The 56,841-nt window shown below is 69.5% G+C and carries 54 protein-coding genes, 5 tRNA genes and 1 pseudogene (2 of these 60 running past the window's edge); 47 read left to right on the forward strand and 13 right to left on the reverse strand.

Annotation, left to right across the window (positions count from 1 at the left end):
* Positions 1–828, reverse strand: the 5' portion of a protein-coding gene (locus J7E87_RS26720) for a nitrate- and nitrite sensing domain-containing protein (RefSeq protein WP_215097100.1). It extends 2,727 nt beyond the left edge of the window; 828 of the gene's 3,555 nt are visible here — the first part of the coding sequence; it begins with the start codon at positions 826–828; its stop codon lies beyond the left edge, outside the window.
* A gap of 546 nt (positions 829–1,374) precedes the next feature.
* Between J7E87_RS26720 and J7E87_RS26725 the strand changes: the two genes are divergently transcribed.
* The 12 genes from J7E87_RS26725 (at position 1,375) to J7E87_RS36575 (ending at position 6,622) form a co-directional block, all read left to right on the forward strand.
* Positions 1,375–1,581: a hypothetical protein gene (locus tag J7E87_RS26725; RefSeq protein ID WP_215097209.1), complete on the forward strand. Its 207-nt coding sequence runs from the start codon at positions 1,375–1,377 to the stop codon at positions 1,579–1,581.
* 107 nt (positions 1,582–1,688) lie between these two features.
* On the forward strand, positions 1,689–2,474 hold the full coding sequence (locus J7E87_RS26730; RefSeq protein WP_215097101.1) for a fumarylacetoacetate hydrolase family protein: 786 nt from the start codon (positions 1,689–1,691) through the stop codon (positions 2,472–2,474).
* Complete coding sequence (gltX, locus tag J7E87_RS26735) at positions 2,467–3,942, forward strand: glutamate--tRNA ligase (protein ID WP_215097102.1); 1,476 nt, start codon at positions 2,467–2,469, stop codon at positions 3,940–3,942. The genes J7E87_RS26730 and gltX overlap by 8 nt, the downstream gene beginning before the upstream one ends.
* 128 nt (positions 3,943–4,070) lie before the next feature.
* The gene (locus J7E87_RS26740) at positions 4,071–4,790 is read left to right on the forward strand and encodes an HAD family hydrolase (protein ID WP_215097103.1); all 720 of its coding nucleotides are present in this window, start codon (positions 4,071–4,073) and stop codon (positions 4,788–4,790) included.
* Between the two features lie 87 nt (positions 4,791–4,877).
* Positions 4,878–4,949 (forward strand) — tRNA-Gln (locus tag J7E87_RS26745).
* A 21-nt stretch (positions 4,950–4,970) separates the two neighbouring features.
* Positions 4,971–5,043 (forward strand) — tRNA-Glu (locus J7E87_RS26750).
* Positions 5,044–5,126: 83 nt separating this feature from the next.
* A tRNA-Glu gene (locus J7E87_RS26755) sits at positions 5,127–5,199 on the forward strand.
* A gap of 16 nt (positions 5,200–5,215) precedes the next feature.
* Positions 5,216–5,287 (forward strand) — tRNA-Gln (locus J7E87_RS26760).
* 20 nt (positions 5,288–5,307) lie between these two features.
* A tRNA-Glu gene (locus J7E87_RS26765) sits at positions 5,308–5,380 on the forward strand.
* Between the two features lie 110 nt (positions 5,381–5,490).
* Entirely contained in the window at positions 5,491–5,844 is a 354-nt protein-coding gene (locus J7E87_RS26770; protein ID WP_215097104.1) for an STAS domain-containing protein, read from the forward strand.
* A gap of 72 nt (positions 5,845–5,916) precedes the next feature.
* Positions 5,917–6,222 carry an MEDS domain-containing protein gene (locus J7E87_RS36570; protein ID WP_215097105.1) on the forward strand — a complete coding sequence of 102 codons (306 nt, stop codon included), beginning with the start codon at positions 5,917–5,919 and terminating at the stop codon, positions 6,220–6,222.
* A complete protein-coding gene (locus tag J7E87_RS36575) occupies positions 6,143–6,622 on the forward strand; it encodes a hypothetical protein (protein WP_374195233.1) in 480 nt (159 codons plus the stop codon). The genes J7E87_RS36570 and J7E87_RS36575 overlap by 80 nt, the downstream gene beginning before the upstream one ends.
* 279 nt (positions 6,623–6,901) lie before the next feature.
* On the opposite strand, the gene ndgR is transcribed toward J7E87_RS36575, so the two are convergent.
* Entirely contained in the window at positions 6,902–7,618 is a 717-nt protein-coding gene (gene ndgR, locus J7E87_RS26785) for an IclR family transcriptional regulator NdgR (RefSeq protein ID WP_215097107.1), read from the reverse strand.
* A gap of 144 nt (positions 7,619–7,762) precedes the next feature.
* Here ndgR and leuC point away from each other — a divergent pair, with 144 nt between their 5' ends.
* The 4 genes from leuC (at position 7,763) to J7E87_RS26805 (ending at position 10,904) form a co-directional block, all read left to right on the forward strand.
* Positions 7,763–9,187: a 3-isopropylmalate dehydratase large subunit gene (leuC, locus tag J7E87_RS26790; RefSeq protein ID WP_215097108.1), complete on the forward strand. Its 1,425-nt coding sequence runs from the start codon at positions 7,763–7,765 to the stop codon at positions 9,185–9,187.
* A gap of 6 nt (positions 9,188–9,193) precedes the next feature.
* On the forward strand, positions 9,194–9,787 hold the full coding sequence (gene leuD / locus J7E87_RS26795) for a 3-isopropylmalate dehydratase small subunit (protein ID WP_215097109.1): 594 nt from the start codon (positions 9,194–9,196) through the stop codon (positions 9,785–9,787).
* A 104-nt stretch (positions 9,788–9,891) separates the two neighbouring features.
* Positions 9,892–10,119, forward strand: a complete 228-nt coding sequence (locus J7E87_RS26800) for a hypothetical protein (RefSeq protein WP_215097110.1) — start codon at positions 9,892–9,894, stop codon at positions 10,117–10,119.
* A gap of 143 nt (positions 10,120–10,262) precedes the next feature.
* A complete protein-coding gene (locus J7E87_RS26805; protein ID WP_215097111.1) occupies positions 10,263–10,904 on the forward strand; it encodes an HU family DNA-binding protein in 642 nt (213 codons plus the stop codon).
* Between the two features lie 94 nt (positions 10,905–10,998).
* Here J7E87_RS26805 and J7E87_RS26810 read toward each other — a convergent pair whose 3' ends face one another.
* The gene (locus J7E87_RS26810; RefSeq protein ID WP_215097112.1) at positions 10,999–11,202 is read right to left on the reverse strand and encodes a hypothetical protein; all 204 of its coding nucleotides are present in this window, start codon (positions 11,200–11,202) and stop codon (positions 10,999–11,001) included.
* A 22-nt stretch (positions 11,203–11,224) separates the two neighbouring features.
* Positions 11,225–11,920, reverse strand: a complete 696-nt coding sequence (cofC, locus tag J7E87_RS26815; protein ID WP_215097113.1) for a 2-phospho-L-lactate guanylyltransferase — start codon at positions 11,918–11,920, stop codon at positions 11,225–11,227.
* Between the two features lie 138 nt (positions 11,921–12,058).
* On the opposite strand from cofC, the gene J7E87_RS26820 reads away from it, so the two are divergent.
* From J7E87_RS26820 to J7E87_RS26830, 3 genes are all read left to right on the forward strand, one after another.
* On the forward strand, positions 12,059–12,811 hold the full coding sequence (locus J7E87_RS26820) for a 1-acyl-sn-glycerol-3-phosphate acyltransferase (RefSeq protein WP_215097114.1): 753 nt from the start codon (positions 12,059–12,061) through the stop codon (positions 12,809–12,811).
* Positions 12,808–13,821 (forward strand): NAD(P)H-dependent glycerol-3-phosphate dehydrogenase, encoded by a 1,014-nt coding sequence (locus tag J7E87_RS26825; RefSeq protein WP_215097115.1) that lies wholly within the window; start codon positions 12,808–12,810, stop codon positions 13,819–13,821. The genes J7E87_RS26820 and J7E87_RS26825 overlap by 4 nt, the downstream gene beginning before the upstream one ends.
* A gap of 65 nt (positions 13,822–13,886) precedes the next feature.
* Positions 13,887–15,044: a D-alanine--D-alanine ligase family protein gene (locus J7E87_RS26830; RefSeq protein WP_215097116.1), complete on the forward strand. Its 1,158-nt coding sequence runs from the start codon at positions 13,887–13,889 to the stop codon at positions 15,042–15,044.
* A 41-nt stretch (positions 15,045–15,085) separates the two neighbouring features.
* On the opposite strand, the gene J7E87_RS26835 is transcribed toward J7E87_RS26830, so the two are convergent.
* Together J7E87_RS26835 and J7E87_RS26840 are read right to left on the reverse strand one after the other, a co-directional pair.
* Positions 15,086–15,520, reverse strand: a complete 435-nt coding sequence (locus J7E87_RS26835; protein ID WP_215097198.1) for a DUF3515 domain-containing protein — start codon at positions 15,518–15,520, stop codon at positions 15,086–15,088.
* A 68-nt stretch (positions 15,521–15,588) separates the two neighbouring features.
* Complete coding sequence (locus J7E87_RS26840) at positions 15,589–15,822, reverse strand: Lrp/AsnC family transcriptional regulator (RefSeq protein ID WP_215097117.1); 234 nt, start codon at positions 15,820–15,822, stop codon at positions 15,589–15,591.
* A gap of 227 nt (positions 15,823–16,049) precedes the next feature.
* Here J7E87_RS26840 and J7E87_RS26845 point away from each other — a divergent pair, with 227 nt between their 5' ends.
* Positions 16,050–17,021 carry a thiamine-phosphate kinase gene (locus J7E87_RS26845; protein WP_215097118.1) on the forward strand — a complete coding sequence of 324 codons (972 nt, stop codon included), beginning with the start codon at positions 16,050–16,052 and terminating at the stop codon, positions 17,019–17,021.
* A gap of 10 nt (positions 17,022–17,031) precedes the next feature.
* A complete protein-coding gene (gene thiD, locus J7E87_RS26850; RefSeq protein ID WP_215097119.1) occupies positions 17,032–17,832 on the forward strand; it encodes a bifunctional hydroxymethylpyrimidine kinase/phosphomethylpyrimidine kinase in 801 nt (266 codons plus the stop codon).
* A 140-nt stretch (positions 17,833–17,972) separates the two neighbouring features.
* Here the strand turns inward: thiD and rpmB are convergent, their stop codons facing one another.
* A complete protein-coding gene (gene rpmB, locus J7E87_RS26855; protein WP_215097120.1) occupies positions 17,973–18,158 on the reverse strand; it encodes a 50S ribosomal protein L28 in 186 nt (61 codons plus the stop codon).
* Between the two features lie 257 nt (positions 18,159–18,415).
* Here rpmB and J7E87_RS26860 point away from each other — a divergent pair, with 257 nt between their 5' ends.
* The 9 genes from J7E87_RS26860 (at position 18,416) to mutM (ending at position 27,578) form a co-directional block, all read left to right on the forward strand.
* Positions 18,416–20,011, forward strand: a complete 1,596-nt coding sequence (locus J7E87_RS26860) for a DAK2 domain-containing protein (protein ID WP_308313090.1) — start codon at positions 18,416–18,418, stop codon at positions 20,009–20,011.
* 105 nt (positions 20,012–20,116) lie between these two features.
* Positions 20,117–22,300, forward strand: coding sequence for an ATP-dependent DNA helicase RecG (recG, locus tag J7E87_RS26865; protein ID WP_215097122.1), 2,184 nt, complete (start codon positions 20,117–20,119; stop codon positions 22,298–22,300).
* A gap of 109 nt (positions 22,301–22,409) precedes the next feature.
* Complete coding sequence (gene rsmD, locus J7E87_RS26870) at positions 22,410–22,994, forward strand: 16S rRNA (guanine(966)-N(2))-methyltransferase RsmD (RefSeq protein WP_215097123.1); 585 nt, start codon at positions 22,410–22,412, stop codon at positions 22,992–22,994.
* A 26-nt stretch (positions 22,995–23,020) separates the two neighbouring features.
* A complete protein-coding gene (coaD, locus tag J7E87_RS26875; protein WP_215097199.1) occupies positions 23,021–23,500 on the forward strand; it encodes a pantetheine-phosphate adenylyltransferase in 480 nt (159 codons plus the stop codon).
* A gap of 98 nt (positions 23,501–23,598) precedes the next feature.
* Entirely contained in the window at positions 23,599–24,711 is a 1,113-nt protein-coding gene (locus J7E87_RS26880; protein WP_215097124.1) for an ATP synthase F0 subunit B, read from the forward strand.
* Positions 24,712–24,859: 148 nt separating this feature from the next.
* Complete coding sequence (locus tag J7E87_RS26885) at positions 24,860–25,498, forward strand: DUF177 domain-containing protein (RefSeq protein WP_215097200.1); 639 nt, start codon at positions 24,860–24,862, stop codon at positions 25,496–25,498.
* 2 nt (positions 25,499–25,500) lie between these two features.
* Entirely contained in the window at positions 25,501–25,674 is a 174-nt protein-coding gene (rpmF, locus tag J7E87_RS26890; protein WP_053675094.1) for a 50S ribosomal protein L32, read from the forward strand.
* A 19-nt stretch (positions 25,675–25,693) separates the two neighbouring features.
* Positions 25,694–26,584 (forward strand): ribonuclease III, encoded by an 891-nt coding sequence (gene rnc, locus J7E87_RS26895; RefSeq protein WP_215097125.1) that lies wholly within the window; start codon positions 25,694–25,696, stop codon positions 26,582–26,584.
* 124 nt (positions 26,585–26,708) lie between these two features.
* A complete protein-coding gene (mutM, locus tag J7E87_RS26900) occupies positions 26,709–27,578 on the forward strand; it encodes a bifunctional DNA-formamidopyrimidine glycosylase/DNA-(apurinic or apyrimidinic site) lyase (RefSeq protein WP_215097126.1) in 870 nt (289 codons plus the stop codon).
* On the opposite strand, the gene J7E87_RS26905 is transcribed toward mutM, so the two are convergent.
* Entirely contained in the window at positions 27,542–27,928 is a 387-nt protein-coding gene (locus tag J7E87_RS26905) for a helix-turn-helix domain-containing protein (RefSeq protein ID WP_215097127.1), read from the reverse strand. The two genes, mutM and J7E87_RS26905, sit on opposite strands and share 37 nt — an antisense overlap.
* Positions 27,929–28,185: 257 nt before the next feature.
* On the opposite strand from J7E87_RS26905, the gene J7E87_RS26910 reads away from it, so the two are divergent.
* The 3 genes and pseudogenes from J7E87_RS26910 to J7E87_RS36580 form a co-directional block, all read left to right on the forward strand.
* The gene (locus J7E87_RS26910; protein ID WP_215097128.1) at positions 28,186–28,794 is read left to right on the forward strand and encodes a DJ-1/PfpI family protein; all 609 of its coding nucleotides are present in this window, start codon (positions 28,186–28,188) and stop codon (positions 28,792–28,794) included.
* A 315-nt stretch (positions 28,795–29,109) separates the two neighbouring features.
* Complete coding sequence (locus tag J7E87_RS26915) at positions 29,110–29,949, forward strand: enoyl-CoA hydratase/isomerase family protein (protein ID WP_215097129.1); 840 nt, start codon at positions 29,110–29,112, stop codon at positions 29,947–29,949.
* 112 nt (positions 29,950–30,061) lie between these two features.
* Positions 30,062–30,217: pseudogene (locus J7E87_RS36580) on the forward strand (integrase); the annotation flags it as partial.
* Between the two features lie 23 nt (positions 30,218–30,240).
* Here J7E87_RS36580 and J7E87_RS26920 read toward each other — a convergent pair.
* Positions 30,241–31,056 (reverse strand): CAP domain-containing protein, encoded by an 816-nt coding sequence (locus J7E87_RS26920; protein WP_215097130.1) that lies wholly within the window; start codon positions 31,054–31,056, stop codon positions 30,241–30,243.
* A 141-nt stretch (positions 31,057–31,197) separates the two neighbouring features.
* On the opposite strand from J7E87_RS26920, the gene J7E87_RS26925 reads away from it, so the two are divergent.
* The 4 genes from J7E87_RS26925 to J7E87_RS26940 all read left to right on the forward strand — a co-directional run bounded on the left by J7E87_RS26925 (position 31,198) and on the right by J7E87_RS26940 (position 37,470).
* Positions 31,198–31,479: an acylphosphatase gene (locus J7E87_RS26925; RefSeq protein WP_215097131.1), complete on the forward strand. Its 282-nt coding sequence runs from the start codon at positions 31,198–31,200 to the stop codon at positions 31,477–31,479.
* A 391-nt stretch (positions 31,480–31,870) separates the two neighbouring features.
* Positions 31,871–32,089 (forward strand): hypothetical protein, encoded by a 219-nt coding sequence (locus tag J7E87_RS26930; RefSeq protein ID WP_215097132.1) that lies wholly within the window; start codon positions 31,871–31,873, stop codon positions 32,087–32,089.
* A 173-nt stretch (positions 32,090–32,262) separates the two neighbouring features.
* Positions 32,263–35,817, forward strand: coding sequence for a chromosome segregation protein SMC (smc, locus tag J7E87_RS26935; RefSeq protein WP_215097133.1), 3,555 nt, complete (start codon positions 32,263–32,265; stop codon positions 35,815–35,817).
* 231 nt (positions 35,818–36,048) lie between these two features.
* Positions 36,049–37,470 carry a sugar porter family MFS transporter gene (locus tag J7E87_RS26940; protein ID WP_215097134.1) on the forward strand — a complete coding sequence of 474 codons (1,422 nt, stop codon included), beginning with the start codon at positions 36,049–36,051 and terminating at the stop codon, positions 37,468–37,470.
* A gap of 122 nt (positions 37,471–37,592) precedes the next feature.
* On the opposite strand, the gene J7E87_RS26945 is transcribed toward J7E87_RS26940, so the two are convergent.
* Both J7E87_RS26945 and J7E87_RS26950 read right to left on the reverse strand, forming a co-directional pair.
* Positions 37,593–38,564, reverse strand: a complete 972-nt coding sequence (locus J7E87_RS26945; RefSeq protein WP_215097135.1) for an LLM class flavin-dependent oxidoreductase — start codon at positions 38,562–38,564, stop codon at positions 37,593–37,595.
* A 48-nt stretch (positions 38,565–38,612) separates the two neighbouring features.
* Positions 38,613–40,070 carry a cytosine permease gene (locus J7E87_RS26950; protein WP_215097136.1) on the reverse strand — a complete coding sequence of 486 codons (1,458 nt, stop codon included), beginning with the start codon at positions 40,068–40,070 and terminating at the stop codon, positions 38,613–38,615.
* A gap of 155 nt (positions 40,071–40,225) precedes the next feature.
* On the opposite strand from J7E87_RS26950, the gene ftsY reads away from it, so the two are divergent.
* Positions 40,226–41,449 (forward strand): signal recognition particle-docking protein FtsY, encoded by a 1,224-nt coding sequence (gene ftsY, locus J7E87_RS26955; protein WP_215097137.1) that lies wholly within the window; start codon positions 40,226–40,228, stop codon positions 41,447–41,449.
* A 60-nt stretch (positions 41,450–41,509) separates the two neighbouring features.
* Here the strand turns inward: ftsY and J7E87_RS26960 are convergent, their stop codons facing one another.
* Positions 41,510–42,184, reverse strand: a complete 675-nt coding sequence (locus J7E87_RS26960) for a bifunctional DNA primase/polymerase (RefSeq protein WP_215097138.1) — start codon at positions 42,182–42,184, stop codon at positions 41,510–41,512.
* Positions 42,185–42,613: 429 nt separating this feature from the next.
* Between J7E87_RS26960 and J7E87_RS26965 the strand changes: the two genes are divergently transcribed.
* The 6 genes from J7E87_RS26965 (at position 42,614) to ftsH (ending at position 52,370) form a co-directional block, all read left to right on the forward strand.
* Positions 42,614–44,086, forward strand: coding sequence for a hypothetical protein (locus tag J7E87_RS26965; protein WP_215097201.1), 1,473 nt, complete (start codon positions 42,614–42,616; stop codon positions 44,084–44,086).
* A 306-nt stretch (positions 44,087–44,392) separates the two neighbouring features.
* A complete protein-coding gene (locus J7E87_RS26970; RefSeq protein ID WP_215097139.1) occupies positions 44,393–45,751 on the forward strand; it encodes an ammonium transporter in 1,359 nt (452 codons plus the stop codon).
* The gene (locus J7E87_RS26975; protein WP_064070309.1) at positions 45,748–46,086 is read left to right on the forward strand and encodes a P-II family nitrogen regulator; all 339 of its coding nucleotides are present in this window, start codon (positions 45,748–45,750) and stop codon (positions 46,084–46,086) included. Before J7E87_RS26970 ends, J7E87_RS26975 begins: the two co-directional genes overlap by 4 nt.
* A gap of 26 nt (positions 46,087–46,112) precedes the next feature.
* The gene (locus J7E87_RS26980; RefSeq protein ID WP_215097140.1) at positions 46,113–48,566 is read left to right on the forward strand and encodes a [protein-PII] uridylyltransferase; all 2,454 of its coding nucleotides are present in this window, start codon (positions 46,113–46,115) and stop codon (positions 48,564–48,566) included.
* A gap of 97 nt (positions 48,567–48,663) precedes the next feature.
* Positions 48,664–50,214 carry a signal recognition particle protein gene (gene ffh / locus J7E87_RS26985; protein ID WP_215097141.1) on the forward strand — a complete coding sequence of 517 codons (1,551 nt, stop codon included), beginning with the start codon at positions 48,664–48,666 and terminating at the stop codon, positions 50,212–50,214.
* Between the two features lie 257 nt (positions 50,215–50,471).
* A complete protein-coding gene (ftsH, locus tag J7E87_RS26990) occupies positions 50,472–52,370 on the forward strand; it encodes an ATP-dependent zinc metalloprotease FtsH (RefSeq protein WP_215097142.1) in 1,899 nt (632 codons plus the stop codon).
* 719 nt (positions 52,371–53,089) lie between these two features.
* On the opposite strand, the gene J7E87_RS26995 is transcribed toward ftsH, so the two are convergent.
* Entirely contained in the window at positions 53,090–53,938 is an 849-nt protein-coding gene (locus tag J7E87_RS26995; protein WP_215097143.1) for a methyltransferase domain-containing protein, read from the reverse strand.
* 209 nt (positions 53,939–54,147) lie between these two features.
* Here J7E87_RS26995 and proS point away from each other — a divergent pair, with 209 nt between their 5' ends.
* From proS to rpsP, 3 genes are all read left to right on the forward strand, one after another.
* A complete protein-coding gene (gene proS / locus J7E87_RS27000; RefSeq protein WP_215097144.1) occupies positions 54,148–55,560 on the forward strand; it encodes a proline--tRNA ligase in 1,413 nt (470 codons plus the stop codon).
* A gap of 250 nt (positions 55,561–55,810) precedes the next feature.
* On the forward strand, positions 55,811–56,404 hold the full coding sequence (locus J7E87_RS27005) for a hypothetical protein (RefSeq protein ID WP_374195231.1): 594 nt from the start codon (positions 55,811–55,813) through the stop codon (positions 56,402–56,404).
* A gap of 221 nt (positions 56,405–56,625) precedes the next feature.
* Positions 56,626–56,841 carry the start of a 30S ribosomal protein S16 gene (gene rpsP, locus J7E87_RS27010; RefSeq protein WP_215097146.1) on the forward strand. The gene runs 225 nt beyond the window's last position, so 216 of the gene's 441 nt are visible here — the first part of the coding sequence; the start codon lies at positions 56,626–56,628; the stop codon falls past the right edge of the window.

A 56,841-nucleotide genomic window follows, 5' to 3' on the forward strand; every position in this document is an offset into this window, starting at 1 on the left:
CGCGGCGGCGATGATCGCGCGCTGGATGGAGGCGTACTCCTTGGCGGACGAGAAGGCCGCCAGGGCGCGCGTCCGCTGGATCATGTCCGGGTTGCTGGTCGCCTGCGCCATGTCCTGGGAGAGGCTCAGCAGCGATTCGATCAGCCGGCTGTAGCCCTCAACCGTCAGGGAGTGCGGGATGCCCGGCGCGTACGCGGTCTCACGGATGCCGTTGAGCTGGTTGACCCGGACGGCGATCTCGTTCGCGTTGGCGCGGATGCTCTCCAGCGCGGCGTCCTCGTCCGTGTTGGGGATGTCACGGGTGGCTTCGAGGAACGACTTCCTGGCCCGGTCGGTGGCGGCGCGCGGTCCTGAGACCTTGAAGTCGGTGGTCTCCGTGTTGGGGTTGTTGGACAGCGGACCTGCCGACAGGTCCCGCTCCGACTGGAGCGCCTGCGCCAGCTCGGTCGCCTGCTTGGTCATCTTGGTGAGCAGCTGCATGTGATCCAGCTGCCGCATGTCGTCCATGGACTCGTTGATACGGAGTCCGCCCAGCGTGGTCGCCGCGACGACCGGCAGGGTCAGCAGGGAGACCAGACGCGTGCTGATGCGCCAGTTGCGCAGTGCTATTCGCGAACCGGTGTCCGTGGGCCCCTTCGGCTTCAGCGGGGCCTTGGACCCGTCGCCGCCGGGGGCCGCCGCGCCGGGGCGCGCGGAACGTTCACCGCTGTCGCCCGGCGCTGCCGGTCCCTGATTCTGGGTGTGCCGGGGCGAGGATCCGCGGTCGGTCCCGCCACGCGGCTCCTGTTCCGCCGCAGCGCTGCCATCCCTCTTGAAACGTCCCTGCACTAGCGTCGCAACCTCTGGACCAGGCGTCCCTCCGCTTGCGCAGTGGGACGGTGTCGGCGTCGTGGGGCGAAGAACGCGCCCCAGTGGTGGTCGTGAGTGACCGGCGCTGCTCCCCCTTCTCCGCCGCACTCGGCGCTGCGTTGCGCCCTATGCGCGCCGGACTGAAACCGCGGCGGTGCGTGGAATTCCAGCACAGTGCCGGATCTCCAACAAGGGCCATGTACCGGGCTGTGACCTGCGTGACGCGCTGTGAGCGACACATCACAAGGCGTAGAAGGGGTTCACGGATGAAACGGACTTTTGCTTACGAGTCACTTAGGGGTGGGGGGTGTCCCGGTCGCCATGATCAGGAGCGGAATGTTCCCTTCAGGGATGCAATGTCCGTTTCATTGGGGGCAGTTGGCTGTCTGAAATGACCGAATTGACTGTCAATTGGTGAGGAAACTCACATGGAGATCGCCGTCTCCCGGTGACTTTCCCGGGGAATTGAATGTTTAGCCTGACCCTTTACAGGGATGGGAAATCCGTCAACCGGCGCTCACCTGGGTGCCCGTACTCCGACAGGGTCTGAAACAGCAGATGAAGACGACGACGATGTTCCGCAACATAGCCAACCCCCGGCGCACCACCCTCGCGCATCTCAAGGACGCGGAGGAGCTGCAGACGCCGGAGCAGCTGGAGCACACGCTCGATCTTCCCACCCGGACGGCCAACCCCCGCCGCACGATCCTGGTGGATGCCCCCGCCCAGTAATACGCGAGGTGGTGTCCCCACCAATACGCGAGGCGGTCCGCGCACCCGCGTTAGCCTGGAGCGTCAGACTCCAGTCAGCGCAATCAGAAGAGGGGCACCCGCATCCCGTGCGCATCGCCAGGTTCTCCATCGACGGCAATGTCGCCTTCGGCGCGGTCGAGGGCGAAGGTACCGGTGACTCAGCCGGCCTCGTCCTCGACATCATCAAGGGCATCCCGTTCGCGGACTTCGAGCTCTCCGGCACGAAGGTCCCGCTGAGCAAGGTCCGGCTGCTGCCGCCCGTGCTTCCCAACAAGGTCGTGGCCTTCGGCCGCAACTACGCGGAGCACGCGGCGGAGCTCGGCCACGAAGTCCCCGACGCGCCGTTCGCGTTCTTCAAGCCGTCCACTTCGGTGGTCGGTCCCGGCGACCCGATCGCGTACCCCTCCTTCTCCAGCGAACTGCACCACGAGGCCGAACTGGCCGTGGTCATCGGCCGGATGTGCCGCGAGGTCCCGCGCGAGCGCGTCAAGGACGTCATCCTCGGCTACACCTGCGCCAATGACGTCACCGCGCGTGATGTGCAACGGCGCGAGAAGCAATGGGCCAGGGCAAAGGGCTTCGACAGCTCCTGCCCGCTCGGCCCCTGGGTGGAGACCGACCTCGACCCGAGCGACCTCGCCATCCAGTGCACGGTCAACGGCGAACAGCGCCAGCTCGGCCGTACGAGCCAGATGATCCACTCCATCGAGGACCTGATCGTCAACATCACTGAGGCCATGACGCTGCTCCCCGGCGACGTGATCCTCACCGGCACCCCCGCCGGGGTCGGCCCTCTCGACGTCGGCGACGAGGTCGCCGTCACCATTCAAGGCATCGGCACTCTCACCAACAAGGTGATCAAGCGTGACTAACGGATCCGTCCGCGTACGTTTCTGTCCTTCGCCGACCGGCAACCCGCATGTGGGTCTGGTCCGCACCGCCCTGTTCAACTGGGCCTTCGCCCGGCACAACGGCGGCACCATGGTCTTCCGCATCGAGGACACCGACGCGGCCCGCGACTCCGAGGAGTCGTACGGCCAGCTGCTCGACTCGATGCGCTGGCTCGGCCTGGACTGGGACGAGGGTCCCGAGGTCGGCGGCCCGCACACCCCCTACCGCCAGTCGCAGCGGATGGACATCTACAAGGACGTCGCAGAGAAGCTGATGTCCGGCGGTTACGCCTACGAGTGCTTCTGCACCGCCGTCGAGCTGGAGGCCCGCCGGGACGCCGCCCGCCTGGCCGGCAAGCCGTCCGGCTACGACGGCACCTGCCGCAACCTCTCCGCCGAGCGCATCGCGCGGTACAAATCCGAAGGCCGACCGGCCATCGTCCGCTTCAAGATGCCCGACGAGCAGATCACCTTCACGGACCTGGTCCGCGGCGAGCTCACCTTCTCCCCGGACAACGTCCCGGACTACGGCATCGTCCGCGCCAACGGCGCCCCTCTCTACACGCTGGTCAATCCGGTCGACGACGCGCTGATGGAGATCACGCACGTTCTGCGCGGCGAGGACCTGCTGTCCTCCACCCCGCGCCAGATCGCGCTCTACAAGGCGCTGATCGAGCTGGGCATCGCCAAGCAGATCCCGGCCTTCGGCCACCTGCCGTACGTGATGGGTGAGGGCAACAAGAAGCTCTCCAAGCGCGACCCGGAGGCGTCCCTCAACGTCTACCGCGAGCGCGGCTTCCTCCCCGAGGGCCTGATCAACTACCTCTCGCTGCTCGGCTGGTCCTTCTCCGCCGACCAGGACGTCTTCTCGGTCTCCGAGTTGGTCGAGAGGTTCGACATCGCGGACGTCAACGCCAACCCGGCCCGCTTCGACCTGAAGAAGGCGGAAGCGATCAACGCCGACCACATCCGCCGGCTGGATGTGAAGGACTTCATCGAGGCGTGCCGCCCCTGGCTGCGGGCCCCGCACGCCAACTGGGCCCCGGAGAAGTTCGACGAGGCGGCCTGGCAGGCGATCGCCCCGCACGCCCAGACCCGGCTGACCGTCCTCTCCGACATCACGGCCAATGTCGACTTCCTCTTCCTGGACGCGCCGGTCGAGGACGAGGCGTCCTGGGCGAAGGCGATGAAGGAGGGCTCGGACGCGCTGCTCCGTACGGCCCGCGAGAAGCTGGCCGACGCGGACTGGTCCAGCCCGGAGTCGCTCAAGAGCGCGGTCCTCGCGGCCGGCGAGGAGCACGGCCTGAAGCTCGGCAAGGCCCAGGCCCCGGTCCGAGTCGCGGTCACCGGCCGCACGGTGGGCCTGCCGCTGTTCGAGTCGCTGGAGATCCTGGGCAAGGGGAAGGCGCTGTCGCGCATCGACGAGGCGTTGGTGAAGCTGGCCGCCTGAGCGGGCGGTGCGCCGATACCGTCGGATCATGGCGATTCGCGCGGTCCTCTGGGGCATGGACGCTGCATTCGTCGGGGGATGACCCCGAACCCCCCAGCAAGGGTGCGGCGCGCCGGTACTGTCGGATCATGGCGATTCGCGCGGTCCTCTGGGACATCGACGACACGATCTTCGACTACACCAGCGCCGACCGCGTCGGCATGCAACAGCATCTGCGAATTGAGGGCCTGCCCAACGGATACGACTCCGTCGGGCAGGCCCTCGATGCGTGGCGCGAGCTCACCGAGCTGCACTGGGCCCGCTTCGCCGGCGGCGAGACCGACTTCCTGGGGCAGCGCCGCGACCGCGTCCGCGACTTTCTCGGTACGCCGCTGAGCGACGCCGACGCCGATGCCTGGTTCGACCGGCATGTCACCCACTACGAGGCCGCCTGGTCGCTCTTCCCGGACACCGTGCCCGTTCTCGACCTGCTCGCGGACGACTACCGCCATGCGGTCCTGTCCAACTCCAGCATCCACAACCAGGACCGCAAGCTGCGCGTTCTCGGTGTACGGGACCGGTTCGAGGCCGTCGTGTGCTCCGTCGAGCTGGGCGTGTCCAAACCCGAAGCCCGCGCCTTTCACGCGGCCTGCGACGAGCTCGCGCTCGCGCCGCACGAGGTCGCCTATGTAGGGGACCAACCCGACATCGACGCGCAGGGCGCCGTCGCCGCCGGACTGGCCGGGATCTGGCTGGACCGCACCGGTCTTGGCGGCCGCCCCGAGCTCGCCCGTATCACCGGACTCGCCCAGCTCCCCGGCCTGCTGCGCGGCGATACCCGTTTTGGAGTGCCGGACACCTTCGGGTAATGTTCTTCCTGCGCCGCCCGAGAGGATCGAGAGATCCGGCAGGGGAGCGCAAGCCAAACAAACCCCCTCCAGGGGGTTGAGTTTTGGTGGGCTATGGTGTAATTGGCAGCACGACGGTTTCTGGTTCCGTTAGTCTAGGTTCGAGTCCTGGTAGCCCAGCTCGCAGAGTTCTTCTGCAAAGCCCCCGTTGTGTAGCGGCCTAGCACGCTGCCCTCTCAAGGCAGTAGCGCCGGTTCGAATCCGGTCGGGGGTACAGATCCATCCCGTTGATCATCAGGGTCGCACCCAATGATCATGCGGTGACATCACCCGGCTCCGCCGGGTGGGATCGCTAGGGCCCCCGTTGTGTAGCGGCCTAGCACGCCGCCCTCTCAAGGCGGTAGCGCCGGTTCGAATCCGGTCGGGGGTACTGGTCTAAACCACCATGGCCTATGGTGTAATTGGCAACACTACGGTTTCTGGTACCGTCATTCTAGGTTCGAGTCCTGGTAGGCCAGCTCGCAGAGTTCATCCGCAGGCCCCCGTTGTGTAGCGGCCTAGCACGCCGCCCTCTCAAGGCGGTAGCGCCGGTTCGAATCCGGTCGGGGGTACGCATCGAAGAGGCCCTCCGCGCATGCGGAGGGCCTCTTCGCGTCAGCCCTCTCATCCTCCTCCTGCCTCCCTCCTTCCTCCTGCGCCCGCAGCGGCGGATACTCCGCGCATGGAGGCTGCTGACGCGGAACCACTCGTACGCACAGCGGAGTTACGCATCACCCGCATCCGCCGGCCGCCCGGTCTGAGGATCGAGGGAGTGGTGGATGTCCACGCGCACCGCCATCTGCGCGGCGCGCTCGATGTCATTGCGTCCGTCGAAGGTGATCTCCAACTCGAGCTTTCCCGACTGGAGTTCCTGGATCTCGGCGGACTGCGCATGCTGATCGGCTTCGCCCGGACGCGAAACTCGGGTCACCACGTGGAGTTGACCGGCCTCGCCCCGCATCTGCGGAATGTGATCTCGCTGGTCGGCTGGGACGAGACACCCGGTCTGTGGCTGGGAGACCACCGTGTCAACTGATCAGTCCCACAACGGATTTGTTCACCATGCCTGTCTGCCTGCCTGTACGGCGAAGACGAGGAATTCCTGGCGATGGCCGTGCCGTTCGCCGAGGAGGGGCTCACCGCCGGGGAGCCGGTGCTCGCCGTGACCACGGCCGCCAACATCCAACTCCTGCGGGACGCACTGGGACAGTGGGCCGGCGCTCTCGACACCGCCGACACCGCGTACTTCGGCCGCCGCGGGTGGACCGGTGGGCGGAGTCGCCGCGTTCCTGCGGTGCTCGAACCGGTACGGGGAGCCGGGCCGCCCGGTGCGGATGATCGGCGGGCCCGTGTGGGCGGGGAAGTGCCCACGCCAGATCGCCGAGTGGAAGCGGTGGGTGTCCGGGCTCAATGAGCTGCTCGCGCACACCGACGCCCGACTGATCTGCGCGTACGACACCAGGACCGTGTCCGACCACGTCGTCGAGGCCGCCTGGGCGACCCCGCCCGCACCATGTGGTGGGGGACCTGGTGCTGCCATGCGGGACGTACGCGGACTCCGAGGTCTACGCGCCGGGCGGACAGGGCCCGCTTCCGCCGCCGCCCGCGGGCGCCGCGCTCCTCGAACCGCCCGCCTCTCTCGCGGCGGTACGGCGCTTCGTGCGGCTGCGGGCCGAAGCGGCGGGCCCGGCCGGGGAGCGGGTGGCGCTGGTCGAGACGCCGGCCAACGAGGCGCTGACCTGGCTGCCGGCGCGCGGCGCGGCGCGGCCGATGCGGAGCCGCGGGTCTGGGAGGAGCGGGGCGCCGTGGTGTGAGACGTACTGGCTCCGGGGCGCGAGGCGGCGCTGCCAGGGCCCTGCGCGGGCTTCGTACCGCCGGGGCCGGAGGCGGGGCAGCACGACGGCTCTGGCTGCTGCGGAGTCTGTGCGAGGCAGTGGAGTTGCGCGGCAAGGACGGCCGCGGCCCGCTTTCGGCTGCGCTGTGCCGGGCCGCGCACCCTCCAGTGGCACTGGCCCCGGCGCTGCAGCCCCGAAAACGGGTGCCGGACGGCACCTGCGGCGTGGGAGCGGCCGGCCGGCAGGTGAGCAGCGGGGTCAGCCGGAGCGGCGCAGCGCCTCGCTCAGGCGGCCCGCGGCATCGATGACAGCCTGCGCGTGCATCCGGCCCGGGTGCCGGGACAGGCGCTCGATCGGCCCGGATACCGAGACGGCGGCGACCACGCGGTTCGAGGGGCCGCGCACGGGCGCGGAGACGGACGCCACGCCCGGCTCTCGCTCGCCGATCGACTGGGCCCAGCCCCGGCGCCGTACGCCGGACAGGGCCGTCGCCGTGAAACGGGCGCCCTGCAGTCCGCGGTGCAGCCGCTCCGGCTCCTCCCAGGCCATCAGGATCTGCGCCGACGAGCCGGCCTTCATGGTGAGCGTGGAGCCGACCGGCACGGTGTCCCGCAGTCCGGACAGCCGCTCGGCCGCGGCGACGCAGATGCGCATGTCTCCCTGCCTGCGGTAGAGCTGCGCGCTCTCGCCGGTGACATCGCGCAGATGAGTCAGCACGGGCCCGGCCGTGGCCAGCAGCCTGTCCTCACCGGCCGCGGCGGCGAGCTCCGCCAGCCGCGGACCCAGGATGAACCGGCCCTGCATGTCCCTCGCCACCATGCGGTGGTGTTCCAGTGCCACGGCGAGGCGATGGGCCGTGGGTCGTGCAAGCCCTGTCGCCGCGACCAGCCCGGCGAGGGTGGCCGGACCGGACTCCAGTGCGCTCAATACCAGAGCTGCCTTGTCGAGAACGCCGACGCCGCTAGAGTTGTCCATGCAACGATATTCACGTCTCACACTGTGAAACGCAAGTTCAATTTTTCCCAGAACCCGCCACTCTGGAGTTGCGGCCCGCTGACCAACGGGATCGCGACAAGATCTCTAGTTGTGCCGGCGAAACAGTCGGCCGGAGGGAAAGCGATGGGTAGGACACTCGCGGAGAAGGTCTGGGACGACCATGTCGTCCGGCGCGCCGAGGGCGAGCCCGACCTCCTCTACATCGATCTGCACCTGCTGCACGAGGTGACCAGCCCCCAGGCCTTCGACGGTCTGCGCCTCAGCGACCGCCAGGTTCGCAGGCTCGACCTCACCATCGCGACCGAGGATCACAACACCCCGACCATCGACATCGACAAGCCCATCGCCGACCCGGTTTCCCGCATCCAGTTGGAGACGCTGCGCAAGAACTGCGCCGACTTCGGCGTACGTCTGCATCCGCTGGGGGACGTCGAGCAGGGCGTCGTCCATGTCGTGGGCCCGCAGCTGGGTCTGACCCAGCCCGGCACCACCGTGGTCTGCGGCGATTCGCACACCTCCACTCACGGCGCTTTCGGCGCGCTGGCGTTCGGCATCGGCACCTCCCAGGTGGAGCATGTGCTGGCCACCCAGACGCTGCCGCTGGCCCGCCCCAAGACCATGGCCATCACGGTCGAGGGCGAACTGCCCGACACTGTCACCGCCAAGGATCTGATCCTGGCCATCATCGCGAAGATCGGCACCGGCGGCGGCCAGGGCTACATTCTGGAATACCGCGGTTCCGCCATCGAGAAGCTCTCGATGGAGGCCCGGATGACCATCTGCAACATGTCGATCGAGGCGGGCGCCCGGGCCGGCATGATCGCCCCCGACGAGATCACTTTCGACTATCTGCGGGGCCGCGACCACGCCCCCAGGGGTGCGGAATGGGACGCCGCCGTCGAGTACTGGAAGACCCTGCGCACTGACGACGACGCCGTCTTCGACGCCGAGGTGTTCATCGACGCCGTCGAACTGGCGCCGTTCGTCACCTGGGGCACCAACCCCGGCCAGGGCGCGCCCCTGTCGGCGAACGTCCCCGACCCGGCTTCGTACGACGACGCTTCGGAGCGACTGGCCGCCGAAAAGGCCCTGGAATACATGGGGTTGAGCGCCGGCCAGCCGCTGCGCGACATCAAGGTCGACACCGTCTTCGTAGGCTCCTGCACCAACGGCCGTATCGAGGACCTGCGCAACGTGGCCGCGATTGTGGAAGGCCGCAAAGTCGCCGACGGCGTACGGATGCTGGTGGTCCCCGGTTCCGTACGGGTCGCGCTGCAGGCCGTAGCGGAGGGCCTGGACAAGGTCTTCACCGCCGCCGGCGCCGAATGGCGGCACGCGGGCTGCTCGATGTGTCTGGGCATGAACCCCGACCAACTGGCCCCCGGCGAGCGCTCCGCGTCCACCTCCAACCGCAACTTCGAGGGCAGGCAGGGCAAGGGCGGACGCACCCATCTGGTCTCGCCCCAGGTCGCCGCTGCCACCGCGGTACTGGGCCATCTGGCCTCGCCCGCCGACCTGTCCGAAGCCCCCGCGACCGCCGGAGTCTGAGCAACCATGGAAGCTTTCACCACGCACACCGGGCGGGCGGTTCCGCTGCGCCGCGGCAACGTCGACACCGACCAGATCATCCCGGCCCACTGGCTGAAGAAGGTCACCCGCGACGGCTTCGAGGACGGGCTCTTCGAGGCCTGGCGCAAGGATTCGTCGTTCATCCTCAATCAGCCCGAGCGGCAGGGCGCCACGGTCCTGGTCGCCGGACCGGACTTCGGCACCGGATCCTCTCGCGAGCACGCCGTGTGGGCCCTGCAGAACTACGGTTTCAAGGCCGTCATCTCCTCCCGGTTCGCCGACATCTTCCGCGGCAACTCGCTCAAGAACGGCCTGCTGACAGTGGTTCTGGAGCAGAAGGTCGTGGACGCGCTCTGGGAGCTGACCGAGGCCGACCCGAGTGCCGAAATCACCGTGGACTTGGAGAAGCGCCAGGTTCTGGCCACGGGAATCACGGCCGACTTCGAGCTTGACGAGAACGCCCGATGGAGGCTGCTGAACGGTCTCGACGACATCAGCCTCACCCTTCAGAACGAAGCGGACATCGCGGCTTACGAGGCCTCCCGACCGGCCTTCAAACCCCGCACAATTGAGGCCTGAGCAGCGCTTTTCCCCGACTGCGCCCCCCACCGTCCGGTGGGGGGCGCAGTCGCTTGTTGAGACCCCGTCGGGCGACAACTCGCCTCAGATGGCACAATCGGTGCATGGAACGCGACAGCCAACTCGAGCTCTACGAGGCAGTCGCCGCCCGATTGAAGGAAGCGCACACAAGGGTGCGTGCACTGCAAGTCCCGGAGGGCGTAAGGATGGCGCTGTCCCGGAAGCTGCTGGTCGTCACGGCCGCGGCGAAGCACGATCTCCCGGATGCGGCAAGGCGTCTGGACCGCTTCATGAAGGACCTCGACGAGGGCCGATTCCCTGAAGGCGACTGACACCCAAAGTCCCGCGACGGTCGACTTCGTTGCGGCACTAGGGTGATTAGCCCGTTTCGTGTTTGATTTGCGGTATATATCTGCCTAACGTGCGAAAAAGCCTGGACGCATTCGTTCCGGGCAATGTCTCCGAAGGGGAAGACGTGAACAAGGCGCAGCTCGTAGAAACGATTGCCGACAAGGTCGGCGGCCGTCAGCAGGCCGCCGAGGCTGTCGACGCGGTACTTGACGCGATCGTCCGCGCAGTTGTCGGCGGAGACCGGGTTTCGGTCACCGGCTTCGGTTCGTTCGAGAAGGTCGACCGTCCTGCTCGTTACGCCCGCAACCCGCAGACGGGTGAGCGCGTGCGGGTCAAGAAGACTTCGGTGCCGCGATTCCGTGCGGGCCAGGGCTTCAAGGACCTGGTGAGCGGCTCGAAGAAGCTCCCGAGGGGCGGCGAGGTCTCCGTCAAGAAGGCCCCCAAGGGCAGCCTTTCGGGCGGAGCTCCCACGCGCACGACCGCCAAGGCCGCGGCCAAGAAGGCCACCGCCAGGAAGGCCACGGCGAAGAAGGTCGCCGCCAAGAAGACGACCGCCAAGAAGGCGGTGGCGAAGAAGACGACGGCGAAGAAGGTCGCCGCCAAGAAGACGACGGCGAAGAAGGCCGCCGCCAAGAAGACGACCGCCAAGAAGGCGACCGCCAAGAAGACCGCACCGGCCAAGAAGGCCACGGCCAAGAAGGCGCCCACCAAGAGGACGACGGCGCGCAAGACGACCGCCAAAAGGGCCGCCGCCAGGAAGAAGTAAGCGGTAAACGGTCACAGGGCCACTCACGCGCCGGGCCGGGCTTCCCCTCGGGGAGCCCGGCCCGCGGCGTTGAAGAGGAACAGCGGCGCGGCGGTCAGAGGGTCTGCAGCGTCACCAGGGTGATCCGCAGGGTCGCGCCCTCGCCCTCGGTCTCGATCCGTACGCGCTGGCCCGGCCGGAGCATCAGCAGACCGCCCGCGTCGAAAGCCGCGGCGTCGAACTCCACCGGGGTGCCGTCGTCGAGCAGCACGCTCCCGCTGCGGGTCCGGGAGTCGTAGGTGTACGAGGTCGCCTGCATGCGGGCCAGCCTAGCCGCCCGCTCAGCCGTCCAGGGCGTGGGCGCCGGCCGCCCAGCGCTCCGCGGTCCGCGGGCCCACTCCGAGCGCGAGCGCGGCCGCCAGATCGTCCCCGGTATCCACGTCCTGGCGTACCGAATCGACGTCATCAAGCAGGATTTCGGCGGCTCCCGATGCCGAATGCCGACGCCGGGAACGGCCGCCGAAAGCGGGGCGCAATTCCACGCCGGGGGCCGCCGAGAGCAACGTCGTACCGATTCCGGCCACATCCGTCAGAAATGCCCGGGGAAATACCGAAGCCCTCGCAAGGACCCGTTCCAATTCCGCGGGACGCAATGCGGGAAGATCGGCGTTGAGTGCGGCTACCGCCGCCGCGGGCCGCAGTGCCCGCACCGCGTCAGCCCCGTGCGCCAGCGCCGCGTTGAGGCCCGCCGCCGGGGAGTCCGGCACGATCCGCGCCCCCAGCGCGGCCAGCTCGGCCGTGGCCGCCGGGTCGTCCGTGACGACTGCCACATCCCGCACGGCTTCGCAGGCCAGTGCCGCCGCCACGGTGTCCTGGGCGAAGGCGAGGGCGAGATGCGGCCGCAGAATGTCGTCCGCGGCCTTGGCGAGCCTGCTCTTTGCCAGTACAAGGGGCTTCAGCGGGACGACCAGGGACCAGCGGACCTTCGAGTCGGTGTTCGTGGCGAGCTCTCCGTCCGTGTGCCTATCGGACCCCATTGTGGCGCGAGGCCGCGAAGGATTTGAGAGCCGGGCCCTGGGCCGGGGCGTACCGTGTCCTCGACAGACCAGGGGCCTGGGGCGACACTTGACCCCCAGCAGCCGGGCGGTGACCCGGCAATAGAGGAGGGTGTCCGAGTGTCCCGCCGTAGAATCGGCTTCTGGTACCGCCTGGCGGCGGCCATCGCGAAACCGCCGCTGTTGGTTCTGTTCAAGCGGGACTGGCGGGGAATGGAACACATTCCGGCGGACGGCGGATTCATCACCGCCGTCAATCACAACTCGTATCTCGACATGTTCTCGTACGGCCACTTCCAGTACAACACCGGACGTGTGCCCCGATTCCTCGCCAAGGCCGCGCTCTTCAAGGCGCCCGTTGTCGGGACGCTGCTGCGGGGCACGGGCCAGATTCCCGTCTACCGCGAGTCCTCCAACGCCTATGGCGCGTTCCGCGCCGCTGTGGATGCGGTGGAGCGCGGTGAATGCGTCGCCTTCTACCCCGAGGGCACCCTCACCCGGGATCCCGGCATGTGGCCGATGACCGGGAAGACCGGAGTCGCACGCGCGGCTCTGCTGACCAAGGCGCCCGTCATTCCGATCGCGCAGTGGGGCGCCAACTTGGCGATGCCGCCGTACGCGAAGGAGAACAAGTTCCGCTTCTTCCCGCGCAAGACGCTCCAGGTGAAGGCGGGTCCGCCGGTCGACCTCGACCGCTTCTACGGCGAGGAGGCGACGCCCGAGGTGCTGAAGGAGGCGACGGAGACCATCATGGCCGCGGTCACCGGACTGCTGGAGGAAGTGCGCGGCGAGCAGGCGCCCACAAATACGTACGATCTGCGCGAAGTACTCGCGAAGCAGCGCCGCAAGGCCGCCGAGGAGGGCACCAAGTGACGCGCGCAGCCACCAAGGCAGCGGTATTCGGAACTGGCTCGTGGGGCACGGCCTTCGGCATGGTGCTCGCGGACGCGGGGTGCGAGGTGACCCTCTGGGGCCGTCGCGCCGAACTCGTCGACGCCGTCAACACCACCCGTACCAACCCCGACTATCTGCCGGGAATTGAGCTCCCCTCCTCGCTCCGGGCCACCACCGACCCGGCCGAGGCGCTGCACGGCGCGGACTTCACTGTCCTCGCCGTCCCCTCCCAGACGCTCCGCGGCAACCTCGCCGACTGGGCGCCCAGGCTGCCGGCCGGGACCGTCCTCGTCTCCCTGATGAAGGGCGTCGAACTCGGCACCGCCAAGCGCATGAGCGAGGTCATCGAAGAGGTCGCCGGGGTCCCCGCCGAGCGCGTCGCGGTGATCACGGGCCCCAACCTCGCCAAGGAGATCGCCCAGCGCCGGCCGGCCGCGGCCGTCGTCGCCTGCCGCGACGAAGCCGTTGCCCAGCGTCTCCAGTCCGCCTGCCACACCCCGTACTTCCGCCCGTACACCAACACCGATGTGGTGGGCTGCGAACTCGGCGGCGCCGTCAAGAACGTCATCGGCCTCGCCGTCGGCATCGCGGACGGCATGGGCCTCGGCGACAACGCCAAAGGCTCGCTGATCACCCGCGGCCTGGCCGAGACCACTCGCCTCGGACTCGCGATGGGCGCGGACCCGCTGACCTTCTCCGGCCTCGCCGGACTGGGCGACCTGGTGGCCACCTGCTCGTCGCCGCTCTCCCGCAACCACACCTTCGGCACCAACCTCGGCCGCGGCATGACGCTCCAGGAGACCATCGCGGTCACCAGGCAGACCGCGGAAGGCGTCAAGTCCTGTGAATCGGTGCTCGATCTGGCACGCCGGCACGGCGTCGACATGCCGATCACCGAAACAGTCGTCGGCATCGTCCACGAGGGCAAGCCGCCGGTCGTCGCGCTCAAGGAGCTGATGTCACGCGCCGCCAAGTCCGAGCGCCGCTGACACGGCAAGCCGTGCCCGTGGGGGCATCCCCCCATGCCGCCGGTAGCGGGTAGTCTCATCGCGATATGAGCAGCGAGAACCTCCCCCAGAGCCCTGAGCAGCAGCTCCGCAAGCCGCGCGTAGCCGTCGTCTTCGGCGGTCGCAGCTCCGAACACGGGATCTCCGTGGTCACCGCCGGCGCCGTCCTGCGCGCCATCGACCGTACGAAGTACGACGTACTGCCGATCGGCATCACGACGGACGGCCGCTGGGCGCTGACCGCCGACGAACCGGACCGGATGGCGATCGCCGACCGGCGGACGCCGAGCGTGGACCAGCTCGCAGACTCCACCGAGGGCGGCGTCGTGCTCTCTGTGGACCCCGCCAACCGCGAGGTCGTCTACAGCGAGCCCGGCGCCGTACCCAAGGCACTCGGCGAGGTCGACGTCGTCTTCCCGGTGCTGCACGGCCCGTACGGCGAGGACGGCACCCTTCAGGGCCTCCTCGAGCTCGCCGGGGTCCCGTATGTCGGCTCGGGCGTCCTCGCCTCGGCAGTCGGCCAGGACAAGGAATACATGAAGCGCGTCTTCATCTCCTTCGGCCTGCCCGTCGGCCCGTACGAGGTGATCCGCCCCCGCGAGTGGGAGCTCGACCCGTCCGCCGCCCGCAAGAAGATCGTCGACTTCGCCGGCGAGCACGGCTGGCCGCTCTTTGTGAAGCCGGCCCGCGCCGGGTCCTCCATGGGCATCACCAAGGTCGACGACCTCTCCGGCCTGGACGAGGCGATCCAGGAGGCCCAGCGCCACGACCCCAAGATCCTCGTGGAGTCGCTGCTGCGCGGCCGCGAGATCGAGTGCGGCGTCCTGGAGTTCGAGGACGGCCCGCGCGCCAGCGTCCCGGCCGAGATCCCTTCGGTCACGGCCCATGAGTTCTACGACTTCGAGGCCAAGTACATCGACTCCGCGGCCGGTCTCGTGCCCGCGCCGCTGAGCGACGAGCAGACCGCCGAGGTGCGCCGCCTCGCCGTCGAGGCCTTCGACGCCGCGTCCTGCGAGGGACTGGTCCGCGCGGACTTCTTCCTGCAGGAGAACGGCGAGTTCGTCATCAACGAGATCAACACCATGCCCGGCTTCACGCCGATCTCGATGTACCCGAGGATGTGGCAGGAGAGCGGCGTCGGCTACTCCGAGCTGGTCGACCGGCTGATCCAGGCGGCGCTGCGCCGCCCGACCGGACTGCGCTGAGGATCAAAGGGCCGCGGCGGGCCTACTGAACCGCGGCAGGCCTACTGAACGTCGAGCGTGGCCGGCACCGTCTTCTTGACGGCGTCGGCCAGTTCGGCGAGCGGCGTGATGTCGTGGGCGTACCGCTTGTCCATGGTGACCTCGACATAGGTCTTGCGATACGTCGTGGTGAAGCGCGGGCCCTCGGGCTCCTCCTCCACCAGCCAGTTGACGCCGTTCGCCTCCACGCCCTGTGACTGGGGGGCGCTCATCCTGTCCGGCCGGGGGACGCCGCAGCGCAGTACGATCGCGGCATCGCCCCAGCCGGCGGTCAGTTCGGAAGCCGGCTCAGGGTCGTTACGGTCCTGCTCCGCCACGGACTTCGGAAGCTCCCTGTGCAGCGCGCCGCACAGGGCCGCTTCCTCCGCCGGCGGGCTTGGAACCGTGATCGTCACCGCGGCGTCCGTGGAGGAGCAGCCCGCGGCAGCCAGCAGCATCAGCGCGGCAGCGGACAGACAGAAGGGCCGGCGGCGGGAATACGTCACCGGCCAAGCGTAGACGGGGGCTACAGGTGCACGACCGGGCAGGTCAGGGTGCGGGTGATGCCGTCCACTTGCTGGACCTTGGCGACCACCAGGCGACCGAGATCATCGACTGTCTCGGCCTGGGCACGCACAATCACGTCGTACGGACCGGTCACGTCCTCGGCCTGGATCACTCCCGGAATCTTGCCGATGGTCTCGGCGACGGTCGACGCCTTGCCCACCTCGGTCTGAATGAGGATGTACGCCTGTACCACGGAACCTCCAGGGCGGCCACGAGGATCATGTGGGGGGAAGGGACGCCACGGTATCGCGTCCCCGAGGGCCGCGGGGAGACCCGCGCGCCGGGTGACGCCCGCAGTGTGGCGTACAGAAAGAAGAAGTTGGCGTATCTCTTGACGGTACCTACGGCCCAGATGGCTCGCGACCGCAAACAAGCAGCGCTGCCGGGCACCCCGGCAGGACGACGGAGAGGTGAGACTCGGTGAAGGGCACTGTGGGCGAGTTGGGGGAGTTCGGGCTCATCAGGGAGCTCACTTCCCGGCTCACCTCCACCCCGGCGGTCCGGCTCGGACCCGGAGACGACGCCGCGGTCGTGGCCGCACCCGACCGCAGGGTGGTGGCGAGCACGGACGTCCTGCTGGAAGGACGGCACTTCCGCCGCGACTGGTCGACCGCGTACGACGTCGGCCGCAAGGCTGCCGCCCAGAATCTGGCCGACATCGCGGCGATGGGCGCGGTCCCGACCGCGCTGCTGCTCGGCCTGGTCGTACCGGCCGAACTCCCGGTCACCTGGGCCACCGAGCTGATGGACGGCATCCGCGACGAGTGCCAGGTCGCCGGAGCCGCGGTGGTCGGCGGCGATGTCGTACGCGGCGATGTCATCACCCTCGCGATCACCGCGCTCGGTGATCTGCGCAACTACGAACCGGTCACCCGGGCCGGCGCCAAGCCCGGCGATGTCGTCGCGTACACCGGCTGGTTGGGCTGGTCGGCCGCCGGGCACGCGGTGCTCTCGCGCGGCTTCCGCTCGCCGCGCGCCTTCGTCGAGGCGCACCGGCGGCCCGAGCCGCCGTACCACGCGGGACCCGCGGCGGCCGGTCTCGGCGCCACCGCCATGTGCGACATCAGCGACGGACTCGTCGCCGACCTCGGGCACATCGCGGAGGCCAGCAAGGTCCGGATCGACCTGCGCTCGGGCTCCATCGACATCCCCTCGCAGATGAACGACATCGGCCAGGCCGTCGGCGTCGACCCGCTGCAGTGGGTGCTGACCGGGGGAGAGGACCACGCCATCGTCGCGACCTTCCCGCCGGACGTGAAGCTGCCGGCCCGCTGGAAGGTGATCGGCGAGGTGCTCAATCCGTCGGCGCTGCCGCAGGTGACGGTCGACGGTGCGCCGTGGACCAGCAAGGGCGGCTGGGACCACTTCGGGGACATCGAGGACGGCAAGTAGATTCGGGCGCATGGACATACCTCCTCGCGTACCTCCCAGAGTGCTCACCGTCGCCGGGTCCGACTCCGGCGGCGGCGCGGGCATTCAGGCCGACCTGAAGACGATGCTGGCGCTCGGGGTGCACGGCATGAGCGTGCTCACCGCGGTCACGGCGCAGAACTCCCTGGGTGTGCAGGGCGCGTGGGAGCTGCCGGTCGACGCGGTACGGGCGCAGTACCGCAGCGTCGTCGACGACATCGGCGTACAGGCCGTGAAGACCGGAATGTTGGCGTCCGCGTCGCTCGTCGAGACGGTCGCCGAGCTGCTGGCCGATCTGGACGCACCGGTGGTCGTCGACCCGGTGGGCGTCTCCAAGCACGGCGACCCCCTGCTGGCCGCCTCCGCGCTCGACTCCGTACGCGAGAAGCTGCTGCCGGTCGCCACCGTGGCCACGCCGAACCTGGACGAGGTCGGCCGGCTGACCGGTGTGGTGGTCGAGGACGAGACGGGGATGCGAAGGGCCGCGGAGGCCGTGCTCGGCTTCGGGCCACGGTGGGCGCTGATCAAGGGAGGCCATCTCGCGGGCGACGCGGTGGACCTGCTGACGGACGGCGCGGAGGAGCACTGGCTGCGCGCGCCCCGGTACGACAACCGGCACACCCATGGGACGGGCTGCACCCTGGCGTCCGCGGTCGCGTCGGGTCTGGCGAAGGGGATGGGCGTCCCGGAGGCCGTGCGCGCCGCGAAGGAGTACGTCACCGGGGCGATCGCGGCCGGATTCCCTCTGGGCGGCGGGATCGGCCCGGTCGATCACGCATGGCGGTGGCGCTGACCGTCGCGCGAGTACAGATGCCGAGGACAGATGCCGAGGACAGATACGGCCCGGACATCGGCATGCTAAAAAGCCGGTCCACCGAGGTGGACCGGCTTCAAAGGCAACCGGACGGGCTGCGCTACGACGAAACGTCGGTGTTAGCGCGAGACCTTGCCGGCCTTGATGCACGAGGTGCAAGCGTTGAGCCGCTTCGGCGTCCCACTGACCACGGCACGCACACGCTGGATGTTCGGGTTCCAGCGACGGGACGTACGGCGGTGCGAGTGCGAAATGCTGTTGCCGAAGCCCGGCCCCTTGCCGCAGACGTCGCAGTTGGCAGCCACGGTCACTCCAAAGACTTCAGATGCACTTACAGTGAATTCCGGCGCGCCGGATCAGTGATCTGATTGGTGGCTTTGCCGGGGGAATGGCCCGACTTTCATCGGGCAACCGGAGCAGCATACAACGACTGCGTCCGAGATACGAAACTACCATGGCTTCTCCCGCCCCCGCCCCGGACCGCGCTCCCGGCCGGGGTCTACCCTGCGGTGCAACCCCGCTGCTCACGGCCCTTTCCGGGCCTCTCAAGGAGGATCACCAGGTGCCGCAGACCCTCGACGCCGCAGCGGTACGCACCTGGTGCTCACTGGCGCTGGAGGCCCTGGGCCGCGAGCGCGCGGAGATCGACGCGATCAATGTCTATCCGGTCGCGGACGGGGACACCGGCACAAACCTCTATCTGACCGTGGAGTCCGCTGCCCAGGCCGTGGAGGCCGTCTTCGCGGCGCACGAGACCGGGTCTTCGGCGCCCTCGCCGGCCGACGTGGTGCGGGCGATGGCCCACGGGGCGCTGATCGGCGCCCGAGGGAACTCCGGGACGATACTGGCGCAGCTGCTGCGGGGCATGGCCGAGCGGCTCGGAGACGGGGATCACCTGGCCGGCGCGCTGCACCGGGCCGCCGCTCTGGCGCGCGAGGCGGTCGCGCATCCCGTCGAGGGCACGATCCTGACGGTGGCGGGTGCGGCGGCGCAGGCCGCGGGCGCGTCCCCGCAGGATGCGGTACGGGCGGCGTACGAGGGGGCCCGGGTGGCACTTGACGCCACACCCGGGCAGCTCGCCGTGCTGGAGCGCGCGGGGGTCGTGGACGCGGGCGGGCGAGGGCTGCTCATGGTGCTCGGGGCGCTGGTCGAGGCGGTGACGGGGGAGGCCCCTCCGGTGGCGCCTGTGCTGGCTCATGTCCGCCATGGGCTCGGTGACCCGGGTCCGGAGTCGTGCGCCGACGGGGGCCCGGCCTTCGAGGTGATCTACCTCCTGGAGGCGGACGACGCGGCGGTGGCCCGGCTGCGGACGCGGCTCGACGGGCTCGGCGACTCGCTCGTCGTCGTCGGCGGGGACGGTCTGTGGAACGTCCACGTACACGTGGACGACGCGGGCGCGGCGGTGGAGGCGGGCGTCGAGGCGGGGCGGCCGTACCGGATCCGCATCACGCACTTCGACAGCGCGGCACTGTCCCGGCAACCGGAGCCGGTGCAGCGGGCGGTCGTCGTGGTCGTCCCCGGGGAGGGCCTGGCGGCCCTGTGCGCGGAGGCGGGTGCCACAACGGTTCTCGCCCGTCCCGGGGAGCCGCCGGCCAGCGGCGAGCTGGTCGACGCGATCCGTCGCGCGCACGCGCGCGAGGTGGTCCTCATGCCCAACTCCGCGGAGCTCCGCCACACCGCCGCGGCGGCCGCCGAACAGGCGCGTACCGAGGGTGTACGGGTCGCCCTCATCCCGACCCGCGCGGCAGTCCAGGGCATCGCGGCCCTCGCCGTGCACGAGCCGGACCGCCGCTTCGACGAGGACGTGGTCGCCATGACGGCGGCAGCGGGCGCGACGCGCTATGCCGAACTCGCCGTCGCGGAACGGCAGTCGTGGACGACGGCGGGCGTCTGCCAGGCCGGAGACGTCCTCGGCCTGATCGACGGCGACGTGGCGGTGATCGGCGCGGACCTGGCGGCCACCGCGGAGGCGGTGCTGGACAGGATGCTGGCGGCGGGGGGCGAGCTGGTGACGCTGGTCCTGGGAGAGGACGTCCCGGACGGCGACACGGTGGCGGACCGCCTGGAGCGGTACGTACGGGACGGCTACCTGGCGGTGGACACCATGGTGTACCGGGGCGGGCGGGGGTCGACTCCGCTGCTCGTCGGGGTGGAGTAGGCGTGGAACAGGAGTGGAGAAGGCGCGGCGTGGGGCCGCTCACGGCACCGTGGTGACCAGCGGATATCCACAGGTGCGCGACGTCTGTCAGTGGTGTGGTGTGCAATGGATCGCGTGCCCGCGCTCGACGAACCTCTGAAGAACACGCTCGGCGCCGCCACCGCGAAGGTGATGGCCGAGCACCTCGACCTGCATACGGTCGGCGATCTCCTGCACCACTACCCACGCCGGTACGAGGAGCGCGGCCAGCTGACCAGGCTGGCCGACCTGCCGCTGGACGAGGACGTCACCGTGGTCGCTCAAGTCGCCGACTCCCGGGTGCTGAAGTTCAACCACGGCCGGGGCCAGCGCCTGGAGATCACCCTGACCGATGGCAGCGGCAGGCTCCAGCTGGTCTTCTTCGGGCGGGGAATCCACAAGCCGCACAAGGACCTGCTGCCCGGCAGCCGCGGGATGTTCGCCGGCAAGGTGTCCGTCTTCAACCACAAGCTGCAGCTCGCGCATCCCACGTATGTACCGCTGGGCGCGGACAGCGGCGACGACGCCGTGGACGCCTTCGCGGGCAAGCTGATCCCCATCTACCCGGCCTGCAAGGGCCTGGAGTCCTGGAAGATCACCAAAGCGTTGGACGCGGTGCTGCCAAGGGCCGTGGAAGCAGTCGACCCGCTGCCTCCCGCGCTGCGAGAAGGCCGTGGATTCGCGTCGCTGCCCGAGGCGCTGCTCAAGATCCACCGGCCGGACACCAGGGCGGACATCGAGGACGCGCGGCAGCGCCTGAAGTGGGACGAGGCGTTCGTCCTCCAGGTCGCCCTCGCCCGCCGGCGGTACGACGACACCCAACTCCCCGCAGTGGCACGCAGACCCAGGCCGGACGGACTGCTCGACACCTTCGACGCCAAGCTGCCCTTCACCCTCACCGAGGGCCAGCAGAAGGTCTCCAAGGAGATCTTCGACGACCTTGCCACCGAACACCCGATGCACCGCCTCCTGCAGGGTGAGGTCGGCTCGGGCAAGACGATGGTCGCGCTGCGGGCGATGCTCGCCGTCGTGGATTCGGGCGGCCAGGCCGCGATGCTCGCGCCCACCGAAGTCCTGGCGCAGCAGCACCACCGCTCGATCACCGAGATGATGGGCGAGCTCGCGGAAGGAGGGATGCTCGGCGGCGCCGAGCACGCCACCAAGGTGGTCCTGCTGACCGGCTCGATGGGCGCGGCGGCGCGGCGGCATGCGCTGCTCGACCTGGTGACCGGCGAAGCCGGGATCGTGATCGGCACGCACGCGCTGATCGAGGACAAGGTGCAGTTCCACGATCTGGGTCTGGTCGTCGTCGACGAGCAGCACCGGTTCGGCGTGGAGCAGCGTGACGCCCTGCGCTCCAAGGGCAAGCAGCCGCCTCACCTGCTCGTCATGACCGCCACCCCCATTCCTCGTACGGTCGCGATGACGGTCTTCGGCGATCTGGAGATCTCGGTCCTGGACCAGTTGCCGGCCGGACGTTTGCCGATCGCCAGCCATGTGGTCCCGGCCCAGGACAAGCCGCACTTCCTGGCGCGCGCCTGGGAGCGCGTGCGCGAGGAAGTGGAGAACGGACACCAGGCGTATGTCGTCTGTCCCCGAATCGGCGACGGCGAGGACGATCCGAAGAAGAAGACCGCCGAGGACGAGGCCGAGAAGCGCCCGCCGCTCGCCGTGATCGAGATCGCCGAGAAGCTCGCCCGAGGACCGCTGAGTGGCCTGCGCGTCGAGGTGCTGCACGGGCGGATGCAGCCCGACGACAAGGACGACGTGATGCGCCGGTTCACCGCCGGCGATGTGGATGTCCTGGTCGCCACCACCGTCATCGAGGTCGGTGTCAACGTCCCCAACGCCACCGCCATGGTGATCATGGACGCGGACAGGTTCGGCGTATCGCAGCTGCACCAGCTGCGCGGCCGGGTCGGCCGTGGCTCGGCCCCGGGGCTGTGTCTGCTGGTCACCGAGATGCCCGAGGCGAGTCCAGCCCGGGCCCGGCTCGGCGCGGTCGCCGCCACCCTCGACGGCTTCGAGCTCTCCCGTATCGACCTCGAACAGCGCCGCGAGGGCGATGTGCTCGGCCAGGCCCAGTCCGGCGTGCGCTCCTCGCTGCGGATGCTCACCGTCATCGAGGACGAGGAGATCATCGCGGCCGCCCGCGAGGAGGCGGTGGTGATCGTCGCCGAGGACCCGGACCTCGAGCGGCTGCCCGAACTGCGTACGGCGCTGGACGCGCTGCTCGACACGGAACGGGAGCAGTACCTCGACAAGGGCTGACCGCCCAGCAGGAGCTCCGTCCGTCCCACCGGCCTGCGCCGAAGCAATATCGTGGGGTGTGCACCCGCTGTATCCGCACCCCCACCAACCCCGACGAGGACCGACAGCCATGACCCGCGTGATCGCCGGCGCGGCCGGCGGACGCCGTATCGCCGTCCCGCCCGGCACCGGCACCCGCCCCACATCCGACCGCGCTCGCGAGGGGCTTTTCTCCAGCTGGGAGTCGCTCCTCGGCACGTTCAGCGGCATCCGGGTCGCCGATCTGTACGCGGGCTCCGGCGCCGTCGGCCTGGAGGCGCTCTCCCGCGGCGCGTCCCACGCCCTGCTCGTCGAGGCCGACAGCCGCGCCGCCCGCATCGTCCGGGAGAACGTCCGGACGCTCGGCCTGCCCGGCGCCGAGGTGCGCAGCGGCAAAGCGGAACAGATCGTGACGGGTTCGGCTCCCGACGCCCCCTACGACGTCGTCTTCCTCGACCCTCCGTACGCCGTCACCGACGACGATCTTCGCGAGATTCTGCTCACACTCGGCACCCAGGGCTGGCTCGCGGACGATGCGCTCGTCACCGTGGAGCGCAGCACCAGAGGCGGCGAGTTCATATGGCCGCAGGGCTTCGAGCCACTGCGGGCCCGTCGTTACGGCGAGGGCACGCTTTGGTACGGTCGCGCCGCCTCTACATGCGAAGACGCACGATGACCGGACCGGAGAGCGAGGGACGTAAGTTGCGCCGAGCAGTCTGTCCAGGGTCATTCGACCCCATCACCAATGGACACCTCGACATCATTGCCCGCGCCTCCAAGCTGTACGACGTCGTACACGTCGCGGTGATGATCAATCAGTCCAAGCAGGGACTGTTCACCGTCGAAGAACGGATGGACCTGATCCGCCAGGTCACCCGTGACTACGGGAACGTCGAGGTGGAGTCCCACCACGGCCTCCTCGTCGACTTCTGCAAGCAGCGCGACATCCCGGCCATCGTCAAAGGCCTGCGGGCGGTCAGCGACTTCGACTACGAGCTGCAGATGGCCCAGATGAACAACGGCCTCTCGGGCGTCGAGACCCTCTTCGTCCCGACCAATCCCACCTACAGCTTCCTCTCCTCCAGCCTGGTCAAGGAGGTCGCCGCCTGGGGCGGCGACGTCTCCCACCTGCTGCCGCCCGTGGTCCACGAGGCACTGACCCGGCGCCTCGCCGAGAAGTGAAGGACTGACAGACCGTCACCTGGTGTCGGGCGGGCGCCGACTGGCCGTACAGTCGTCCCGTCCGTCTCCCATCAGCTGTAGAGAGTGGCGAACACACGGTGGACGTCCAAAAGAAGCTCGACGAGATCGTCGAGGCGGTCGGGAACGCCCGGTCCATGCCCATGTCGGCCTCCTGCGTGGTCAACCGCGCCGAGCTGCTCGCCATGCTCGAAGAGGTCCGGCAGGCCCTGCCGGGATCCCTGGCCCAGGCCCAAGAGCTGATCGGCGGCCGTGAGCAGCTGGTCGAGCAGGCCCGCCAGGAGGCCGAGCGGATCATCGAGAGCGCCCACGCCGAGCGCGGCTCGCTGATCTCGGACACCCAGGTCGCCCGCCAGTCCCAGGACGAGGCGGACCGCATCCTCGCCGAGGCCCGCCGCGAAGCCGAGGAGATCCGCGCCGAGGCCGACGACTACGTCGACTCCAAGCTCGCCAACTTCGAGGTCGTCCTCACCAAGACCATCGGCTCCGTCGACCGCGGCCGCGAGAAGCTGCTCGGCCGCCGCCCCGGCCTGGACGAGCAGGGTTACATCGACCCTGCCGAGGACGACGCCCCGGAGTACAGCGCGGACCCGCAGACGCTCATCCAGCGCGCGGACGAGTACGTCGACGCCAAGCTCGGCGCCTTCGAGGCGGTGCTCGCCAAGACCCGTGACGCGGTCGGCCGCGGCCGCCAGAAGCTGCACGGCCGGACCACCAGCGACGCCCTCGGCGAGCACATGGCCGCCCAGGACGCGGCGGGCCGGCAGCAGCACGCGAGCGACGCCGACTATCTGGCCGGTCTCGCGGAGCTGGCCGAACCGCAGCCGCAGCACCAGTACCAGCCGCAGGCCCAGCAGCAGCCGCAGATCCCGGTCCAGGCCCGTGCCGAGGTCCCGCAGCAGGATCCGTACGTCTACCAGCCGCAGGAGGCGTACGCCGGCTACCAGACCGATCCGTATGCCGCGTACCAGCAGCAGGGCTACGACCAGCAGTACGTCCAGCAGGACCCGTACGCCTACCAGCAGCCCGTGTACCAGCAGGGCGAGCAGCAGCAGGGCGAGCAGCAGTACCAGCAGGGCCGGCACCAGCAGCACCAGTCCCCGCAGCAGGGCGCGGCCCTCGACGAGACCAGCCTGTTCGACACCAGCATGATCGACCTCGAACAGCTGCGCCGTTATGAGCAGGGCCGCTGAGCAAGCGGCCCGGAAGCAGCGGATTGGGTCTACGGCGGCCCGTCCAGTATCCTGGCTCTTCGGTCGCGCGTAGCTTCGCGATCCCGGCTGTCCGCTTCGTATCCGAATCGGGACGGCCCCTCCCCACGATCCGAAAGCAGGAAGAGCCCTGAGCACGCGCCTCGACCATCGCAACCCCCTCGTGTTCGACACACACGAGCTGGGGAGGCGTCCCGGTGCGCTCCAGCGGCTGACCCGCTCGGTCCCGGCCCCCAGGGACTTCGGTATCGAAGGGGTCATCGGCGTGCCTCTGGGCTCGCCCGTGGAGCTCGGCCTCCGCCTGGAGTCGGTCATGGACGGTGTGCTTGTCACAGGCACCGCCCGTGCGTCGGCCGAGGGGGAGTGCGTAAGGTGTCTGGAGCCGTTGCGCCAGGAGGTTGCGGCGGATTTCCAGGAGATGTTCACGTACCCCGACGCCGATGACCGGGGCCGCAGTCGCACTGCGGAGCCGGTCGACGACGCCGAGGACGAGGACACGCTTTTCCTCGAGGACGGCCTGTTCGACCTCGAGCCCGTGCTGCGTGATGCGGTGGTGCTCGCACTGCCGATGCAGCCGGTGTGCCGGGAGACCTGTGCCGGCCTGTGCTCCCAGTGCGGGGTCAGGCTGGATGAGAACCCGGGTCACCACCACGATGCCGCCGACATTCGTTGGGCGGCTTTGCAGGGACTCGCCGAGACCATTCAGGACGGCGAGAAGGACAACATGGGCGGCGCCGAAGCGGGCGTCGACGAGAAGCAGGAGAAGTAGCCGTGGCTGTTCCGAAGCGGAAGATGTCGCGCAGCAACACGCGCCACCGCCGGTCGCAGTGGAAGGCTGCGGTCCCCAACCTGGTTTCGTGTGAGCGTTGCCAGGAGCCGAAGCTCCAGCACATCGCGTGCCCGAGCTGCGGCACCTACAACAAGCGCCAGGTCCTCGAGGTCTGAGCGGCCGGTGAGAGGCACGATGTCTGAGCTGTCCAATGCCAAGAAGCAGGCAGACGCAGTAAACACAGCCAACGCAGCCTCGTCCCACACGCTTCTGGAAGGGCGGCTCGGGTATCACCTCGAGTCCGCCCTTCTGGTGCGTGCGCTGACCCACCGTTCGTACGCGTACGAGAACGGCGGTCTGCCGACCAATGAGCGGCTCGAATTCCTCGGGGATTCGGTGCTCGGTCTGGTGGTCACGGACACGCTGTATCGCACCCACCCCGACCTGCCCGAAGGCCAGCTGGCCAAATTGCGGGCCGCGGTGGTCAATTCGCGTGCGCTGGCGGAGGTCGGTCGCGGCCTCGAACTCGGCTCCTTCGTCCGGCTCGGCCGGGGCGAAGAGGGCACGGGTGGCCGGGACAAGGCGTCCATCCTCGCCGACACCCTTGAAGCGGTGATCGGTGCGGTCTATCTCGACCAGGGCCTCGAGGCGGCGTCGGAGCTGGTGCACCGGCTCTTCGACCCGCTGATCGAGAAGTCCTCGAACCTGGGCGCGGGCCTGGACTGGAAGACCAGTCTCCAGGAGCTCACCGCCGCCGAGGGGCTCGGAGTTCCGGAGTATCTCGTCACCGAGACCGGCCCGGACCATGAGAAGACCTTCACTGCTGCCGCCCGCGTCGGTGGTGTCTCGTACGGCACCGGCACCGGCCGCAGCAAGAAGGAAGCGGAACAGCAGGCGGCCGAGTCCGCCTGGCGGGAGATCCGTGCAGCCGCGGACGAGCGCCTGGCCTCGGCGAAGGCCGAAGCCGAAGCGGCGGCCGACGCGACGCCCGAGGAACCACAGGAAACCGAGGAACCACAGGAATCCGACGAAGGGGTCGCCGACGCCCTTTCGACCTCGCAACCCGCGCATCGGGCCACGGCCTGAGGCGACGTTCCGCTTTCCCGTGAGGCCCCTCGCTCCCCTGGAGCGCAGGGGCCTCACGGGTTTCGGCGTCCGGCGCGGCGGTACGCTGCGGGCATCACCGTGAGAGTCGCCCAGAAGGAGCCCCGTGCCCGAGCTGCCCGAGGTCGAGGTCGTACGTCGCGGACTGGAGCGCTGGGTCAGCGGCCGTACGATCGCCGAGGCCCAGGTCCTGCACCCGCGCTCGGTCCGCCGCCATCCGGCCGGCGCCGAGGACTTCGCGGCGCGTCTCAAGGGGCACATCGTCGGCATCGCCCGCCGCCGCGGCAAGTACCTCTGGCTGCCGCTCGCGGACACCGACGCCTCGATCCTCGGTCATCTGGGCATGAGCGGGCAGCTGCTCGTGCAGCCCGAGGACGCCGCCGACGAGAAGCATCTGCGGATCCGGATCCGCTTCGACGACTCACTCGGTACTGAGCTGCGCTTCGTCGACCAGCGCACCTTCGGCGGTCTTTCGCTCCACGACAACACCCCCGAGGGCCTGCCCGACGTCATCGCGCACATCGCGCGCGATCCGCTCGACCCGGCCTTCGACGACGCGGCGTTCCAGACCGCCCTGCGCCTGCGCCGTACGACGGTCAAGCGCGCGCTGCTGGACCAGTCGCTGATCAGCGGGGTGGGGAACATCTACGCGGACGAGGCGCTGTGGCGCGCGAAGCTCCACTACGAGCGCCCTACCGCGACCCTCACACGTCCCCGCTCGGCCGAACTGCTGCGTCATGTACGGGACGTGATGAACGAGGCGCTGGCCGTCGGCGGCACCAGCTTCGACAGCCTCTATGTGAACGTGAACGGCGAATCAGGCTATTTCGACCGGTCGTTGGACGCTTACGGGCGAGAGGACGAGCCCTGCCGTCGCTGTGGCACCCCCATGCGCCGCCGCCCCTGGATGAACCGGTCCAGCTACTTCTGCCCGCGCTGTCAGCGGCCGCCGCGGCCGACGCGCACGCTGTCGTAACGTTCCCGCGCCGCCAGTACCTCGGGCATCCGGCCCTCCACCAACTGGATAAGCCCCATCAGCCGCTCGGCGACCGCGCGCCCCAGCGGGGTCAGGTCATAGTCCACCCGCGGTGGATTCGTGAGCTGCGCTTCCCTGTGCACCAGGCCGTCGCGCTCCAGGGCTTGCAGTGTCTGGGAGAGCATCTTCTCGCTCACGCCGTCGACGCGCCGCCGCAGTTCGTTGAAGCGGAGGGTCTCCACGTACAGGGCCCCAATGGTCAGGCTGCCCCAGCGGCCCGTCACATGCTCGAGTGTGCCGCGCGAGGGGCACTGCTTCGAGAACACGTCGAAAGGGTGGCCGTCGTCCATGACGGCCACCCTACTCCGACGCAGCGCTAACCAAGAGAAAGTGAGACGCGGGGCGGCTTCGCCTTCGGCCCTACCGAACCGGCGAGGATACGGTCCAGGTCCAGCCTCGACGCCGCCCTCTCGGCCATCAACCGGTCCAGGCGTGACTTCGGCAACTGCAGCACTGACAGATGAGCCACCGATTGCCAATTGGCCCGTGACCAGGACACAGCGCCCTGAGAAACTGCACCTCCCGTGCCGTACATCGAGGAGATGCCATGCAGGTAGCCGTGGTCACCTTTGACGGATTCAACGAGCTCGACAGCTTCATCGCCTCCGCACTGATCAACCGGTGCCGAAAGGACGGCTTGGAGGCCTTCATCACGACACCGACGCCGGTGGTCACGTCCATGAACGGCGTCGAGGTAACCGGACAGCGCCCGATGGAGTTCGTGACCGAAGCCGACGTCGTGCTGATCGGTAGCGGGGTGAAGGCACGAGACGTGGTCGCCGACGACCGGCTGATCTCCAGGCTGCCGCTCGACCCTTCGCGACAGCTGATCGGTGCGCAGTGCTCCGGCGCGCTGGTGCTCGCCAGGCTCGGGTTGCTGGATGGCATGCCCGCCTGCACGGACATGAAGAGCCGGCCCTTTGTCGAAGCCCGCAACGTCACCGTGCTGGACGCGCCGTTCCACGCCGAGGGGAACATCGCTACGGCGGGCGGCTGCCTGGCGTCACAGTATCTCGCCACGTGGGTGATCACCCGAATGCTCGGGGAGGATGCCGCGCGCGACGTCGTCGGCTACGTGGCTCCGGTCGGCGAGAACCAGGAGACTGTCGAGCGCGCCCTGCACGCCGTCCACGCGGGCGAGGTCGTACTGCGCTGACGCCCCGCGAATCAGCCCTCTGGGCTGCCGCTTCGTCGTCCAGGACTGAAACCACCGCGAAGTTACGGTCATCTGGCACGTGCTCGATTCCAGGTAGGTCCGGACCACTCAGGGAGCCCACTGGCGGGGGGCGGCATAGCATGGCAAACCGGGTGAAAGGGTCACTGTCATGCCTTGAGCGATCTGGCGCGGCGCTCTCAGCTTCGGCCTGGTCACCATCCCCGTTCCAGGTCGTCGCCGCCGCCGAATCCCGCGACATCATCCTGCACCGCGTCGACGAGAAGGACGGGGCTGAGCGATGACAGGAAGACCGAGATGACCGCCTCGTACGAAACCATCAAGACCAGGCGGGACGGCAACGTCCTGTCCGCCACGTTCAACGCGCCGCCCATGAACCTCATCGGTCCCGAGGTCGTGCGGGACCTGGTCGCACTGCTCGAGGAACTGTCACGCCCGACCGCCCCACGCGTGGTGATCTTCGACAGTGCGGACGCCGACTTCTTCTTCCCGCACGTCGACATGACGAAAGTCGCCGAGTACACCGCTGAGGCCGCGAAGGCCGGAGGCCCCGGCGACGCCTCCCTGGGAATGCTGTTCCGCAAGCTGAGCCGGCTCCCGGCTGTCACCATCGCCAAGCTGCGCGGCCGTGCCCGGGGAGCGGGCAGTGAGTTCCTCCTTGCCTGCGACATGCGCTTCGCCTCCCGGGAGAACGCCGTCCTGGGCCAGCCCGAAGTGGGAATCGGAACACCCCCCGGCGCGGGCGCGATCCAGCACCTCACCCGTCTGCTGGGCCGGGGCCGTGCACTCGAAGCCGTGCTGACGTCGTCGGACTTCGACGCCGACCTCGCCGAACGCTATGGATGGATCAATCGTGCAGTCCCTGACGCCGAACTGGACGAGTTCGTAGCAGGTATCGCCGCGCGCATGGGCGCCTTCCCCCGCGATGCGCTGATCGCAGCCAAGTCGGCAGTCAACGCCATCAGCCTGCCGGCTCCTGCCGAAGTGCGCGCGGACGCCGCGCTGTTCCAGCAACTCGTCCGAGGCGAGGGAGTACAGCAGCGCACGGCTGAGCTGTTCAAGCAGGGCTTCCAGACCCGTGGTGCCACCGAACTCGGCCTCGGAGACGCCCTGGGCGACTTGAAGGCCGTCGACTGATGAAAAGAACTGCCGTGAGGTTGGTGGGGGGGTTTGGCCGGTGGCCTGCCCGGTCTGGGGTCGGGCATGATCAGGGCGCCGTACGCTTGCCGGCTACTCGGGCAGGCCTGTCCTCAGTGAATATCTCGGCCACCATGACCCCGGCTTCACGCTGCGGACCTACACGCATCTGATGCCGTCGAGCGAGACCCGCACGCGGGCCGCCGTGGACACAGTTTGGGCCGCCTCGGTTGCCGATAACGGCCCCGAGACGGCCCAAGAGAGCTGACAGATCGCTGACCAGCGGAAATCTCAGAAGCCGAAGTCCTGGGTCCACCAGGGGCCACCGTCGCCCAGGTGCACACCGACGCCCATCGTCTTGTACGCGCAGTTGAGTATGTTCGCGCGGTGGCCGTCGCTGTTCATCCACGAGTTCATCACGGCGCCCGCATCGGCCTGCCCGCGGGCGATGTTCTCGCCGCCGAGCCCCCGCACGCCCGCCTTGTCGGCGCGGTCCCAGGGCGTCACCCCTGCGGGGTCCGTGTGGTCGAAGAAGCCACGCGCGGCCATGTCGGCGCTGAAGTCCCCGGCGAGATCCGCCAGCCCGGCATCGGCCCGCACCGGGCTGCACCCGACCTTCGCGCGCTCCTTGTTGACCAGGCCGAGTACCTGGGCCTCGATGGCCGAAGCGCCCGGGGCCGCGGGCTTGGCCCGCTCGGCCGAACGGGCGGGGGCACGCGTCTCGGTACGGGCCGGAGGCGCGGCGCTCTCCTTGCGCTTCTCCGGAGCCTTCGTCTGCTTCGACGGGGTCGCGGACGGCTTGGTCGGCGTGGGGGAGGGAGAGGGGGTCTTCGACGGAGCCGGCGGGCGGACGGCACTCGGGCTCGCGGGGGCCGAGGCCTCCTTCGTCGGCTCGGCGCTCGCGTCGCCCTGCGTCTGCAGCTTCGCCGAGCCCTCGGTGCGTACCTGCCCGCTCGACTTGCTGCCGCCGCTGACGTCGAATTTGTCGCCGCCCGGCAGCAGGCCTGATGCCACAGCCACGGCGCCTACCGCCATGGCTGCGGAAACACCGAGCAGCCCGGTGCGTACGGGCACAGCTGCCCGCTTCTTCCGGCTATGGCGTCCCATCTGCTGTGCCTTCCTCGTGCTGAATGGTAAATGTCAAAGCAAACTCACCCATAGGGGTGAGTCTCATTGCGACGGGACTGTACCGCCATGACGCATGGGGGCGAAGTGCTCAGAGAGGAATTGGCCGGTTAGCTTGCACCCATGGATGATGTTGCACGGCTGACCGCCTGGGTACGCGGCCGAGTACAGGGAGTGGGCTTCCGCTGGTTCACCAGGGCAAATGCTCTCGAGATCGGTGGCCTTACCGGGTTCGCGGTGAATCTCGACGACGGCAGAGTGCAGGTTGTGGCAGAGGGTTCACGTGAGAATTGCCACCGTTTGCTGGAGTGGCTGCGCTCCGGCGACACACCCGGGCGGGTCGACGGTGTCACTGAGATCTGGGGCACCCCGCGCGGTGGTTATGAGGACTTCGCGATCCGCTGAAGATCACCACGGATTTCATTGCCGCGGAGGTCCGAAACGTATGCCTCAGGCACCTGCCTGTGGCAGAAATGACCTGGTGGTTGCCAAGAAGGGGTTGTGGTGCCACGCTGCGCCAGTAAGAATGATCTCTACGCCCCAGGGCCCCGCAGATGAGGCTCCGCCGCACGTTCCGCGGCCGGATGCCCCCGGGTTTGCCCGTTGACGCGGGGCGTGATCGTGTTGACCGTCAAACTTTTTGGTGAGACTCTGGAAGTCCCCGCGCACCTTAGCTGTTTGGCAGTAAGAACCGCAGCAATATCAGCAGTAACAAGCACTGCCGAACACCGCGGGTGCGAATCCCTCACGACCCACACCGCTTCGGTCGGTCACTCAGTGTGGAGGACCATCCATCATGGCAAAGGCGCTTCTCGGTTACGTCGGCGGTTCCGACCCGCGACTCCTCGCCGAGATGCGACGGCTTCAGCAGCGCGTCCAGGACCTCGAATCCGAGCTTGTACGGATCCAGTCCGAGAACGACGCGCTCAACGCTGCCGTCGCTCAGCACCCCGGAGAGTCGCTGCTTGACGGCATCGACATCGACGTACCCCAGGCGGAGCCTGCGCTCACCTGAGCACGGCGATCTCTGGAGATACATAGCGCAGAATATGTACGCGCAAGATATGCAAGGGACGCTCCGGCGTCCCTTCTTTCTTTGCGCCTCGCCCCCTAGGTGCTTCGCTTAACGTCTGATGTGCCCTGCACCTTCATGGGTGAAACCGAGAGTGAAAGGTAGAGTCCGGCGGCGTGCACCTCAAGGCCATGACTCTGCGCGGGTTCAAATCCTTCGCCTCCGCCACCACGCTGCGCTTCGAGCCCGGTATCACCTGTGTCGTCGGGCCCAATGGCTCCGGCAAGTCCAATGTGGTGGACGCGCTCTCCTGGGTCATGGGTGAGCAGGGAGCCAAGTCGCTGCGCGGCGGCAAGATGGAGGACGTCATCTTCGCCGGGACGACCGGGCGGCCCCCGCTCGGTCGCGCCGAGGTCTCCCTGACCATCGACAATTCCGACGGCGCGCTCCCCATCGACTACGCCGAGGTCACCATCACGCGGATCATGTTCCGCAACGGCGGCAGCGAATACCAGCTCAACGGCGACACCTGCAGGCTCCTCGACATCCAGGAACTCCTGTCCGACTCCGGCATCGGCCGCGAGATGCACGTCATCGTGGGGCAGGGCCAGCTCGACTCCGTACTGCACGCCGATCCGATGGGTCGCAGGGCCTTCATCGAGGAGGCCGCCGGCGTCCTCAAGCACCGCAAGCGCAAGGAGAAGGCGCTGCGGAAGCTGGACGCGATGCAGGCCAACCTCGCCCGCGTACAGGACTTGACCGACGAGCTGCGCCGGCAGCTCAAGCCGCTGGGGCGGCAGGCCGCGGTGGCGCGGCGGGCCGCCGTCATCCAGGCCGATCTGCGCGACGCCCGGCTGCGCCTGCTGGCCGACGATCTCGTACGCCTGCGGAAAGCGCTGCGTGGCGAGATCGCCGACGAGGCCGCGCTCAAGGAACGCAAGGACTCCGCCGAGGCGGAGCTCAAGGCGGCGCTGAGCCGCGAGGCGGAGCTGGAGGACGACGTACGGCGCCTCGCGCCGCGGCTGCAGCGGGCGCAGCAGAGCTGGTACGAGCTGTCCCAGCTGGCCGAGCGGGTGCGTGGCACGATCTCGCTGGCCGACGCGCGGGTGAAGAGCGCGACCGCGGCGCCGGCGGACGAGCGGCGCGGCCGCGACCCCGAGGACATGGAGCGCGAGGCCGCCAGGATCCGCGAGCAGGAGGCAGAACTCGAGGCCGCGCTGGAGGCGGCCGAGCGCGCGCTGGAGGACACCGTCGCGCACCGCGCCGAGCTGGAGCGGGAGCTGGCCGTCGAGGAGCGGCGGCTCAAGGATGTCGCCCGGGCGATCGCCGACCGGCGCGAGGGACTGGCCCGCCTGGGCGGTCAGGTCAACGCCGCCCGTTCGCGGGCCGGATCGGCGCAGGCCGAGATCGACCGGCTGGCCGCCGCACGCGACGAGGCCCAGGAGCGGGCTGTGGCGGCCCAGGAGGAGTACGAGCAGCTCAAGGCCGAGGTCGACGGGCTCGACGCCGACGACTCCGCGCTCGGCGAGCAGCATGACACGGCCAAGCGTGAACTGGCGGAGGCGGAGGCGGCACTGAGCGCGGCCCGTGAGGCACTCACCACCGCCGAGCGCAAGCGCGCAGCCGTGGCCGCCCGCCGCGAGGCGCTCGCCATGGGCCTGCGCCGCAAGGACGGCACGGGCGCGCTGCTCGCCGCGAAGGACCGGCTGAGCGGGCTGCTCGGCCCGGCGTCCGAGCTGCTCACCGTCACCCCCGGCTATGAGGTGCCGGTCGCCGCGGCGCTGGGCGCGGCCGCGGACGCCGTCGCCGTGTCGGCTCCCGCGACCGCGGCCGAGGCGCTGCGGCTGCTCCGCAAGACGGACGCGGGGCGCGCGGCGATACTGCTGAGCGGCGCCCCCGAATCCGTACCGCCGGAGCGGCATCCGGACGGGCCTGCGTACGTTGCCGAGCTGGTGCGCGGGCCCGATGAGCTGATGCCCGCCGTGCGCCGGCTGCTGCGGGGCATGGTGGTCGTCGGGACGCTGGAGGACGCCGAGGACCTGATCTACGCGCGGCCCGAACTCACCGCCGTGACAGCCGAAGGCGACCTCCTTGGAGCGCACTTCGCGCAGGGCGGCTCCGCCGGAGCGCCGAGCCTGCTGGAGGTGCAGGCATCTGTCGACGAGGCGGCCGCCGAGCTGGATGAGCTGGCCGTACGGTGCGAGGAACTTGCCGCCGCCCAGCAGCAGGCCACCGGGCGTCGCCGTGAATGCGCCGCGCTGATGGAGGAGTTGGGGGAGCGCCGCCGGGCCGCCGACCGTGAGAAGTCGGCCGTGTCGGGGCAGCTGGGGCGGCTCGCCGGACAGGCACGCGGGGCCGCGGGCGAGGCCGAGCGGACGACCGGGGCCGTCGCCAGGGCGCAGGAGGCGCTGGAGCGGGCGCGGGAGGAGGCCGAGGAGCTGGCCGAGCGGCTGTTGGTCGCCGAGGAGGCTCCCATCGAGGAGGAGCCCGATACGCATGTACGGGACCGGCTCGCCGCCGACGGCGCCAACGCACGCCAGACCGAGATGGAGGCCCGCCTGCAGGTCCGTACCCACGAGGAGCGCGTCAAAGGGCTCGCGGGGCGCGCGGACGCACTCGACCGGGGAGCGCGCGCCGAGCGCGAGGCACGGGCGCGGGCCGAACAGCGGCGCGCCCGGCTGCGCCACGAGGCGGAGGTCGCCTCCGCGGTGGCGAGCGGCGCCCGCCAGCTGCTGGCGCATGTCGAGGTCTCGCTGGTAAGGGCAGAGGCGGAGCGGGTCGCGGCCGAGGCGGCCAAGGCCGAGCGGGAACGGGAATTGAGCGCAGCCCGCAATCAAGGGCGCGACCTCAAGAGCGAGCTCGACAAACTCACGGATTCAGTTCACCGAGGCGAGGTGCTCGGGGCGGAGAAGCGGCTGCGGATCGAGCAGTTGGAGACCAAGGCTCTGGAGGAGCTCGGCGTGGAACCTGCCGGGCTGATCGCGGAGTACGGGCCCGACCAGCTGGTGCCGCCGTCGCTGCCTGCCGAGGGGGAGGAACTGCCCGATGACCCTGAGCACCCGCGCAATCTGCCGAGACCCTTCGTACGCGGTGAGCAGGAGAAGCGGCTCAAGTCCGCCGAACGGGCGTATCAGCAGCTCGGGAAGGTGAATCCGCTTGCCCTGGAGGAGTTCTCCGCGCTGGAGGAGCGGCACAAGTTCCTCTCCGAACAGCTTGAGGACCTGAAGAAGACCAGGGCCGACCTGCTCCAGGTGATCAAGGAAGTCGACGAGCGCGTCGAGCAGGTCTTCACTGATGCCTACCGGGACACGGCCCGCCAGTTCGAGGGTGTCTTCTCGAGGCTTTTCCCGGGCGGGGAGGGCCGGCTGATTCTGACCGATCCCGACAACATGCTCACCACGGGCGTGGACGTCGAGGCGCGGCCCCCGGGCAAGAAGGTCAAGCGGCTCTCGCTGCTGTCGGGCGGTGAACGGTCGCTGACCGCCGTCGCGTTGCTGGTGTCGATCTTCAAGGCCCGGCCGAGCCCGTTCTATGTGATGGACGAGGTCGAGGCGGCGCTCGACGACACAAACCTCCAGCGGCTGATCCGGATCATGCAGGAGCTCCAGGAGTCCTCGCAGCTGATCGTCATCACGCACCAGAAGCGGACGATGGAGGTCGCTGACGCGCTGTACGGCGTTTCCATGCAGGGCGACGGCGTCTCCAAGGTCATCAGCCAGCGACTTCGCTGACAAACCCTTCACGAACCCCCAACAACCTCTGACGATTCTTCAAGTGTTGAACTCAAGTCGACTGGGTCGTGGATGAAGTATTCGTTCGTTCCAGGGTCTTGACTTCGAAACTTGAACGAATAGTCTCTGCAACGTTGCTTTTACCTTCAAGTGGTGAGCGGCGGGAAGTTGTGCACCACTTGAAGGGCTCGCCCCCCACGCCCGGCGACGCTGCCGGACCCAGGAGTACACGTGACCAGCACTGAGCAGCCACCGCCGGCATCGCGAGGCCGACAGGCTCACCCCGAACATATCGGCCATGTCATCTTCATCACGGCCGCCGCCGCGATGGGCGGCTTCCTCTTCGGCTACGACAGCTCGGTGATCAACGGCGCCGTCGAAGCCATCCGGGACCGCTACGACATCGGCTCGGGAACGCTCGCCCAGGTCATCGCCATCGCACTGATCGGCTGCGCCGTCGGCGCCGCGACCGCCGGCCGGATCGCCGACCGTATCGGCCGTATCCGCTGTATGCAGATCGCAGCCGTGCTCTTCACCGCCAGTGCCATCGGCTCCGCTCTCCCGTTCGCCCTTTGGGACCTCGCCTTCTGGCGCATCATCGGCGGCTTCGCCATCGGCATGGCCTCGGTCATCGGCCCGGCCTATATCGCCGAGGTGTCGCCGGCCGCCTACCGCGGTCGGCTCGGCTCCTTCCAGCAGGCCGCGATCGTCATCGGCATCGCCATCTCCCAGCTGGTGAACTACGCCATCCTGCAGCTCGCCGACGGCAATCAGCGCGGCGAGATGCTCGGTATCGAGGCCTGGCAGTGGATGCTCGGCGTCATGGTCGTCCCGGCGGTGCTCTATGGACTGCTCTCCTTCGCGATCCCCGAGTCGCCCCGCTTCCTGATCTCCGTCGGAAAGGTCGACAAGGCGAAGGAGGTCCTCGGCGAGGTCGAGGGCCACAAGATCGACCTGGACGCCCGCGTCGCCGAGATCGAACTCGCGATGCGCCGCGAGCACAAGTCGACCTTCAAGGACCTGCTGGGCGGCCGCTTCAACTTCCTGCCCATCGTCTGGGTCGGCATCGGACTCTCCCTCTTCCAGCAGTTCGTCGGCATCAACGTCGTCTTCTACTACTCCGCGGCGCTGTGGCAGTCGGTCGGCATCGACCCGGCCAGCTCGTTCTTCTACTCGTTCACCACGTCGATCATCAACATCATCGGCACCGTGATCGCGATGGTCCTGGTCGACCGGGTCGGCCGGCGTCCGCTTGCCCTTGTCGGCTCGACCGGTATGGCGATCGCTCTCGCCTTCGAGGCCTGGGCCTTCTCCGCCGAACTCGTCGACGGCAAGCTGCCCAGCACCCAGGGCGCCGTCGCGCTGATCGCCGCGCACGTCTTCGTGCTCTTCTTCGCCCTCTCGTGGGGCGTCGTGGTCTGGGTCCTCCTCGGCGAGATGTTCCCGAACCGGATCCGGGCGGCCGCACTCGGCGTCGCCGCGTCCGCGCAGTGGATCGCCAACTGGGTCATCACCGTGAGCTTCCCGAGCCTGGCGGACTGGAGCCTCTCCGGCACGTACATCATCTACACATTCTTCGCCGCGCTCTCGATCCCCTTCGTACTTCTGTTCGTCAAGGAGACCAAGGGCAAGGCGTTGGAGGAGATGGGCTAATCCCCGCTGCCCCTCTCCTCACTACGGAACTGCCCCGGCTCAGCTCGTGAGCCGGGGCAGTACGTGTGTGCCCGGGGAGGCTCAACCGGTGAGCCGGGCAGTGCGTGTGTGCCCGAGGAGGTTCAGCTCGTGAGCCGTGGGAGCACGCTCTCTGCGAAGAGTTGAAGGCTGCGCCAGCCCTCGTCCACCGGCATGCCGCCGCACAGCGGATGCAGCACCAGACTGTCCCCGCCGAGCGCCACGCACTCCTCAGGCGTGACGATCCGGTACACGCCCTCGTCGCGCAGTTCCCCGACAGTTGTGGCCTTCGAGCGCACCGCGGAGCGGATGTCCTTCGACTGCCAGGAGGCGTACATCCGCGCCTCGTGCAGGAAGTGTTCGCCGTACTCGGCCCAGGCGCGGTCCGGGTCCCGCGCCAGATGCAGGAGCGGAGTCCGTTTCGCGGGTATCATCGTCCAGCCCTCGGTCCCGTACCGCTCGCGCTGCTCGTGGTAGTACGCCTCCAGCTCCGGCAGATGCGCGCTCGGGAAGAACGGGAGCCCGAGCCGGGCCGCGCGCCGGGCGGCGGCCCGCGAGGAGCCGCCCACGAGAAGCATCGGATGCGGCTGGGTGTAGGGACGCGGGGTCACCCGGACGGTCCGGCCGCGGTAGGTGAACGGCTCACCGGTCCACGCCATCAGCAGCGTCTCCAGCAGCTCGTCCTGGAGCTTGCCGCGCCGGGTCCACTCCACCCCCAGCTGCTCGTACTCCTCAGGCCGGTAGCCGATGCCGGCGACCGTCACAAGACGGCCCCTGCCGATCAGATCGAGTACGGCGATGTCCTCGGCCAGCCGCAGCGGATCGTAGAGCGGACCGATGATCGCGGAGACGGTGACCGCGATCCGGCGCGTTGAGCCGAGGACAGCTCCGGCGAAGACGAAGGGGGACGGCAGCCAGTTGTTCTCGGCGCCGTGGTGCTCCTCGGTCTGGATTGTGTCGACGCCGCGGTCGTCGGCGTACGCGGCCATCTCCAGGGCGGCGCGATAGCGGGCCGCGAGGGCCTCGGGCGTCGCGCCGGGATCGACGAGATTGAAGCGGGCCACTGTGAAGACCATGGGAACGTCCCCCTCCGCCGGGTGAGGGGGACGGTAGTTGACGGAGCGTCAGATTGACAGGGCCGCGGACTCGGGTTCTTCCACGGAGGCGCTCGGGACCGGCTCGGCCGCCGCGGACCGGGTGCGCGGCAGCACCGCGTACAGCGCCGCCGAGAGGACGATCGTGGCCGCCCAGCCCAGGCCGTTCTTCCCGATCCAGGTCGAGGCGAGCGGGCCGGCGAACCAGTCGACCTTGGTGAAGAGCAGACCGACGAGGAGCGCGAGCGCCCACGCTGTCATCGCCTGCCAGGCGAAGCCGCCCCGGTACCAGTAGGCGCTGGTGCGCGTGGTGTCCATCAGCGCCTCGCCGTCGTACGTACGCCGGCGCAGCATGTCCACACCGAAGACGCCGATCCACGCCGAGAACGCCACCGCGAGCAGGGTGAGGAAGGAGATGAACGAGCCGATGAAGCTGGTCGCCACCACCATCAACAGGAACCCGAAGGCCAGGCTGATGACGGCGTTCACGCTGACCGCCCAGGCGCGCGGGACCTTGATGCCCAGGGTCTGCGCGGTGAAGCCCGCCGAATACATCGACATCGAGTTGATCAGCAACATGCCCACCAGCGCGATCAGCAGATACGGGACCGCGATCCACATCGGCAGGATCTGGCCGATGAACGCGACCGGGTCGGTTGCGCTCGCCAGGTCCGGCGTCGAGACCGCCATCACCGCGCCCATCAGCACCATCGGCAGTACGACGATCCCGGCACCGCCGACCGTCGAGCCGACCATCGCCCTGCCGGAAGCGGCGCGCGGGAGATAGCGGGTGAAGTCCGGGCCCGAGGGGACCCAGCTGATGCCGCCCGCCGCGACGGTGCCGATGCCCCCGACCAGCATTGCCGTCGACCCGGCCGGCTTGCCGAAGACCGCGGACCAGTCGGTGTTCGCGACCAGGTGGACCAGTACCAGCACGCTGAACGCGCCGAAGAGATATGTCGACCACTTGCTGCACACACGCAGCGCGTTGATGCCGAGCCCGGAGACCAGGAACGTGCCGGCGACGAAGAGCAGCAGTGTGACGACGATCAGCGTGGTGTTGCTCTTGACGCCGAAGAGCAGATCCAGCACGGTCAGCACGGCATACGCGCCGGTGACCGCGTTGATCGTCTCCCAGCCCCAGCGCGCGACCCAGATGAGCGAGCCGGGGAAGAGATTTCCGCGCTGGCCGAAGACCGCGCGGGACAGGGCCATGCCGGGGGAGCCGCCGCGCTTGCCGGCGATGGAGATCAGGCCGACGATTCCGTACGAGACGAGGGGCGCCGCGCCCCCGACGACGAGCACCTGCCAGAAGTTCAGTCCGTTGAAGACGATCAGGCCCGCGCCCATCGTGAGCAGCAGCACACTGATGTTCGCCGCGACCCAGGTGGGGAAAAGCTGGCGTACGTGGCCGGTGCGCTCGCTGTCGGGGACGGGCTCGAGGCCACGGGTCTCTATCGCGCCTTCGGATTCGGAGGCGTGGGGCATGGAAGAACTCCGTACGAGGTGGGGGGCGCGGGAGAGTCGGCCAGCAGGCCCCAGCATCGCCCATACCCCCCAAAAGGTCCAAATGAAGCCCGATGCGCTTGTGGGATTCTCCAGGGCGCTGCGGGTGAGCGGTCGTGGCCGATACTGGGTGCGTTATGGAAATCCTCATCCTTGCTGTAGTCATCGCCCTGGTCGCGGTCGGCGCGATCAGCGGGCTCGTGGTCAGCAGCCGCAAGAAGAAGCAGCTGCCGCCCTCGGCACCGTCGAGCACGCCGACCATCACTGCCCCGCCCGCCGAACCTCAGGTCGGTGAGGACGCGGCGCCGACGGTCGAAGAACCACGCCGCACGATCGAAGAGGTCGACCTTCCCAGGGCCGCCGAGGCCGTCGAGACCCCGGCCGCTGTCGAGGATCCGGTCGTCGCGGCGCCGCCGGTCCCCGAGATCGAGATCCCCGAGCCGACCGCCGGCCGACTGGTCCGGCTCCGCGCCCGCCTCTCCCGGTCCCAGACCGCGCTCGGCAAGGGGCTGCTCACGCTCCTGTCGCGTGAGCACCTCGACGAGGAGACCTGGGAGGAGATCGAGGACACCCTGCTCACCGCGGACGTCGGCGTCGCGCCGACCCAGGAGCTGGTCGAGCGCCTGCGCGAGCGCGTGAGGGTGCTCGGCACGCGTACGCCCGAGGAACTGCGCGGCCTGCTGCGCGAGGAACTGCTGCGTCTGCTCGGTACCGACTTCGACCGTGTGGTGAAGACCGAGAGCGGTCTGGACACCCCTGGTGTCGTCATGGTCGTCGGCGTCAACGGCACCGGGAAGACCACGACGACCGGCAAGCTGGCGCGGGTGCTCGTCGCGGACGGCCGGTCCGTGGTCCTCGGCGCGGCGGACACGTTCCGCGCGGCCGCGGCGGACCAGCTCCAGACCTGGGGCGAGCGGGTCGGCGCGCGCACGGTGCGCGGCCCGGAGGGCGGCGACCCGGCATCGATCGCGTTCGACGCGGTCAAGGAGGGCATCGCCGAGGGCGCCGACGTCGTACTGATCGACACGGCGGGCCGGCTGCACACCAAGACGGGCCTGATGGACGAGCTCGGCAAGGTCAAGCGCGTCGTGGAGAAGCACGGGCCGCTGGACGAGATCCTGCTGGTCCTGGACGCCACGACCGGGCAGAACGGTCTGGTGCAGGCGCGGGTGTTCGCGGAGGTCGTGGACATCACCGGCATCGTGCTGACGAAGCTGGACGGCACGGCCAAGGGCGGCATCGTGATCGCGGTCCAGCGCGAGCTGGGCGTACCGGTGAAGCTGGTGGGCCTGGGCGAGGGGCCGGACGACCTCGCGCCGTTCGAGCCGGAGGCGTTCGTCGACGCGCTGATCGGCGACTAGCTCTATCGCCTGGCTCTATCGCCTGGCTCAATCGTCGGACGGGCCGGATTACCCGGCCCGTCAGGCGTTTGAGGACATCCCCGAAGGGCGCAGGCGGTGGCAGACGTACGCCAGCGTGCCCAGCAGCAGACGCGCCTGCGGCGGTGCCGACGCCGTGTCCAGGGACGGGGGCCGCAGCCAGCCGACCGGGCCGAGGCCCGCGTGGTCGGAGGGCGGGGCGGTGATGTGGGCGCCCGGACCCAGGCAGTGCAGGTCCAGGTCCGCGTCGTCCCAGCCCATCCGGTAAAGCAGGTCCGGGAGCTCGTCGGCGGCGCCGGGGGCGACGAAGAACTGGCAGCGGCCGTCCGGCGTGGCCGTCACCGGGCCGATCGGCACCCCCATCCGCTCCAGGCGCACCAGCGCGCGGCGACCGGCCGGGGCGGCGACGTCGAGGATGTCGAAGGTTCGGCCGACCGGCAGCAGGAGCGTCGCGCCCGGCACCTCGGACAATGCCTTGGTGACCTCGTCCAGCGTCGCGCCCGCGGGCACCTCGGGAGTGAACTCGAGTGGATGGGCCCCCGGGGAAGGGCAGCCCGCCGCCCCGCAGGAACATTCGCCGGACGCCGCTCGCGCCCCCGGCGCCACGTCCCAGCCCCACAGCCCTGTGTACTCGGCCACCACTGTGCACTCTGTGGTGCGGCCGCGGCGTCGTGAGCCGGACCGCATCTCCCGGATGCCGCCGATCGTGAAGCCCATGCCCCCTCCAACGGGTCTGCATCGCCGGTGGTTACGACCCGAAGTCTCCTCGTGACACTGCGTCGCAACCGGTGAAGGTCCGGCGGCGCACAGTGGCGCGAGGGGTGGTGCGAACCAGGCCGCGCGCCTGTGTGTGCATCGCTCCGCCACACCCTGATCGTCGTATGTCAAGTGAATCGCGCCCGAGGGCAAGGGAGTTCATTCGAAGGGGTGGCGAATGGTGGCGTTTCTGCAATCTCACTCGCGAGAGGGGTGATCGTGGCATTACTTTCAGTACACGAACCTTGGAGCGTTGCGCACCCGCGGGTATGCCGGGGGCAACTCGGATTCCTGTTCGGTGGGGTGCAACCTCCGTACGGACGGTCTCAACTCACGGCATTCTGGTAAGGGTTCGGGGCGACAAAGGCTTCAGCGGATGGGGGCGTGCCAGTGGACGGCAGCGGCGCAAGCGGTACGGATACCGGCAAGCGCCCGAACGAGCAGTTGAGCTCGTGGTTCGTGCGCAGCGGTTGGTCGAAGGGCGAACTCGCGCGTCAAGTGAACCGCCGGGCGCGCCAGATGGGCGCACACCACATCAGCACCGACACCTCACGCGTACGCCGCTGGCTCGACGGCGAGCAGCCGCGCGAGCCGATTCCGCGCATTCTCTCCGAGCTGTTCTCCGAGCGCTTCGGCACCGTCGTGGTCATCGAGGACCTCGGACTGCGATCGGGGCATCAGTCACCGGCCGTGTCCGGGGTGGATCTCCCCTGGGCGGGCACCGAGACCGTCTCCCTGCTCAGCGAGTTCTCGCGCAGCGACCTGATGCTGGCGCGGCGCGGCTTCCTCGGGACCTCGCTCGCCCTGGCCGCGGGACCCGCACTGGTCGAGCCGATGCAGCGCTGGCTGGTGCCCTCCCCGCCCGGCGAGGGGCAGCAGGTGCCCCCCGCCGCGTTGCGCAGGGCGTCACGGCTGTCCAAGCCCGAGCTGGACCTGCTGGAGTCCACGACAGTGATGTTCCGCCAGTGGGACGCGCAGTGCGGCGGCGGGCTGCGACGCAAGGCCGTCGTGGGCCAATTGCACGAAGTCACCGATCTGCTCCAGGAGCCGCAGCCCCAGAGCACCGCGCAGCGGCTGTTCAGGTGCGCCGCGGAGCTCGCCGAGCTGGCCGGCTGGATGAGTTACGACGTCGGCCTGCAGCCCACCGCGCAGAAGTACTTCGTGCTCGCGCTGCACGCCGCCAAGGAGGCGGGCGACAAGCCCCTCGGCTCGTACATTCTGTCGTCCATGAGCCGCCAGATGATCCACCTCGGGCGGCCCGACGACGCCCTGGAGCTCGTGCATCTCGCTCAGTACGGCAGCCGCGACTGCGCCACCGCTCGCACCCAGGCAATGCTGTATGCGATGGAGGCCCGCGCTTACGCCAATATGGGCCAGCCCAGCAAGTGCAAGCGAGCCGTCCGGATGGCCGAGGACACCTTCGCCGACGCCGCTCTCGACGGCGAGCCCGAGCCCGACTGGATCCGCTTCTTCTCCGAGGCCGAGCTCAACGGGGAGAACGCCCACTCGTACCGCGACCTGGCCTATGTGGCGGGCCGCAGCCCCACCTACGCCTCGCTCGCCGAGCCGGTCATGCGGCGCGCCGTCGAGCTCTTCGGCCAGGAGGAGGAGCACCAGCGTTCGTACGCACTCAATCTGGTCGGCATGGCCACGGTCCATCTGCTCAAGAGGGAGCCCGAGCAGTCCACGCAGCTGGCCGGCCAGGCTCTCAAGGTCGCCAAGCGGGTGCGCTCCGAGCGGGTCAACACCCGGCTGCGCAAGACCGTCGACACGGCGGCCCGGGACTTCGGCGACGTGGCCGAGGTCGCCCACTTCACCGACCTGCTGACCTCCCAGCTGCCCGAGACCGCGGAAGCGGTCTGAGCGGGCGGCGTCACCAGACCCCGGCCGCGGCGCTCACCCCGAATACCCCGACTCGGCTCCCCCGTGCCAGGTCAGCCGGGTGAGCGTCGCGGTCGGCTCGTGATGTGCGCAGAGGGTACTCCCGGCCCTCCCGCCCGACCCGGCTGTTCATAGCCACGTAACACGCCGGACCTCTTCGTCACTGCGGCGAAACATCCTGCGGCATCGGCGGAAACCGCGCTGCGCCAACCTCATGGCGCATAACCGGCCCGCCCTTCCGCACAGGCTTCGCCCGCACGCGGCCGCACCGACGACGAGGAGACGCCGATGCCCCAAGGCATCTCGACCCTTGCCGCAGACACCCCGACACTGTCTGCCGCCAATACCGGCTTCATGCTCATCTGCTCCGCCCTGGTGATGATCATGACTCCGGGCCTTGCCTTCTTCTACGGAGGCATGGTCCGGGTCAAGAGCACACTCAACATGCTGATGATGAGCTTCATCAGCCTCGGGATCGTCACCATCCTTTGGGTGGTGTACGGGTTCAGCCTCGCCTTCGGCACCGACAAGGGCTCCATCATCGGCTGGAGCTCCGACTACGTCGGGCTGAGCGGCATCGGCATCACTCAGCTGTGGGACGGCTACACCATCCCGGTGTACGTCTTCGCGGTCTTCCAGCTGATGTTCGCGATCATCACGCCCGCGCTGATCAGCGGTGCGCTCGCCGACCGCGTGAAGTTCACCGCCTGGGCGCTGTTCATCGCCCTGTGGGTCACCGTCGTCTACTTCCCGGTCGCGCACTGGGTGTGGGGCGCCGGCGGCTGGCTCTTCGAGCTCGGCGTCATCGACTTCGCGGGCGGCACCGCCGTCCACATCAATGCGGGTGCCGCGGCCCTCGGAGTGATCCTTGTCATCGGCAAGCGAATCGGCTTCAAGAAGGACCCGATGCGGCCGCACAGCCTGCCGCTGGTGATGCTCGGCGCCGCTCTGCTGTGGTTCGGCTGGTTCGGCTTCAACGCCGGCTCCTGGCTGGGCAACGACGACGGTGTCGGCGCGGTGATGTTCGTCAACACGCAGGTCGCCACCGCGGCCGCGATGCTCGCCTGGCTGGCGTACGAGAAGATCCGCCACGGCGCCTTCACCACCCTCGGCGCCGCCTCCGGCGCGGTCGCGGGCCTGGTCGCCATCACCCCGTCCGGCGGCGCCGTGAGCCCGCTCGGCGCGATCGCCGTCGGCGCCATCGCCGGTGTGCTCTGCGCCATGGCCGTCGGCCTGAAGTTCAGGTTCGGCTACGACGACTCCCTCGACGTCGTCGGCGTCCACCTCGTCGGCGGTGTGGTCGGCTCGCTGCTCGTCGGCTTCTTCGCCACCGGCGGCGTCCAGAGCGACGTCAAGGGCCTCCTCTACGGCGGCGGCCTCGACCAGCTCGGCAAGCAGGCCATCGGTGTGGGCGCCGTACTGGCCTACTCTCTGGTGGTATCGGCACTGCTCGCCTTCGTCCTCGACAAGACGATCGGTATGCGGGTCGAGGAGGACGTCGAGGTCTCCGGTATCGACCAGGACGAGCACGCCGAGACGGCGTACGACTTCAGCGGTGCCGGCGGCGGCGCCGGCTCCCGCAAGGCCGCGCCCGCCCCGGGCGACTCCGTGGCACCCGCGGCCAAGACCAAGAAGGTGGACGCATGAAGCTCATCACCGCCGTCGTAAAGCCTCACCGGCTCGACGAGATCAAGGAGGCCCTGCAGGCCTTCGGAGTCCAGGGGCTCACGGTCACGGAGGCCAGTGGATACGGCCGCCAGCGCGGACACACCGAGGTCTACCGTGGCGCCGAGTACACCGTCGACCTGGTGCCGAAGATCCGCATAGAGGTACTGGTCGAGGACGGTGACGCCGAGCAGCTCATCGACGTGGTCGTCAAGGCGGCCCGTACGGGCAAGATCGGTGACGGCAAGGTGTGGAGCGTCCCGGTCGAGACAGCGGTACGGGTGCGGACCGGCGAACGCGGCCCGGACGCGCTGTAAACGCGGAGCAGAACAGGAGCTGCTGGGTGACGAGCCTGGATGTGACCACCGAAGCGGAAGACTCGGGACCCAGCGGCTATGCGGCGGCCCGGCTGCGCCTTCTCAACGAGAAGGCGCAGTCCGGGCCGCCGCGCCGTGCTGCCCTGGCGAGACTGACAGACGAGTGGCTGAACGCGCTGTTCACCACCGCCTGCCGACAGGCCGGGGTCCGCGGCGCGGCACTTGTCGCCGTCGGCGGCTACGGGCGCGGCGAACTCTCCCCGCGCAGCGACCTCGATCTGCTCCTGCTGCACGACGGGCGGGCGGACGCGGGCGACCTCGCCGCCCTCGCGGACCGGATCTGGTACCCGGTGTGGGATCTGGGGCTCGCACTCGACCACTCCGTACGCACTCCCGGCGAGGCGCGCAAGACAGCCGGCGAGGACCTCAAGGTGCAGCTCGGGCTGCTGGACGCGCGCCATGTCGCGGGCGATCTGGGTCTGGTGGCAGGGCTGCGCACCACTGTGCTGGCCGACTGGCGCAACCAGGCCCCCAAGCGGCTGCCGGAGCTGGATGAGCTCTGTCGCGAACGGGCAGAGCGACAGGGCGAGTTGCAGTTCCTCCTGGAGCCGGACCTCAAAGAGGCGCGCGGCGGGCTGCGGGACGTCACCGCACTGCGCGCCGTCGCCGCCTCCTGGCTCGCCGACGCGCCCCGCGAAGGGCTCGCCGATGCCCGCCGGGCGCTGCTGGACGCCCGGGACGCGCTGCATCTGACCACAGGACGGGCCACCGACCGGCTCGCCCTGCAGGAGCAGGACCAGGTCGCCGCCGAGCTCGGCCTGTTGGACGCCGACGCGCTGCTGCGCCAGGTGTACGAGGCGGCACGCACCGTCTCGTACGCCACGGACGTCACCTGGCGCGAGGTGAACCGCGTACTCAGGTCACGCGCCGTACGGCCCCGGCTGCGGGCGATGCTGGGCGGCGGCCGCGGCCCGCAGCCCGAGCGCAACCCCCTCGCCGAAGGCGTCGTCGAGCAGGACGGCGAGGTGGTGCTCGCCCGCGCGGCGCGGCCCGAACGCGACCCGGTGCTCCCGCTGCGGGCGGCGGCGGCCGCCGCCCAGTCCGGGCTGCCGATCTCCCTGCACGCCGTACGGCGGCTCGCGGCCACTACCCGGCCGCTGCCTGTGCCGTGGCCCGCCGAGGCCCGCGAGGAGCTGCTCACCCTGCTCGGCGCGGGCGAGCCGACGATCGCGGTCTGGGAGGCGCTGGAGGCCGAGGGCCTGATCACCCAGCTGCTGCCCGACTGGGAGCGTGTACGGTGCCGGCCGCAGCGCAACCCCGTACACACCTGGACCGTCGACCGGCATCTCGTCGAGGCGGTGGTCAAGGCCTCCTCGCTGACCCGCCGGGTGGGCCGCCCCGATCTGCTGCTGATCGCGGCCCTGCTGCACGACATCGGCAAGGGCTGGCCCGGCGACCACTCGGTGGCGGGCGAGACCATCGCCAAGGACGTCGCCGTCCGGATCGGATTCGACCGCGCCGATGTGGCCGTCATCGCCACGCTCGTACGCCACCACCTGCTGCTCATCGAGACAGCCACCCGGCGCGACCTTGACGACCCGGCCACGGTCGCCTCCGTCGCCGAGGTAGTCGGATCGCCCGGCACGCTCGAGCTGCTGCACGCCCTGACCGAGGCCGACGCGCTCGCCACCGGGCCCGCCGCCTGGTCCTCCTGGCGTGGTTCGCTCGTGGACGACCTGGTGAAGCGGGTCGCGGCCGTCCTCGCGGGCGCCGACCCGGCCGAGCCGGAGCCCGCCGCGCCGAGCGCCGAGCAGGAACGTCTCGCCATCGAGGCGCTGCGCACCGGCGAACCGGTGCTCGCACTGCACGCCCAGACCGAGGCGGCGACCGGCGACGAGCCCGAACCCGTCGGCGTCGAGCTGCTGATCGCGCTGCCCGACCAGCCGGGGGTGCTGCCGGCGGCGGCCGGTGTGCTGGCCCTGCACCGGCTGACCGTCCGAGCCGCCGACCTGCGCTCCATCGACCTGCCCAGCGAACTGGGCGGGCCCGGTGGCGTACTGCTGCTGAGCTGGCGGGTGGCGGCGGCGTACGGCTCCCTGCCGCAGGCCGCCCGGCTCCGCTCCGATCTCGTACGCGCCCTGGACGGCTCGCTCGACATCCCGGCCAGGCTCGCCGAGCGGGAGGCGGCCTATCCGCGCCGCCGAGCGGGCCAGGCGCCGCCCCCGCGCGTGACGGTCGCGCCCGCGGGCTCCCGGCTCGCCACCGTGATCGAGGTCCGCGCCCACGACGCCCCCGGTCTGCTGCACCGCATCGGCCGCGCCCTGGACGAATCGGCGCTAAGGGTGCGCAGCGCCCATGTCTCCACGCTCGGCGCCAACGCCGTCGACGCGTTCTATGTGACGGGCCCAGAAGGGGCGCCGCTGCCCGCCGAGGAGGCCGCCGAGACGGCCCGTGCGCTGGAGGCGGTACTGCGCGCCTGACGTGAGACCCCCCACGGGGCAGACCACACTGCGCCCGGCCGGATACCCTGGGGGGCACTGTCCGCCTGCTCCCGACACCTGAGGATCCGCGACCGCCGTGTTCGACACCCTCTCCGACCGCCTTGCCGCGACATTCAAGAACCTCCGGGGCAAGGGCCGCCTGTCCGAGGCGGACATCGACGCCACGGCGCGCGAGATCCGTATCGCGCTGCTCGAGGCGGATGTCGCGCTGCCCGTTGTCCGGGCCTTCATCAAGCAGGTCAAGGAGCGCGCGGCCGGCGCCGAGGTCTCCCAGGCGCTGAACCCGGCCCAGCAGGTCATCAAGATTGTCAACGAGGAGCTCGTCGGCATCCTCGGTGGCGAGACCCGCCGCCTCCGGTTCGCCAAGCAGCCGCCGACCGTGATCATGCTCGCGGGTCTGCAGGGCTCCGGTAAGACGACCCTGGCCGGAAAGCTGGGCCTGTGGCTCAAGGGCCAGGGCCACTCGCCACTGCTCGTCGCCGCCGACCTCCAGCGTCCCAACGCGGTCACCCAGCTCTCCGTCGTCGCCGAGCGCGCCGGCGTGGCGGTCTACGCGCCGGAGCCGGGCAACGGCGTCGGCGACCCGGTCAAGGTCGCCAAGGACTCCATCGAGTACGCCAGGGCCAAGCAGTTCGATGTGGTCGTCGTCGACACCGCGGGCCGCCTCGGCATCGACCAGGAGCTGATGCAGCAGGCCGCGGACATCCGCGACGCCGTCAGCCCCGACGAGGTCCTCTTCGTCGTCGACGCGATGATCGGTCAGGACGCGGTCAACACCGCGGAGGCATTCCGCGACGGCGTCGGCTTCGACGGCGTGGTGCTCTCCAAGCTCGACGGTGACGCCCGCGGTGGCGCGGCGCTCTCCATCGCGCACGTCACCGGCCGCCAGATCATGTTCGCCTCCAACGGCGAGAAGCTGGACGAATTCGACGCGTTCCACCCGGACCGCATGGCGTCCCGCATCCTCGGCATGGGCGACATGCTGTCGCTGATCGAGAAGGCCGAGCAGACCTTCAGCCAGGAAGAGGCCGCCCAAATGGCCTCCAAGCTGGCGAGCAGCAAGGGCAAGGACTTCACGCTCGACGACTTCCTGGCCCAGATGGAGCAGGTCAGGAAGATGGGCTCCATCTCCAAGCTGCTCGGGATGCTGCCCGGCATGGGGCAGATCAAGGACCAGATCAACAACATCGACGAGCGGGACGTGGACCGTACCGCCGCGATCATCAAGTCGATGACGCCCGGTGAGCGTCAGGAGCCGACGATCATCAACGGCTCGCGCCGAGCCCGTATCGCCAAGGGCTCCGGTGTCGACGTCAGCGCGGTGAAGGGCCTGGTGGAGCGGTTCTTCGAGGCCCGCAAGATGATGTCGAGGATGGCGCAGGGCGGCGGGATGCCGGGCATGCCCGGGATGCCCGGCATGGGTGGCGGCCCCGGCCGCCAGAAGAAGCAGCTCAAGCAGGCCAAGGGCAAGCGCAAGAGCGGCAACCCGATGAAGCGCAAGGCCGAGGAGCAGGCGGCCACGGCGCGCCGCGAGCAGGCGGCGCAGGGCAACGCGTTCGGCATGCCGGCCGGTGAGCCGGGCAAGGACTTCGAACTGCCCGACGAGTTCAAGAAGTTCATGGGGTGAGACGCCGGCCGGCTGACACGCTGACGCCGACCCCGAAGGGCCCACGGCCGGACCGGCCGTGGGCCCTTCGCGTGCCCGGTCCGGCCGGATGAGTGTGCTCGCTCCGGCGGGATGAGTGTGCTTGCTCCGGCGGGTTGAGCGTGCTCGCTCCGGCCGCATGACGGCATCCTCGCCCGGCCGGCGGCTCCGGCTGGCGACGCCGGGGGATCTGTGCGGTCATGGGCAAAGGCGCCGAGTCACGGCAGAGGAGAGCAGGCGTGGCCAACCCAGCACCCCCACGCGAGCGCACCGACCAGCCGTGGCGCTCCGAGGGCGCGCCCCCGCCCAGGAAGATGCCTGGAGGCTGGCCCGGCCTGATTCTCACCGCGCTCGTCGTCTATCTGGCCGCCAATCTTCTGCTGTCCTTCCTCGGCGGCGGGGGCGGGCCCACCATCCCGTACACGGAGTTCAGCAAGCAGGTCACAAACGGCAATGTCTCGAAGATCTACGCCAGGGGCGACACGATCCAGGGCGAGCTCAAACGGAAGGCCCCTCTTCCCGACGGCAAGGGCGACTACACCAAGTTCACGACCCATCGGCCGGCCTTCGCCGACGACAATCTCTGGTCCGAGCTGAGCAGGCAGAACGTCACCGTGACGGCCGAGCCGGTAGTCACCACGGGACGCGGCGTGCTGGCCAATCTGCTGATCTCGCTCGCGCCGACGCTGGTCCTCGTACTGCTGTGGCTGTACATCGCCCGGCGGATGGGCGCGCCGCTGGGCGGCGGCGTGCTCGGCCGTAAGCCGAAGCCGGTGGAGGTCGAGCCGGGCAAGCGCACCACCTTCGATGACGTGGCCGGCATCGAGGACGTCAAGGCCGAGCTCCACGACATCGTCGACTTCCTCAAGAACCCGCAGGCGTACCGGAGGATGGGCGCGAGGATGCCCGGCGGCGTACTGCTCTCGGGACCGCCCGGCACCGGGAAGACGCTGCTGGCACGGGCGGTGGCGGGCGAGGCCGGGGTGCCCTTCTTCTCCGCGTCCGCCTCGGAGTTCATCGAGATGATCGTCGGGGTGGGTGCCAGCCGGGTCCGTGAACTCTTCGCCGAGGCGCGCAGGGTCGCCCCGGCCATCATCTTCATCGACGAGATCGACACGATCGGGCAGGTGCGGGGCGGCGGCGCGGGCCTGGGCGGGCACGACGAGCGCGAGCAGACGTTCAACCAGATCCTCACCGAGATGGACGGCTTCAGCGGCTCGGAGGGCGTGGTCGTACTCGCCGCCACCAACCGCGCCGACGTCCTCGACCCCGCGCTGACCCGGCCCGGCCGCTTCGACCGGGTCGTTCAGGTCTCCCCGCCCGACCGTGCCGGCCGGGAGGCCATCCTCAAGATCCACACCCGGCGGGTCCCACTGGCCGAGGACGTCGACCTGGCCCAGATCGCCGGCGCGACGCCGGGGATGACGGGCGCGGATCTCGCCAACCTGGTCAACGAGGCCGCGCTCCTCGCGGCCAAGCGCAAACAGTCGGCAGTCACTCAGTCCGACCTCTTCGCCGCCCTGGAAAAGGTCCAACTCGGCGCGGAACGCCCGCTGGTCATGCCGGAGGAGGACCGCAGACGCACCGCCTACCACGAGAGCGGGCACGCGCTGCTCGGCATGCTCCAGCCCGGCGCGGACCCGGTCCGCAAGGTCAGCATCGTGCCGCGCGGCCGGGCGCTGGGCGTCACGCTCTCCACACCCGACGCGGACAGGTACGCGTACCCCGAGGCGTATCTGCGGGGCCGCATCGTCGGCGCGCTGGGCGGTATGGCGGCGGAACACGTCGTCTTCGACGTGATCACGACGGGCTCGGAGAGCGACCTGGAACAGGTCACGCACCTGGCCAGGGGCATGGTCGGCCGCTGGGGCATGAGCGAACGGGTCGGCAGACTGACCGCGATCCCGAACGACCCCCAGCAGGCGTACGGCCTCTCGGCCGCCCCGGCGACGCTGGACACGGTGGAGCACGAGATGCGCCGGATCGTCGACGAGTGCTACGAGAGCGCCTGCCGCCAACTGCGCGAAAACCGCGACCGATTGGACGCGCTGGCGCGGGCGCTGCTGGAGAGGGAAACACTGGACGAGTCCGAGACGTACCGCGTGGCGGGCCTCACCAGCCCGGACAAGTCCGAGTAGCGCGCCGGGCCACGTTGCGCCGCATCACCCCCCTTCGGCTGCGCCCGCGCCGAGCACTGGGGCTGCTGCCGACCCGTTTGGGGGCGCGCGAGGGCGGCGTGAAGCTGTCGCTCGCGTGTCTGGGGACGGGGCGGGCCTCGCCGACCGGCAGCGCGAAGCTGCCGCTCAGTAACGCCTGCGCAGCGCGTCAGGGCGTGCGGGCGGCGCGAGGTTGTCCGCGCTGGGCGTCAAGCGCACCTCTGGTATGGGCAGTTGCTCCGGCAGGGCGGCGGGGAGTTGCCGCCGCCTGTTTGGATGACGCCCCGCCGGGCTCGGGGCGGGCCTTCACCGACCGGTGGCGCGAAGCCGCCGCTCAGGAACGCCCGTGCAGCGCTCTCGGAGGGGGAGGTTGCCCGCCGGGCACCAAGAGTCCGCCTCTGGCGTGGACAGTTGCCCCGGCAGGGCGGCGGGGAGCTGCCGCTCGCGTGTCCAGGGACGCCCCTGCCGGGCTGGGAGCCGACCGGCGGCGCGAAGCCGCATGCGTGCGGCTCCCGGCAGAGGCGGGCGGAGTCACGTCCCTCGCGCCGGGCATCAAGCCCGCCTCCGGAGTGAACAGTTACTGCCACACGGGCCGCGCGAAGCTGCCGCCCCGGGGTCCGGGGCCTGCCCCGGTTGTGGGAAGGGGCGGGGAGGGGAAAGGCCCCGCGCAGCGGAACCCGAACCCGCACCCCGCCCACACCTCAGCGCGTCCGCGCGATCAGGTACCGGAACACATTCGGCATCCACACCGTGCCGTCCCGCCGCCGATGCGCATGCAGCGCCTCCCTGATCTCCTTCTCCACCTGCAACTGGTCCGTCGCCCGCACCGCCGCCGCGTACAGCCCCGTCGACAGCAGCCCCCGCACCGCACTCTCCATGTCCGCGTAGCCGAAGGGGCACGCCACCCGGCCCGAGCCGTCCGGCTTCAGGCCCGCCTGCGCCGCGACGTCCTCCAAGTCGTCCCGCAGCGCCGGGCGCCAGCCGCCCGTCCGTAGCCGTTCGGTCAGCCGGCCGGCCACCCGCAGCACACCCGACGTCGCGCAGCGCTCCGGCGGGCCCCAGCCCGTGAGCACCACCACGCTGCCGCGCTCTGCCAACTCGACGGCCGCCGCGACAGCCGGTCCAAGGCCCTCCGAGTCACCCGCCGCGCAGCCGATCGGCTGAAACGCGGTGATCAGGTTGTACGGACCCCGCTCCGCGTCCGCCACGGCCGCCGCATCGCCTTCCGTCAGCTCGACGTCCCGCGCGGGCGCCCCCGCCTCCGGAGCCATCCGTTCCCGCGCCAGCGCGAGCCGTTCGCGGTCCGTGTCCACCCCCGTCACCCGCGCTCCGCGCCCCGCCGCGATCAGCAGCGCGAGGCCGGACCCGCAGTCGAGGCCGAGCAGCCGCGTCCCGGAGCCGACCTCCAGGCGCTCGTACACCGCCTCGTAGAGCGGCACCAGCATCCGTTCCTGGATCTCGGCCCAGTCCCGGGCCCGCGCACACGTCTCCGCCGGAGACGGAGACGTGGACGACGCGTGGGGTCGGTGCTGGACGAGCGTTGGTGTCATCGAAAGCGCCCCAATCCGCCAAGAGGTCAGCCGAGCCCTGAAGGACAGCCCCCCGTGTGCGTACGCCTGCGCTCCCCCCGTATGCCAGAGAACTCCGCATGCGCCCGCAAGTCCAGGGGTTGAGGGGCAATGCTTGCGTGCCCCCGGCGTGCGCCCTCGCACTCCGGCCGATTCACGCTCGGCCCCGGTGTCGCCGTACGATGCGCGCCATGGCAAAGGCACCCGTTCTCACGCCCCAGTCGGAAGACTTCCCGCGCTGGTACCAGGACCTGATCAACAAGGCCGAACTGGCGGACAACGGCCCGGTGCGCGGCACCATGGTCATCCGACCGTACGGCTACGGCCTGTGGGAGCGGATGCAGCAGGAGATGGACGCCCGCATCAAGGACGCGGGTGCCCAGAACGCCTACTTCCCGCTCTTCATCCCACAGTCTTACCTGACTCGGGAAGCTGAGCATGTCGAGGGCTTCGCACCCGAACTCGCGGTCGTCACGCACGGTGGCGGCAAGGAGCTCGAGGAGCCCATCGTCGTACGCCCCACGTCCGAGACGATCATCAACGACTACTTCTCGAAGTGGGTGCAGAGCTACCGCGATCTGCCGCTGCTGATCAACCAGTGGGCCAATGTGGTCCGTTGGGAGATGCGCCCGCGCGTCTTCCTGCGTACTACCGAATTCCTCTGGCAGGAGGGCCACACCGCCCACGCCACCTACGAGGACGCCCGCGACTACGCCGCCCACATCCACAAGAACGTCTACGCGGACTTCATGACCAATGTCCTCGGCATCGACGTGGTGCTCGGCCGCAAGACGCCCAGGGAGCGCTTCGCCGGCGCCATCAACACCCTCACGCTCGAAGCCATGATGGGCGACGGCAAGGCGCTTCAGATGGGTACGAGCCATGAGCTCGGCACCAACTTCTCCAAGGCCTTCAACACCACCTACCTGTCGAAGGAGGGCAAGCAGGAGCTGGCCTGGCAGACCTCCTGGGGCTCCTCCACCCGGATGGTCGGCGGCCTGATCATGTCGCACGGCGACGACAACGGACTGCGCGTGCCACCGCGTCTCGCGGCCGTCCAGGTCGTCGTCATGGCCATCAAGGGCGACGAGGCCGTCGCCAAGGTCCGCGAGATCGGCGACCGGCTGAAGGCCGCGGGCCTGCGCGTGCAGGTCGACGACCGCACCGACACCCCCTTCGGCCGCCGCGCGGTCGACTGGGAACTCAAGGGCGTTCCGGTACGCATCGAGGTCGGCCCGCGCGACCTGGAGGCGGGCACCGCGATGCTGGCCCGTCGCATCCCCGGCGGCAAGGAGCCGGTGCGGATCGAGGCGCTGGCCGAGCTGCTGCCGAAGGTCCTCGAGGAGGGCCAGGCGCAGCTGCTGAAGGAGTCGCGCGACCGCCGCGAGTCCCGTACGACCGACGTGGCGACGATCGAGGAGGCCGCCGAGGCCGCCGTCGCCGGCGGCTGGGCCCGTATCCCGTGGTCGACCCTGGGCCAGGACGGCGAGGACCAGCTCGCCGAGCAGGCTGTGACCGTACGGTGTCTGATCACCGAGGACGGGTCGGTTCCGGAGGCCGACGACGCGCCGGGTACTGTCGCGATCGTGGCCCGCGCCTACTAGGCGGCTACTGGGCGGCCCAGCCGAGGAGCGTACGGCCCGGAATCGGACATCCGCCCCAGCGTGCGGCCCTTGTCTACGCGCTGGGGCGTACGCGCCGCTACGTACCACCTTGGTGTGAGCTGTGAAGCTTCTCCGCAGATCAACGCACCCGCCCTCGTCCGGACGCATCAAGGGCAACTGACGGGTACGTGCAAATTATTTGGGATGCCCCGGAATGGAACCCGCGAGCGCCCCGGCTCGTTATCACGACGTGAGCACGACACCACCTGTTCTCGCCGCAGAGCTGGCACAGGCGTGGGCCGATATTCAGCGGCACCACCCCGAGCTGCCGGATCTTGCCGCGCCCGAGTCCCTGATCGGAGAGTCCTCGTCCGCCTGCGGCCACGAGCTCTCCTTCGAGCGACTGCTCCACGAGGCAGTCCATGGCATCGCCGCCGCCCGAGGTGTCCGTGACACCTCCCGCGCCGGCCGCTATCACAACCGCCGATTCCTGGCGATCGCCGAGGAGATGGGCCTGGACCATGTCGACGAGCCGCACCCCAGCAGCGGCTTCTCGCTGGTCGTGCTCAACGCCGAGGCGAAGCGCCGGTACCGACCCACGATCGAGAGACTGCAGAGGGCCCTCAAGGCGCACACCGTCGCTACGGCCTCCGACACCAAGCGCTCCTTCCGCGGCCCGGCCGCCCGGCACGGCTCGTCCGGGGGTGGCGTGCGCGTCAAGGCCGTGTGCGACTGTGGCCGCAATGTCCGCGTTGTCCCGTCCGTTCTCGCCCAGGCGCCCATCGTCTGCGGCGGCTGCGGTAAACCCTTCCGTATCCCTGAAGTAGTCGCCGCCGCGAGCTGAGGGCTTCCGTCCCCGCCGGGTCGGGCCGCCGACGGGGCGGTGCGACACCGGCCGGGTGCGAGCCCGCCGCAGGTCTGTGGCACAATGGGTCGCTGTACTCGACAGCCGCACAGGAACCCTCTCGCCTCCGGCTGACGCGTCCATAGGGCACCCCGAGTACCGCAACCCCACGTGGCATCTCGTTGTGCCCAACCACGTCAAGACCAGGAGACACCACTTCCGTGGCAGTCAAGATCAAGCTGAAGCGTCTGGGCAAGATCCGTTCGCCTCACTACCGCATCGTCGTCGCCGACTCCCGTACCCGCCGTGACGGTCGGGCCATCGAGGAGATCGGCCTGTACCACCCGGTGCAGAACCCCTCGCGCATCGAGGTCGACTCGGAGCGTGCCCAGTACTGGCTGTCCGTCGGCGCCCAGCCGACCGAGCCGGTCATGGCG

It is taken from the genome of Streptomyces sp. ISL-1 (assembly GCF_018614585.1).
In the GTDB taxonomy this organism is placed as follows: domain Bacteria; phylum Actinomycetota; class Actinomycetes; order Streptomycetales; family Streptomycetaceae; genus Streptomyces; species Streptomyces maoxianensis.

Coding starts and splice junctions, on each gene's coding strand:
- J7E87_RS26920 (WP_215097130.1), bottom strand. CDS start 31,056: ATGGGACGCCATAGCCGGAAGAAGCGGGCAGCTGTGCCCGTACGCACC.
- ndgR (WP_215097107.1), bottom strand. CDS start 7,618: ATGGACAACTCTAGCGGCGTCGGCGTTCTCGACAAGGCAGCTCTGGTA.
- J7E87_RS26910 (WP_215097128.1), top strand. CDS start 28,186: ATGCAGGTAGCCGTGGTCACCTTTGACGGATTCAACGAGCTCGACAGC.
- recG (WP_215097122.1), top strand. CDS start 20,117: ATGGATCGCGTGCCCGCGCTCGACGAACCTCTGAAGAACACGCTCGGC.
- J7E87_RS26960 (WP_215097138.1), bottom strand. CDS start 42,184: ATGGGCTTCACGATCGGCGGCATCCGGGAGATGCGGTCCGGCTCACGA.
- thiD (WP_215097119.1), top strand. CDS start 17,032: ATGGACATACCTCCTCGCGTACCTCCCAGAGTGCTCACCGTCGCCGGG.
- J7E87_RS26945 (WP_215097135.1), bottom strand. CDS start 38,564: ATGGTCTTCACAGTGGCCCGCTTCAATCTCGTCGATCCCGGCGCGACG.
- J7E87_RS26995 (WP_215097143.1), bottom strand. CDS start 53,938: ATGACACCAACGCTCGTCCAGCACCGACCCCACGCGTCGTCCACGTCT.
- J7E87_RS26905 (WP_215097127.1), bottom strand. CDS start 27,928: ATGGACGACGGCCACCCTTTCGACGTGTTCTCGAAGCAGTGCCCCTCG.
- J7E87_RS26925 (WP_215097131.1), top strand. CDS start 31,198: ATGGATGATGTTGCACGGCTGACCGCCTGGGTACGCGGCCGAGTACAG.
- J7E87_RS26740 (WP_215097103.1), top strand. CDS start 4,071: ATGGCGATTCGCGCGGTCCTCTGGGACATCGACGACACGATCTTCGAC.
- leuD (WP_215097109.1), top strand. CDS start 9,194: ATGGAAGCTTTCACCACGCACACCGGGCGGGCGGTTCCGCTGCGCCGC.
- J7E87_RS26835 (WP_215097198.1), bottom strand. CDS start 15,520: ATGCTGCTGGCTGCCGCGGGCTGCTCCTCCACGGACGCCGCGGTGACG.
- J7E87_RS26970 (WP_215097139.1), top strand. CDS start 44,393: ATGCCCCAAGGCATCTCGACCCTTGCCGCAGACACCCCGACACTGTCT.
- ftsY (WP_215097137.1), top strand. CDS start 40,226: ATGGAAATCCTCATCCTTGCTGTAGTCATCGCCCTGGTCGCGGTCGGC.
- rnc (WP_215097125.1), top strand. CDS start 25,694: ATGTCTGAGCTGTCCAATGCCAAGAAGCAGGCAGACGCAGTAAACACA.
- J7E87_RS26810 (WP_215097112.1), bottom strand. CDS start 11,202: ATGCAGGCGACCTCGTACACCTACGACTCCCGGACCCGCAGCGGGAGC.
- J7E87_RS26770 (WP_215097104.1), top strand. CDS start 5,491: ATGGAGGCTGCTGACGCGGAACCACTCGTACGCACAGCGGAGTTACGC.
- cofC (WP_215097113.1), bottom strand. CDS start 11,920: ATGGGGTCCGATAGGCACACGGACGGAGAGCTCGCCACGAACACCGAC.
- proS (WP_215097144.1), top strand. CDS start 54,148: ATGGCAAAGGCACCCGTTCTCACGCCCCAGTCGGAAGACTTCCCGCGC.
- rsmD (WP_215097123.1), top strand. CDS start 22,410: ATGACCCGCGTGATCGCCGGCGCGGCCGGCGGACGCCGTATCGCCGTC.
- J7E87_RS26830 (WP_215097116.1), top strand. CDS start 13,887: ATGAGCAGCGAGAACCTCCCCCAGAGCCCTGAGCAGCAGCTCCGCAAG.
- J7E87_RS26930 (WP_215097132.1), top strand. CDS start 31,871: ATGGCAAAGGCGCTTCTCGGTTACGTCGGCGGTTCCGACCCGCGACTC.
- J7E87_RS36575 (WP_374195233.1), top strand. CDS start 6,143: ATGATCGGCGGGCCCGTGTGGGCGGGGAAGTGCCCACGCCAGATCGCC.
- J7E87_RS36570 (WP_215097105.1), top strand. CDS start 5,917: ATGGCCGTGCCGTTCGCCGAGGAGGGGCTCACCGCCGGGGAGCCGGTG.
- J7E87_RS26950 (WP_215097136.1), bottom strand. CDS start 40,070: ATGCCCCACGCCTCCGAATCCGAAGGCGCGATAGAGACCCGTGGCCTC.
- J7E87_RS26975 (WP_064070309.1), top strand. CDS start 45,748: ATGAAGCTCATCACCGCCGTCGTAAAGCCTCACCGGCTCGACGAGATC.
- leuC (WP_215097108.1), top strand. CDS start 7,763: ATGGGTAGGACACTCGCGGAGAAGGTCTGGGACGACCATGTCGTCCGG.
- J7E87_RS26800 (WP_215097110.1), top strand. CDS start 9,892: ATGGAACGCGACAGCCAACTCGAGCTCTACGAGGCAGTCGCCGCCCGA.
- J7E87_RS26915 (WP_215097129.1), top strand. CDS start 29,110: ATGACCGCCTCGTACGAAACCATCAAGACCAGGCGGGACGGCAACGTC.